Below are 41278 nucleotides of genomic sequence, written 5' to 3'. Positions count from 1 at the left end.
ATTCTGTTCAATAGCTTATCGATGTCCTGCTGGTGTATGGCCTGTTTTTTTTGATGCTGGTCAATATCAGTGCCTGTTGTGGATTCAGGGAAGGATTTGCCAGGTGATACTATTTGTTAGATTAAAACCTTCTCGCAAATAATAATGGCCGCATGAGGATATTCTATTGATATATTTCGGGCGCGCGGCGCTATGCTGCACCTTTTTTAACTGCACTGCTTCGTATGCTGGTATTATGCTTAATGATATCGACGTGCAGACCTATCGGGATTTTGCCGAAAACCTGGGTAACTATAATGCCGGTGCAACGAATGTTCCGGTTTATAAAAAAGAGGGATCACTTTCTGACTATCTTCGTTTTCCTGTTCCCGATTTTGGCGGAGTCTCTTCGTCAGGTTATGCGACGCTCGTCTCGCCTTCCTATGTGCTGAGTGTTAAGCACAATACCGGTTATAAAACGGTGGAGTTTGGCAACGGGGCCGGATACGCCACCGCTTACCGTCTTATCAATCGCAATGATCTCAGCACGCAGGATTTCCATGCGCCACGCCTTGATAAGGTCGTCACTGAAGCCGCCCCCTATTCTTATGTCTCCAAAGCGGACTTTCTGTCTGACTATAAATCACGTTATGCCTGGTATACGCGGGCAGGAACAGGAACACAGGAGCAAATTAATGATGAGCAGACGACGCGGGTACGCCTGACAGGAGCCTATAACTGGAAATCAGGGGGCACCATCAGTGCGGCGAACGTGCGCGACATTTCCAATAATAGCTATCTGCGCTACTACAATCTTGGGCCTGACGATGCAGATACCACACCCCTGTCAATCGGAGCTAATGCCGGAGACAGCGGCAGTCCGGTTTTTGCCTGGGACGACATCGGGCAGCAATGGAAACTGGTTGCGGTGCACGTCGGCTATGACGCTGACAGCGGTCTCTACCGCAAGCGCGCCGTCGCAGGTTACATCCCCGGTGATTTTGTCGCTTCAGTAGAGGCAGCCAATACCTCGCCGGACGTTGTTGATCGCGCCGGAAATGGCACGGTTTTATGGAACGACGATGCAATAAAACAGGATGGCGTTTCATGGTCCTGGTCGGGGCTGACCTCAGCCTATGCGTCCGTCGCCCCTGCTAAAGCCTCCACATCTGAACTGGATGCCACGAAAGATCTTCGTTTTAACGGAGAGGGTGGGCTGATCACATTAAGCACACCGATTAACATGGGCGCGGGAAAACTCCAGTTTTCCAGTGATTACACCCTGACTTCAGCCAGCGGCGTGAACGCAACCTGGGCAGGGGGTGGGGTTGAGATAGACGCCGGCAAAAAAGTTGTCTGGCAGGTTAACGGGTTAGCCAGCGATGCGCTGCATAAAATTGGCGCGGGCACGCTCCACGTGAAGGCTGAAGGCGTGAATGCGGGCTCACTGAATGTGGGCGACGGCAGCGTTATATTGGATCAGCAGGCTGATACTTCAGGTAACCAACAGGCCTTTTCCGCCGTGACGTTAGTCAGTGGCCGGCCAACTGTCGTGTTAAACGATGAGCATCAGGTCGCGACTGACCAGATTTTCTTTGGCTATCGCGGTGGTCGTTTAGATTTAAATGGCAATGCGTTGACCTTCAAAAAAATTAATCATACGGATGGTGGGGCTAAACTGGTCAACCACAGTGATACCACGGCGACGCTCAACATTACGGGCAGTACCGCCGCCGACGTCCCTTTCTACACCTTCAGCAGCAGGACTCCTGAAGGAACGCCAGGTAACATTTATGTTTATAACAATCCCTATACGAAGGAGACCGAATATTTTCAGTTAAATACTGCCTCATACTGGTACTTCCCTACCGATAAATCGTCGACGAAAACCTGGACTTATCTTGGTACCGACGCAAATGAAGCTATCAATCACCGTCTGACGCAACTTAACGTTCAGGCTTTTCGCGGTTTTCTTGGTGAGACACGGGAAAATATCCTGAATGGCGCGATGAACGTTAACATCCAGCCGCGCAACGCGACGGCCATTACTGCCCTGACCGGTGGAATGAATCTGAATGGCGATCTGAATGTGGATAATGGCACGCTGATTCTGTCGGGACAGCCCGTGGCGCATGCTGGAGGAGTGGTGATTGATGACGACTGGCGCACCTCACTTTTCAGCGCCAGGCAGATTAAGGTGGGTGCGGGGGCTTTTTTCCAGGCGGGAGAGTACGCTGGCGTCAAAGCGAATTTTGTTGCTGCTGAGTCAGCCACGCTCTCATTTGGCTACAATGACAGCCCGCTGACAGGGGAGAAGAGCTGGCGTTGTTATGCTCCCATTTACGCCGATGAGACTCGCTGCAGTCAGCCTGTACGCAGTGCAGAGACGCTGGCGCGGCTGCCTGCCAGTGAGGTTGAAGGTGATGTCCGGCTGGCAGACCATGCGTCGCTCTATCTGGGTAAAGTAGATTATCAGGGTGCGGTGACATCATCCGGCAGCAGCCAGATGACCCTGGCGTCAGACGCAAACTGGAGTATGACCAGCCACAGTAACGTCACATCGCTCCGGGCACAGCGTGGCGCTTCGCTTTCGATGGTGCCAGCGGGTAGCTGGCGTCCCAAAACGCTGAGCGTTGATACCCTGGACGCAACCGGGCTGAAGCTGCTGCTGGGCGCTAAACCCTCTACAAGTGAAAACGATCGGCTGATGGTTAAAAACGCTGTCAGCGGAGGCGATAATCTGCTGGACGTGAGCCTGTTACTGGGCAACGAAGGGCAGGCCACCTTATCTCAGGATCTGGTGATGGTGGATGCCCCTGCTGGCACGTCACACAGATACTTCTCCTTTGCTGACAGTTACAGCGGATTCAGTGTTTACACGCCGAATTATGAGGTGAAAGACAATAACAATCGCGTGCTATGGGTGCTTGAAAGCCGTAAAACGGCAGAACCAGAACCAGAACCAGAACCAGAACCCGATGCCACGCCGGAGCCGCCCCCTGTACCGGATATCGCGCCAGAGCCCGCGCCGGTGACAGATGTCACGCCGGCACCAGAGCCGATGCCTCTGCCGGATGTTACCCCGGTTCCGGAACCCGCACCTGTATCAGACGTCATCCCTGTTGCAGACGTAACGCCAGAGCCCACCCCGGTAACGGATGTGACCTCTGACCCCGAGGTTCCAGCAGAGCAGCCAGCCGCTGCTGAAAAAGAGAAAGCAAAGCCTGAAGCGCAAGCAGAGGCGCAGGCTACAGCAGAAGCCGAAAAGGACACCCAAAAAACCGCGTTCAATACGGATGAGTGGTTCACGGTTTATGACAACCAGCCACTGATTCAGCAAACCCGCGCTTTGATGGCCGCGCGGCAATATATTGTCAGTGAGGCTGTCAGCCAGCTGCACAGCCGGACAGAGAGTCTGCGCGCCTCTCCGGATCGCAGCGGAACCTGGGCCACTATTGAGCAATCACAAGGGCATTTCCTGGGCCTGAAGAGTCATCAGCAGACGCTGAATGTCGGCTGGGACAGGCGCGGCGGTGCGCACACGGCAGGCGTCAGTGCCAGCTACACCCTGGGTGAGGTGAAAGGAGGGGGACAGGAGAAACACCGTCTGGCCACATTAGGTGCCTATTATGCCTGGCAGCGTGATGGCGGATGGTTCGCGGATGCCGCCAGCCGCTATATGTTTCTGACTCAGGAAATAAGCCTCGATCCTGCATTACGCATCCCGGGGGTGAAAAAGAAGAGTCACATAGTGGCGGGGAGTCTGCGCACCGGCTATCAGTTTCGTCTGGCCGACGACACGATCTCTGTTGCGCCTTTTGTCGGCGTCAGCGCCGGTATCCTGTCTGGCTATAGCCTTAAGGGGGAAGATGCGACAGTCTCATTAAGTTCAGCCACGCCCTGCTTCACCACCAGTGGGGTGATGGTGCAGAAACGCGGCCTGGGGACTTTACTGCCAAAGGTTAATCTCAGTGCCAGCCTCTCTTATCAAGCTTCACCGGGAAAAAAGGGCTCCACGACCACGCTCTCCGATCGCCAGTCTGACCGGCGCTACAGCGCCTGGTCTGATGACCGTTACCGCAGCAGTATCGGGCTGGAGGGCGAAATTCTCCCTGACCTTTCTGTGAATGCAAAAGTCGATAGCAGTTTTGGGGGCGTCTTTAATACGGATTACAGCGGGCTGATCGGGTTGTCATACCATTTCTGATCGCGCACGGTTTCCTGCTCGCCGGGCATCACGTCATGACCGGATGACGCGATGCCCGGTCTGCAGATTATCTGACCGGATCAGCAGACCAGTCGCCAGACATCTGCAGGTACTTCAGTGAAGGTCTCATTCATTATCAGCTCGGCTTTGCGATGATCGTAGGCACCTTCAAAGGAAGAGAGATCGTCATAAGGCAGTTTTTTACGCATATAGCTTGTCACGATATCCAGGATATCCCTGGAGGGGCAGTTTCTTAACTTTTCCAGATAATAGACTTTATTCATAATGTTTTTGCAATTCTCTTCCATAATCCCATAGCAGATTGAACAGACAGGTATAAACCAGAAAGAACAGCACCAGACCGCATTCAAGCTTCAACGCTGAAAGCAGCGAGATATCCAGCCACCATGCGGCAAAGGGGATTAATACCACTAACAACCCCGCTTCAAATAACAGGGCGTGAAGGCATCTTATCCGCCAGCTTTTTTTCATGCCTTTTCGCAACAGGAACTGGTCAAACAACAGGTTAAATAGATAGTTCCATCCCATCGCCAGTGCTGATGAAGCTACCGTCAACAGTGCCGACTGCGCAGGCGCCGCGGAGGCGCAGATCATCAGAATGATGAACACCAGACAATTGGCGACCACCTCAAAGACGATGGCATGCAGCACTCTTTCTGTTGTCGTGCGCATCGGGGATAAAGCGTGTTCCAAACCAGATTCTCATAATGTCGTCAGTACGCAGATCTGCCCTGGCGTGCCGTAATATCCGTCGGGCCCGCCCCGTTGCGATCTTTCTGCCTGCCTGTTAATTGACTGATGCAGGCTGTCCGGTTCTCTCTGAACACGCAGTTCATAAACGTTAAGCCGCACCAGAAGCAATATTAACGCCACCCCGAAGTCATAAAAGATTAAAGCTGCGAAAACCGCATATATAGTTTTTTATTTTAGTATTCAGGTTGACTATAGTTTTTTAGCCTGACCTGAGCGTTTATCTTGCGAGTCAGGTTAAGGGACAACCCTTATCGGGACGATATTAACGGTGAGGACAGCGGCCGCTTCACTTCCGCCGCAATCGTCAGTGCAATGTTGACGCGATCATCCACCACGCCGACCAGCCGATCCACCCGGAATGCCGTGCGGGAAATCGCGGTCGAGGCATGCAGGGCCAGCGAATCTGAGGCGGGGTCAAAGGCCTGTCCGCTGTCGAGCGTGGCCAGCATCACCACTGGCCGGCTGACATCTTTGACCGTTAACAACCCGAAAATCCGGTAATCAGCGCCCCCCATTGAGGCAACGCGGCTGCTGACGAAGTGAATCTGCGGATAATGCTCTGCATCGAAAAACAGATCGCTTTTCAGTTGCCAGGTTAACAGCCTGTTTGAGGCCACCAGCGTCGCGACCGGAATGGTGACGTCAATATGGTCATCACGCTCTTCATCGCGATTAAGCGTCACCGTGCCGGTCACGCCCTGCAGTGTGGCCTGAGAAAAGTCATGACCAAAGGCACGCCATGAAAGGCCGATCGACGTTTTCTCAGGCGCGATGGTATAGGTGACGGGGGCGGCGTAAAGCGCCGGGCTGAACAAGGCGAGCAGAGCGTATAAGCAGGCGACACGGTTCATCACTATTTTCTCATTCTGAGCGGGCTCAAACGCTGACGCCTGAAACCGCGATTTTATTGACTTTGTAACACTGTTTTACCTTTCTGTCGTGACGTATGTGACAAATATTAACGTGCTGTCATCTGAGATTCACGAAACGTTAACGGTGGCCGTCGTCTCAGCGCAAAAATAACGGGAAATATTAAGAATACATTAAGGCGGGAATATGGAATCTGACGTTTACCGGGATTGTAAGAGGGCGGTGATTAATCATCTGCGTTCTTCAGTAAGCTATTTTTATCTGAGAGGCCCCCTGACCGGACATAATGTAAAGCCGATCATTCAGCGGCAGATTCCGTTGTTTTATAAACAAATCATCAATCAATCAAAAAGAAGTCTGCCCGGAGGCGATATTAATGCATATCAGTGAACTTTTTCAGAAATGACCAAATGAACCCTGCATTAAATTATTGTTATTCATTCCCTTCATTTAATGTTCAGTTAACTTTCGTGCGCTAGTTTGTATTACCCGTCCGGCAACCCCTATTCCAGAAATGGACGCCTGGGGTAAATAACATCCCTGCCGGCGGATGATAAATCGCTATTTAAGTTCTGTTTCCGGCGTTGTGCCTGATTAATTTCGCGCGATCGCTTATGGGTTTGATCTGCAGGAGTTTTAGCATGGATTTTTTGCCTTTTTCCCGTCCCTCATTGGGTGATGAAGAGCTGTCAGCCGTGAAAGCGGTCTTTGACTCGGGCTGGATCACAACCGGCGCTCAGTGCGCCGGACTGGAGCAGGCCTTTGTCCGGCTGACCGGCAACCTGCACGCGATTGCCGTCAGCTCTGCCACCGCCGGAATGCACGTCACGCTGATGGCAATGGGAATTGGGCCGGGTGATGAGGTGATTACGCCCTCCATGACCTGGGTTTCCACGCTGAATCTGATCACGCTGCTGGGCGCCACGCCGGTCATGATCGATGTGGACCCTGATACCCTGATGGTGACGCCGGAACAGATTACGCAGGCGATTACGCCCCGGACCCGCGCCATTATTCCGGTCCATTACGCTGGCGCACCGGTCGATCTTAACCCGATCTACCAGCTGGCTGAGCAGCATAACATTGCCATCATTGAAGATGCGGCACATGCGGCAGGCACGACCTATCACGGAAAGCCGATCGGGCACCGCGGCACGGCAATTTTTTCGTTTCACGCCATTAAAAATATTACCTGTGCGGAAGGTGGCCTGGTGGTAACCGATGACGCCGCGCTGGCCGATCGCATACGCAGCCTGAAGTTTCATGGTCTGGCCGTTGATGCTTTTGATCGCCAGACGCAGGGCCGACTGCCGCAGGCAGAAGTGATGATGCCCGGCTTTAAATACAATCTGCCCGACATCAGCGCAGCCATTGCGCTGGTGCAGTTACAGAAACTGCCCGGTTTTATTGCACGCCGCCGCGAGATTGCCGAACGCTATCTTGCCGCGCTGCGCGCACTGCCGTTCACGCCGCTGTCACTGCCCGCCTGGCCTCATCAGCATGCGTGGCATCTGTTTATTATCCGTATTGATGAACGCCAGTGTGGCCTGTCGCGTGATGCGTTTATGCAGGCGCTGAAGGCACGCAATATCGGCAGTGGCCTGCATTTCCGGGCCGCCCACACCCACAGATATTATCGCGAGCGCTATCCCGATTTACGTCTGCCCGCCAGTGAACGCAACAGCCAGCAGATGTGTTCGATTCCCCTGTTTCCCTCAATGACGGACCAGGATGTCGAGCGCGTCATTCAGGCGCTGCATGACATTGCCGGAGTCTGATATGGGCGAGAATAAACCGATCAACAGACTCTCCGTGGTTATCCCGGTCTACAACGAGCAGGAGAGCCTGCCGGAGCTGCTTCAGCGCACCGCTGCCGCCTGCGACACACTGCAGATGGACTATGAAATCCTGCTGGTCGATGACGGCAGCAGTGACCGTTCCGCCGGGCTGATTGAGGAGGCAGCTTCCGCAGCAGGCAGCCGGGTCATCGGTGTGCTGCTCAACCGCAATTACGGGCAGCACTCCGCCATCATGGCCGGTTTCAGTCAGGTGCGTGGCGATCTGATTATCACGCTCGATGCCGATCTGCAGAACCCGCCGGAGGAGATCCCGCGGCTGGTTGAGGCGGCGCGTCAGGGCTATGACGTGGTCGGCACGGTCCGGCAGCAGCGCCAGGACACCTGGTTCCGGCGTAAAGCCTCGCGCACGCTCAACCGGCTGATCCAGCGAGTGACTGGCAAAGCGATGGGGGATTACGGCTGCATGCTGCGCGCCTATCGTCGCCACATCGTTGAGGCGATGCTCAACTGCCACGAGCGCAGCACCTTTATTCCGATTCTGGCGAACACCTTTGCCCGTCACACCATCGAACTGCCGGTGATCCACGCTGAGCGGGCATTTGGCGACTCGAAATACAGCTTTATGCGCCTGATCAACCTGATGTACGACCTGGTGACCTGCCTGACCACCACCCCCCTGCGACTGCTCAGCGTTATCGGCAGCCTGATTGCACTCGCTGGCTTCGCTTTCTCGCTGGTGCTGATTGTTCTGCGCCTCTTCTTTGGTGCGGCCTGGGCGGGGGATGGCGTCTTTGTTCTGTTTGCCGTGCTGTTCATGTTTACGGGTGCCCAGTTTGTGGGCATGGGACTGCTCGGGGAGTACATCGGGCGCATTTATAACGACGTTCGGGCGCGTCCGCGCTATTTCGTTCAACGCATTGTTCAGGCTCCAGAAGAGCCATCAGTACAGGATACTCAATCATGAAGACCCTCGTTTTCGCCTATCACGATATGGGCTGTGTCGGCATCAATGCGCTGCTGAAGGCAGGCTATGAGATCACCGCCATTTTCACCCACAACGACGTGGCGACCGAAAATCCTTTTTTCGGCTCGGTTGCGCGTCTGGCGGCAGAGCATGGCATCCCGGTCTATGCGCCCGACGAGGCGAATCACCCGATCTGGCTGGATCGTATCCGCAGCATGGCGCCAGAGATGATTTTCTCCTTCTATTATCGCCATCTGCTCAGCGATGAGATCCTGCAATGCGCGCAAAAAGGGGCCTTTAACCTGCATGGTTCGCTGCTGCCAAAATACCGGGGGCGGGCACCCCTAAACTGGGCGCTGGTGAACGGTGAACGCGAAACGGGTGTCACCCTGCATCGCATGGTAAAGCGTGCCGATGCCGGTCATATTCTGGCGCAGCAGGCGGTGGCTATCGACGACCAGGACAATGCGCTGACCCTGCACCGTAAACTCATCAGTGTCGCAGAGCAGCTTCTGGGCGACGTTTTACCCCGCCTGCGTCAGGGTGAGGTCAGTGAGTGGCCCCAGGATGAGAGTCAGGCGACCCGTGTCGGCCGTCGCACCGCCGAAGATGGACGGATTGACTGGAACCAGCCTGCTCAGACGATCCACAATCTGGTCAGAGCGGTCACCGATCCCTGGCCTGGCGCCTTTGCCTTCGCCGGGTCGGTCCGCTTCATCGTCTGGAAGAGCCGGGTTCATCACGAGCCGCATCAGGCCAGACCGGGCACGGTAATCTCTAAGCAGCCGTTCCTGATTGCCTGTGGTGAGGGAGCGCTTGAAATCCAGACCGGGCAGTCCGAGCATGGCGTCTACATGAACGGCAGTCAGCTGGCGCAGAGTCTGGGCATGGTGCCTGGCGCGCTGCTCTATTCGCAGCCGCAGTCGGCGCTCCAGCGCCGCACCCGGGTGCTGATCCTCGGCGTTAACGGCTTTATCGGTAACCATCTTACCGAACGGCTGCTGGAGGATGCGCATTTCGAGGTGTATGGCCTGGATATCAGTTCCGATGCCATCAGCCGCTTCCTCGACCATCCGCGTTTCCACTTCGTCGAAGGGGACATCGCTATCCACTCCGAATGGATTGAGTATCACATCAAGAAATGTGACGTCATCCTGCCGCTGGTGGCGATCGCCACGCCGATTGAGTACACCCGCAATCCGCTGCGCGTGTTTGAGCTCGATTTTGAAGAAAACCTGAAAATCATTCGCGACTGTGTGAAGTATCAGAAGCGCATCATTTTCCCGTCCACCTCTGAGGTGTACGGCATGTGTACCGATGACAGCTTCGATGAAGATTGTTCCAACCTGGTGGTCGGGCCGATCAACAAACAGCGCTGGATCTATTCGGTCTCCAAGCAGCTGCTGGATCGGGTGATCTGGGCCTATGGCGAAAAAGAGGGACTGCGCTTTACCCTGTTCCGGCCGTTCAACTGGATGGGACCGCGTCTGGACAACCTCAATGCCGCGCGTATCGGCAGCTCCCGCGCCATTACCCAGCTGATCCTCAACCTGGTGGAAGGTTCGCCCATCAAGCTGATTGACGGCGGCAAACAGAAGCGCTGCTTTACCGATATCAAGGATGGCGTGGAGGCGCTGTTCCGCATCATCGAGAACAAACAGCAGAATTGTGATGGGCAGATCATCAATATCGGTAACCCGGACAACGAAGCCAGTATCAAAGAGCTGGCCGAGCAGCTGCTGTGCAGCTTTGAGCATCATCCGCTGCGCAGCCAGTTCCCGCCATTTGCCGGTTTCCGCGAAGTGGAGAGCAGCAGCTACTACGGAAAAGGGTATCAGGATGTGGAGCACCGCAAACCTGCTATCCGCAATGCGCGCCGCTTACTCGGCTGGACCCCAACCGTGACGATGGATGTCACCATCGACAACACGCTCGACTTCTTCCTGCGCACCATTGAGCAACAGGCTGATAAGTGATGAAGAAGATCGGTCTGCGGATTGACGTAGATACCTGGCGCGGCACGCAGCAGGGCGTGCCGGCGCTGCTGACGCTGTTCCGGCGTCATGCTGTGCGGGCCAGCTTTTTCTTCAGTGTGGGGCCGGACAACATGGGCCGCCATCTCTGGCGGCTGGTGAAACCGGCCTTTCTCCTGAAAATGGTGCGTTCCCGGGCCGCGTCGCTCTATGGCTGGGATATCCTGCTGGCCGGAACGGCGTGGCCAGGCAAGCAGATGGGGCGCCGTCTGCGGCACATTATTCAGGACGCCACCCGTCAGCATGAGGTGGGACTGCACGCCTGGGACCACTTTGCGTGGCAGACCTGGGCGGGCGTCTGGCCACAGGAAAAGCTGGCAGAGCAGATAGCGCGCGGCACCGACCTGCTGAGTGAGATCCTCGGCCATCCGGTCAGCTGCTCGGCCGTGGCCGGATGGCGCGCGGATGGCCGGGTGGTCGCCGCTAAACAGCCGTTCGGATTCACTTACAACAGCGACTGTCGCGGCAGCGGCCCGTTCCGGCCGGTGCTGCCAGACGGGCAGATTGGGACGGTGCAGATCCCGGTAACGCTGCCGACCTGGGATGAGGTGGTGGGGCGCGAGGTCAGCGCAGAGGGGTACAACGACTTCATTCTGACCCGAATGCTCGCTGCGAAAGAGGGGGCGGTCTACACCGTTCACGCCGAAGTAGAGGGGATCATCGGCTACCCGGACTTCGATCGCCTCCTGACCCTGGCCGCCGATAACGGCATTCAGTTCTGTCCGCTCAGTGAACTGCTGCCCGCCGATCTGACGACGCTGCCATTAGGCCGGGTGGTCAGAGGCGAAATTGCCGGACGGGAAGGGTGGCTGGGCTGCCAGAAACGGATGGAAGAGGCGAACTAGTGCGGATACGTAACCAGACAATATGGCTGCTGTTTTTCAGCTTTTTTATCCTCTATTACCTTGTCCCGCCAGTGTTCCGCGATCTCTGGCAGCCGGATGAAACCCGCTATGCGGAGATCAGCCGGGAGATGCTGGCAACCGGCAACTGGATCACGCCGCACTTTTTCGGCCTGCGCTATTTTGAAAAACCGATTGCGGGTTACTGGATTAACTCGCTGGGTCAGTGGCTGTTTGGCCACAATAATTTTGGCGTGCGGGCCGGCTCGATATTCTCCACTGCCCTGACCGCCGCCCTGATTTTCTGGCTCGGCAGGCGGATGTTTGCTTCCTCGCGAACCGCGATCACCGGCGCGATCATTTTCCTCAGCTCGCTGCTGGTCTATGGGGTCGGCACCTATGCGGTGCTCGATCCGATGCTGATGCTCTGGCTGGCGGCCGCCATGTGCAGCTTCTGGCTGGCGACAGAGGCCAGTGGGCGCGCCGGGCGCGTGGGCGGCTATCTGCTGCTGGGGCTGGCCTGCGGCATGGGATTCATGACCAAAGGCTTTCTGGCACTGGCGCTGCCGGTACTGACAATCCTGCCTTGGGCGATCTGGCGCAGGAGAGTGCCGGAGCTGCTCTGCTTCGGCCCACTGGCGCTGCTCTCTGCTGCGGCAATCAGCGCGCCCTGGGTGCTGGCCATTTATCATCAGGCTCCCGATTTCTGGCACTACTTCTTCTGGGTCGAGCATATCCAGCGCTTCGCAGAAGCGAATGCGCAGCACAAAGCCCCATTCTGGTATTACCTGCCGATTCTGTTGCTGGGCACGCTGCCGTGGCTGGCACTGTTGCCGGGGGCTCTGCTTACGGGCTGGCGTGAGCGTCATCAGCATCCCGGTGCGCTCTATCTGCTGAGCTGGACGGTGATGCCGCTGCTGTTTTTCAGTCTGGCTAAGGGCAAGCTTCCGACCTATATCCTGCCCTGTTTTGTTCCGCTGTCACTGCTGATGGCCCATTATGGCCTGAACGCTGCGCAGCGGGCAGGGCGCGCCCTGACGCTGAATGGCTGGCTGAACCTGATATTCGGTATCCTGACGCTGGCCGCCGTACTGCTGGTGCTGGCCCCCTGGAGTCTGACGCATCATCCGCTGTTCGCCACGCATGAGATGCTGAAGCTGGTGCTGGCGGCAGTGGCATTCCTCTGCTGGGGGCTGGTGGGGGCGTACAGCTGCCGTTCTTCCTCGCGTCGCTGGCTGGCGGCGGCACTTTGCCCGCTGGGCCTTGCGCTGGTTATCGGTGCGGCCATCCCCGATAAGATCCGCGATGCCAAACAGCCGCAGCGTTTTGTGGCGGTTATCAGTAAGCAACTGGCCACCAGCCGCTTTATCCTGGCTGATAACCCTGGCATCGCCTCTGCGGCCGCCTGGCACCTGCAGCGCAGCGATATCGGTTTCTATGACAGCAAGGGGGAACTGGAATATGGGCTCGGCTACCCGGATGCACAGTCCCGTTTTGTTTCTCGGGCAGATTTCGCCGGCTGGCTTGCCCCACATCGTCGCGAGGGGAGCGTGTCGCTGCTGTTGCTGATGGACTCGGTTCACAGCGATATCGATGAGGATGTGCCGGTGCCGGACGCCGTCTATCGTCAGGGCAGGCTGGTCTGCCTCTACTACAGCCAGACGAAGTAATGCTGCTGCTGATTATTCTGGTCAGTCTGCTCAGCTGCAGCGCACAGCTTTGCCAGAAGCAGGCGACGAGGGCGGTATCCCGCCGGACGCGCCTGAGCTGGATTGGCGTGAGCGTGCTACTGCTGGGCGTTGCGATGCTCCTCTGGCTATTGGTGCTGCAGCGGGTGCCGGTCAGCCAGGCCTACCCGATGCTGAGCCTTAACTTTATTTTTGTGGCGCTGGCCGGACGTCTCCTGTGGCGTGAACGGTTAACGCCGCGCCAGATAACCGGCACGCTGTTGGTGGTCACTGGCGTGGCGCTGATGGCGAGTCAGATATGAAAGGATATGGATGGGTTGCCTGCAGCGTGCTGCTGGTCTCGGCGGCGCAGCTGATGATGCGCTGGGCGATGCCGCAGTTGCCCGATGTCAGCAGCCTGACGTCACTGCCTGCTATCGGCATTCTGCCCGCCCTGCTGCTGGTGGCGGGGCTGGGCGCCTATGGCCTCTCCATGCTCTGCTGGATCAGTGCGCTGCGTCATTTCCCCCTGAACCGGGTCTATCCGCTGCTCAGCCTGAGTTACGTGCTGGTCTGGCTGGCTGCAGTTTCTCTGCCGGTATTTCATGAGGCGTTCAGCTGGCATAGTCTGGCGGGCGTGGTGATGATTGTTATCGGGATTTTGTGCATCGTGGTTAAGCCCTGAATAGGGTCTGCATTACTGTTTTCGCATCAACTCACTTTTTTATTCACGTTTTCGGGCAAAGATTAGCCGGGTCGGCGTAGCGAAATTATCGTTTTCGTGATAAAAATCCTTTCTGTTAGCGTTTTTGCGTGAAAAATAAAGGATTCAGTATGCTGGTCGGCTTTAGCGCATTGCGCGAACGTTATGCAATCAGACTGGCGCAGCCACTGCGTGTGAAATCAGCGATTGGAACGGTACGTTCTCACCATGACAGTCAGGGGCAGGTGGAAAATTACTATCCTCCTGGTTATCAGCCGGAGGATAACTTTGCCGGGCATTTTGCCTTTGGTCTCAAATATGAAGAGATCCACCTGGAGTTTTTTGCCCGCCTGTTTACGGTAATCGGGCCGGAACCTCTGGAGGCGTGGTGTCGTCAGGAGCCGTTCGGACAATATGCGCGTCGGGCAGGGTTTTTCTATGAGTGGCTGACCGGTAACCTGCTGCAGGTGCCCGATGTCACTAATGGCGGCTATATTGATGCGATTTCATCGAAAGCGTATCTGACCCGAACCACCGTGAAACGCAGCAGACGCTGGCGCATTAACGATAACCTGCCGGGATCGATCGATTTCTGCCCCCTGGTGCGCAGAACAGCTGCCGTTGAACAGGCGCTGGCGTTCGATCTCAATGCGGCCTTTTCAGATCTGGATAAGGCCTTTGGCGCAGATATTCTGATGCGCACCGCCAGCTGGCTGACATTTAAAGAGTCCCGTGCCAGTTTTCTGATCGAGAAAGAGTCGGACCAGGGCGATCGCATTCAGCGGTTTGCCCACGTTATCGCGCAGTATTGCGGTCAGCTGGACGATCCGCTCAGCGATGTCAGCCTGCACACAATACAGCAGGGCATTCTGGGGCAGGATGCACTGGGACTGGGTCTGCGACGCTCGCCGGTATTTGTCGGGCAGTCGACAATGCGTGAAGATATCGTCCACTATATTGCCCCTCACTATGATGATGTTCCTCGTTTCATGCAGGGGCTGAAAGCCTTCGAACAGGCGACGCACGGAGCCGCGCCGCTGGCCCGTGCCGCTGTTATTGCGTTTGGATTTGTCTATATCCATCCCATGCGCGATGGCAATGGTCGTATCCATCGCTTTTTAATTAATGACACGCTGATTCGTGACGGAGCGATACCGGATGGGGTCATCCTGCCCGTCTCGGCCACCATCACCAGCTCGATGGACTTTCGCGTCGGTTACGATCGCACGCTGGACGTGTTTTCTAAACGGCTTATGCGGCGTTATGCAGGCTGCTATCGGTTTGGTGAACTCAAAACCTATGAAGATGGCACGCAAAGTAACTTCATTTTCAGCGACTATGAGGATGCCCGCTTCGCCTGGCGTTATCCCGACCTAACCGAGCATGTGCTCTATACGTGCAGAGTGATAGAGCACACCGTTCGAACAGAAATGGCAGATGAAGCGCGCGTGTTAGTCATATTTCAGCGTGCGCAGCAGCGTCTGAAAGAGGTTGTGGAAATGCCCGATCAGGATGCAAGCCGGATTATTCGTTCGCTGAAGGAAAATGGCTGGCAGATCTCAGGCAAGCTTAAAAAAACGTTCCCGATGCTGGACGACGCGACGCTGTCCGGACGCATCGTGGAAGCGGTCAGATCGGCATTTGAGACACAGGCAGGCTGAATGCCCGGATTTGATCTGCCGGTCATCGCGTTAAGCAGAGCCGTTTAAGCTGTGCGGCCAGCGCACCTGTATCGCTGACGATCAAATCCGGTGCAGGCGCCAGTGGATAAGGTGACTGGCCTTTGCGGGTGATAAATGCGGTCTTCATCCCTGCCCGTTTTGCGCCACCGACATCCCAGCCATGCGCCGCCACCATCATGCACTCTGCGGCAGGCTTGCCCATCTCTTTCATTGCCCACTGATAAACTCTCAGATCGGGCTTATAAACCTTAACCTGCTCCACGCTGAGAATGCGGGCGAATAGCGGTGCCAGCCCGGCTGAACTGAGTTGTTGTTCAGCCAGCGCGGCAGAGGAGTTGGTCAGCGCAACCAGCGTAAAACCCTGCTGCTGCAGGGCAGTCAGCCCTGCGGCGACATCAGGATGCGGCGGCATTGCGGCGATAATGTCAGCCAGTGGCGTTGCTTCTTCAGGCAGGGTTACACCGTAACGCGAAGCGGTCATCTTCAGCACCGCTTCGGCGATATCACCAAAGCTATGCCAGCTGCCGGTCACGGATTCGACCAGAGAGTGGTGCAGCACCGAGGTAAACCAGGCTTCGGCACGTTCCGGCCGGTCACCGAGTCGCTGTGCGACCACCTGATTCAGTTCGGTGGTGTCCAGCAGGGTCTCATTGACATCGAAAAAGAGGGTGTCACTGCAGGAATGGGGGTTGAGATTGTTAGTCATCTTGACTCCGGTTGGCTTGATGAGAGGCGTTAAGGGCGCTGATTGAAGGTAGGACACCGGGAAGGATTGCTCAAGAACGGGGGCTGCGTGTCGTTGTAATTCAGGCTGTGAAACTGGATGTTGTTTAAAATGCGCACAATACTAATTATGTTAAATAAAGTGTTCTGCTCTTAGAGCTGATACCTCCTCTTCATGTACTCATGAACCCTGATCGGATAACTTCCGGACAAAAGATTAAATGGATTGATCATTGATAACATTTCAAGCGTAAGCCGATATAAAAAATTTGAGATATATAGGATCAGTACAAAATTCCTTTCAGGAAAAAACTGTCTTCACATAATCAGCATCGTCCGTCTTTCTGACATTCATTTATTGGTACCCATTCACCAGTAGGTTCTGATCTGTCTGTAGAGATAAGTTGTAAGACTCCTGCGTTATATAATCCAGGAACGCCCGAAAAAGAGATTTTTTTTCCCTCTTGGAAAAGACCGTCATAGATAATCTGTTTTTCCCCTCCAGTCAATGAGATGAGTGCTACAGTCACTCTACCGCTTGAGCAATAAGCCTCTGTAATAACGTTGTTTTTCCATTCATCGTCAATGAGGCTAGAGGGTGCACTGGATGTCGTTCCTCCTGGCTTTGTGCACTCTTCACCTGGAATCGACACGCCTGTCATCTCTCTATTTCTCGTATTGCTTTCTGAACGAGGAATATAAAACGTGACAGAAAAGTGATAATCATTATGTTCTTGAAGGGGGTGTAAGAAGCCATCGATTTTCAACCCTAAAAAGTTCATAACGGGACTAATATTTTGGGAAATAAAATTACGATAACCTTCTAAAATTGCATCGCCTGTACTGGAGATTAAGGAAGTCATAATCAAAGCAGCGATTATATAGAGTCGTTTTCGGAAGCTGTTTACATTTTTGATTTTCATAGGCCTTAAAGTTATCCCATTATTTTTATCCTTAACGTTATCATAACCAGCCTCAATTCGCGTCTGTTCTTGGTGCAAATCATATATTCAGCAAGTCGAATTTCATCATCCCCAGCCACAGACAGGCAGTTTGCGTTCTCCCTCTTCCCACCGCCTGAATGTGTCTTATCTCTTCTGAACGACCTGTCAGGGTTTCAGAATGACTTTTGTCCAGCCATTATCACGATCATCAAAATGCTTATAGCCTCCGGCTGCGTCTGCCAGCGCGAGTCGGTGCGAAATGATCTGCGCCGGATTGGCTCTGCCCTGATGGATAAGCCTGGCGAGCTGGCGGTTATACGCTTTGACATTACACTGGCCGGTCTTGATCGACTGGCCCTTGAACCAGAAATTACCAAAATCGAAAGGCACTTTACCCTCTTTGGCCAGATCGGTCGCGCCGCCGGGGTCCTGCGGAACAAAAACCCCTACCGCACCGATACCGCCCGTGGCCTTGGTTGAGGCGACCAGGCTGTTCAGCGTGGCAGAGTTATCCTCGTGGCCATGTTTATTGCAGCACTGATACCCCACGCACTCGCAACCGCAATCCGTGCCGCGCCCATCAGTTAACTCGAGAATTTTATTGACGGCCTCATCACCCACCCCGTTGATGGCCACTGCGCCCATCTGTTCAGCCAGCGCCAGTCTGTCCGGATGGGTATCCACCACAAACACCTGCGAGGCGCCCTTAATCAGGGCCGAGTGCGCAGCCATCAGGCCGACCGGTCCGGCACCGTAAATGGCAACACTCTCTCCGGGGCGCAAGCCTGCCAGTTCAGTGGCGTGCCAGCCGGTGGGGAAGATGTCGGACAGTAGAACGTAGTCTTCCTCTTTTTCTACCGCATCAGGCGGCAGCACCAGGCAGTTAAAGTCAGCATAGGGAACGCGCAGTAGCTCCGCCTGTCCGCCATCCCATTCGCCCATTTCAGCAAAGCCATAGGCGGCACCGGCCGTACCCGGGTTTGCCGTGAGACAGTAACCGGTTAACCCTTTCTCGCAATTTTCACAGAATCCGCAGCCAACGTTAAAGGGCAGGCAGACATAATCGCCGACTTTGACCCGCTCAACCGCGCCGCCGATTTCGATGACCTGGCCCAGGTTTTCATGGCCAAAGATGCGACCCTGTTCGAAGCTGGTGCGCCCTTCATACATATGCAGGTCGGAACCGCAGATATTGGTGGTGGTAATACGGACAATGACATCGGTAGGACGAACGATTCTGGGATCCGGCACCTCTTTGACTGAAACGTCAAAAGGTCCGTTATAGACAACTGCTTTCATGGTGTTCTCCTCACGTGCATGATCAGTTATGAAGGCTGCGGCTGCGTGAATGTTTGCGGTCGCCACCCTCTTCGTGATGCTGCTTTTTCAATCAAATGGCGTGATTGAATGTGTAAGTGTAGAACAGCGCATGGCGCAGTCTGAGGATATTAATATTATGTAACCCTATGAAATTTAAGCACCGCTTCGCTAAAGCCCTCCTGTTTCTCACCTTATCAACGCCTTTGCGTCCTGCTGCCGCTTGCCTTACGGCAGGTTAATTTTTGCTCTGAAGCCGGTGGCGGAGATTGCCCCAAACCTCCGCCGGCTCTCCCCTACTTTTTATCCTGCGACCAGGTGGCGCTGCGGATATCGACCTTCACCGGCAGCAGACCAATCCGGGTAAAGGTATCCGCCAGCGCCTGCTGCTGGGTGAAGACCTCTGGCGTCATCCGCTCTGCGCCAAACGGCATTCTCGCCAGCGCGCGCTGCCAGACAGGCTGGGGCAGCCCGGTTGAGGTGGACATGATTCTGGCTGCCTCTTCCTGATGCTGATTGGCCCAGCTGCTGAGCGTGCCGAGTTCATCCACGACCTTGCTGGCGATCTGCGGGTACCCTTCCGCAAACTTACGGCTGGCGAGGTAGAAGGTGTAATGGGGCACCAGTCCTTCTGCATTTTTGATCAGCCGCGCATGAGCATTGGTTTCCACTTCTGCATAGTAAGGATCCCAGATGACCCAGGCGTCCACTGCGCCGCGCTGGAAAGCGGCACGCGCATCGGCAGGAGGCAGATAAACCGGCGTAATGTCTTTGTAGCTCAGCCCGGCCTGCTCCAGCGCGGTGACCAGCAGATAGTTCACGTCAGAGCCTTTGTTCAGCGCGACGCGCTTCCCCTTCAGATCCGCAACGCTTTTGATCGGCGAGTCGGCCGGAACCACAATCGCCTCGGTTTTCGGGTTGGCGGGCGAGTGTGCCAGATAGACCAGATCGGCCTGAGCGGCCTGCGCGAAGGTGGGCGGCGCGTCGCCGGTCGCCGCGAGGTCGATGCTGCCGATGTTCAGTCCCTCGAGCATCTGCGGCCCGGCCGGAAACTCAATCCAGTGAACCGCGATCCCCTGCTTTTTAAATTCCTGATCCAGCGTGCCGCGATATTTCAGCAGCGCGAAGATATTGGCCTTCTGGAAACCGATATTGATCGTTTCGGGCTTCTCTGCTGCCTGGGTGCTGAATGCTAAGCCCGCCTGAGCGGCAATAATGAGTGCGCTGAGTAATACTTTTTTCATTTCTCATTCCTGAGTCTGTTGTAGTCAGCGCAACATATCAAACGCGGGGTGCCGCGCTTAGCGAGGAAAAGTTCGATGCTTAGCTGAAAAAACGCTATGGATGCCAGATGGACTCGCGAACCCGGATAGCGCGATTAAACAGCCCCAGCGCATAGAAGCGGTCTGCGATGGTCTGCTGTTCGCGGATGATGGCTAAATTCATGCGCTGGGTCTGATGACTGCGCCGGGCCAGGGCATGCATCAGAGATGAAGTGGAGATGCCGAGTTCGGTGGAGAGCAGCCCGGCGGCTTCCGCGCGGTGCGCATCAATGTAACGTCCCGTCTGCTCCAGCGCGCCAAGCAGAACCTGCAGCAGATCGCCCGAATGGGCGGCAAATCCGCGTTCGGCGAGATAGAACTGATGGTTGTTGACCCGCCCGGTGCCGTCAGCAATCACCCTGAACTGCCCGCTGTTCTCGGCATCGCTGAGCAGGGGATCCCACATCATCCAGGCATCCACCGCATTGAGATCGCTGGGCGTTAAGGGATATCGGGGCGGCGCGTAGACGATACGCACATCATCCAGGGCTAACCCCGCCTCATCCAGAATCTGCAGCAGCAGATAGTGAACGTTGGAGCCGCGGTTGACGGCGATACGCTTCCCTCTGAGATCGCCTATCTGCTGAATCGGGCTGCTGTCCGGCACCAGCAGCGCGACACTCTGCGGCGCCGCTGGCTCCCAGGCGACATAAATCATCGGGCTGTTGCTGGCCTGGGCAAACAGCGGCGGCACTTCGCCGGTGGTGCCGAAATCGATCTCCTTATTGCTCAGCGCATGCAGAAGCTGCGGACCCGCCGGAAACTCGCTCCACAATACGCTGACGCCACGATCCGCCAGCTGCTGTTCCAGCGACTGACGCGCTTTCAGAATGCCGAGGTTGCCGAACTTCTGATAACCGATGCGCAGTTCCCGCTCATGCTCCGGAGCCTGGCAGGAAGCGGTCTGGCGCTGACGCAGGGCGGTGCGGCGCGGTTTAATCACGCCGAGGTGTCCCAGCTGGGTGCGCAGCGTATGACGGCTGATGCCGAGCAGAGCGGCAGCCTGAAGCTGATTGCCCTGGGTCAGTTCCAGCGCATTTTTCACCAGCGCGGCAATCACGCGGGGATAGAGTGGCGTTTCGCTCTGCTGCATCTGCTGGCGCAGGAACTGATCCAGCGCCTCTTCGCCAGGCGGCAGATCGCCTTCTGCCAGCGGACTCAGCCGCAGCTGCTGCGGCGTCACCACGGAGCTTTTGCTGAGCAGCACGGCGTTATGCAGCGTATTCTCCAGTTCGCGGATGTTGCCCGGCCAGCTGTAGGCCATCAGCGTCGCCAGCGCCTCCTCGCTGAGGCGGAGCTGAGGACGGCCCAGGCGACGTGCATAGAGCTGCAGAAAGTGCGTGGCCAGCACCGGAATATCCTCGCTGCGCTGGCGCAGCGGGGGCAGCGTCACACTGGCTACATTCAGCCGGTAGTAAAGGTCTTCCCGGAATCGCCGTTCACGAATCGCTGCGGCCAGATCACGGTTCGTCGCCGCAATCACCCGCACGTTGACCTTTACTGCCCGTGACGATCCGACACGGGTGATCTCACGCTCCTGCAGCACGCGTAGCAGCTTTATCTGTAGCGACAGACTCAGTTCGCCGACTTCATCGAGCAGCAGCGTGCCGCCTTCTGCCGCTTCAAACCAGCCGCGATGCCGCTCCTGTGCGCCGGTAAACGCCCCTTTCTCATGTCCAAACAGTTCTGACTCCGCCAGACTTTCGGTCAGCGCACCGCAGTTAACCGCCAGGAACGGCTGCCGGTTGCGCGCGCTGTGATGATGCAGATAGCGCGCCATCACCTCTTTACCGGTGCCGGTTTCGCCAATAATCAGTACGGTCGCATCGGTGGGGGCGAGCTGATCCAGCACGCTTTTAAACGCGCGCGATGCGGGGTCAATCAACTCAGGGCTGGAAATCTGCATCTCGTTTTACCGGGTTACCAGAAGAGTGATGACCATACCGCGCGTCCGCCGCATAAACGAGAGGCCGGAGGTGCCGGATTGTTGCCGACGCGACAGCCTGCCACCCTGGCTGTTGCAAATGCAGCAGCGCCAGTCGAAATCGTAGATGCCTATCTCACTGAATTAACGGGATAAAAATAGCTGCTCGATCTGGCACGCTATCTGCTAATGGCTATATAACCAAAGGAATTATCCCTATGTATTAAATTCAAATATCGTTATAAAGGAATCTGCTAATGAGCCACGCGACACAGGAAAACCTGAATCTCTTCTGGTTTCTGCCCACCCACGGTGACGGGCGCTATCTGGGGACAACCGAAGGAGGCCGGGCGGTCGATTTACCCTATTTACAGCAGGTGGCGCTGGCGGCAGACAATCTGGGCTACTACGGTGTGTTGATCCCGACCGGCAAGAGCTGCGAAGATTCATGGCTGGTCGCCTCGGCGCTGGCCCCGATCACCAAAAAACTGCGCTATCTGGTGGCCGTACGCCCCGGCCTGCAACCGCCGAGCCTGGCGGCACGGATGGCAGCGACGCTGGATCGCCTCTCGGGCGGGCGTCTGCTGATTAACGTGGTCACCGGCGGCGACCCGGTGGAGAACAAGGGTGATGGCATCTTCCTCAGTCACGCCGAGCGCTATCAGGTGACCAGGGAGTTTCTCGACGTCTACTCCCGCCTGCTGAAAGGCGATAAGGTCGACTTCGAAGGAGAGCATATTCGCGTAGAAGGCGCGGAGATCCTCTTTCCTCCGGTGCAGGAGAACGGCCCGCCGCTCTATTTTGGCGGTTCCTCAGAGGCGGCTATCGACGTTGCCGCCAGCCAGATCGATACCTATCTGACCTGGGGAGAACCGGTCGAACAGGTGGCAGAGAAGCTGGCGGTGGTGCGTCAGCGGGCGCAGGAACAGGGCCGCACGCTCTCCTATGGCATCCGGTTACATGTCATTGTTCGGGAAACGGAAGAGGAGGCCTGGGCCGCCGCCGATCGGCTGATCTCGCATCTGGATGACGAGACGATCGCCGCAGCGCAGAAGATTTTCGCCCGGATGGATTCAGCCGGTCAGGCGCGGATGAGTGCGCTGCATCAGGGGTCACGGGAGAGTCTGCGCATCGGGCCTAATCTCTGGGCGGGCGTGGGACTGGTGCGCGGCGGCGCAGGCACCGCGCTGGTGGGCAATCCGCAGCAGGTTGCCGATCGTATTCGTGAATATCAGACGCTGGGGATTGAGAACTTTATCTTCTCCGGCTATCCGCACCTTGAAGAGGCGCACCGCTTTGCCGATCTGGTGATGCCGCTGTTACCGCTGGCGGCAAATGCTGAAAAGAAACAGCGCAGCGTGAATACCGGGCCCTTTGGCGAAACCATTGGCGGCGACCGTCGCCCGGAAAAGCACTCCAGCGCCAGTTAACAGAAGAAAAGGCTCGTTTATGTCACAACAGCAGATTGTCATCATTGGCGGTGGATTCACCGGCACCGCACTGGCGATCCATCTCGCCCGGCTGGGCGAGGCGGGGTTGAGCGTGACGGTGATCGAACCGCGGGCGCAGCTGGCGCAGGGCGTGGCGTATGGCACGCCCGATCCGGCGCATCGTATCAATGTGCCGGCTGCAAGAATGCAGCTGGCCGGGGATGAAGCGGGCGCGTTTGACCGTGACTACCGCGCCTCGCCGCACTTCCGCGACGATCCGGACGCGCTGTGGCATGACGGCAATGTTTACCCGCAGCGCGGCGAGTTTGGCCGCTGGGTCAACGCGCAGTTTATTTATCAGCAGCAGCACTCGCCCGTGACGCTTCGCCATTTACGGGACAGCGCGGTTTCCCTGCAGGAAGGCATCGTCACTACGGCTTCAGGTCAGCGCATCCGGGCCGATCAGGTGGTGCTGGCGATCAGTCATCCGCCGCCTGAACTGCCTGCGCTGCTTAAACCGCTGCAGGCGCACCCCGCCGTCATCGCTAATCCCTGGCAGGGTGATGCGCTGGCCCGGATTGCGCCAGACGAGCGGGTGGTGATCATCGGCTCAGGGCTGACCATGTCTGATGTCGTCGCCTCGCTGCACCGCCAGCGGCATCGCGGCGGGATAACCGTTTTCTCGCGTCGCGGGCTGGTGCCGCGCGCCAACCTGAGCGGCAGCGAAGAAGAGTACACGCTGGATTACCGCCTGCCGCAGCCCGCCAGCGCGCGAGGCTGGTTACATCGGGTGCGTCAGGAGGTTAAACAGGCCGCGGCGCTGAATCTCCCCTGGCAGCTCGTGCTGGATGATATTCGCCGCAACGGGCAGCGTATCTGGCAGAGCCTGCCGCTGCATGAACAGCAACGCTTTCTGCAGCATCTTCGTCCCTGGTGGGACGTTCACCGCTACCGCATCGCCCCGCAGGTCAGCCAGGTGCTGACTCAGCTGCAGGCCAGCGGTCAGCTTTCGCTGCGGGCGGCGCGTCTGATCGCCGCCGAACCGGCGGGAGACGCGCTCCGGCTGACGCTGCGGCTGCGGGGCGCGCATCAGGAGAGCCGGGTAGTGGATCGGGTGATTGTGACGACCGGCCCGGCGCATAACGCGCTGCTCAACAGCAATGCCCTGCTGCGCCAGCTACACCGCGACGGCATGATTCAGCCCGACGCACTGTCGCTGGGCATCAGCGTCAATGCACTGTCGCAGACGCTGGATGCCAGGGGCGAACCCAATCCGCATCTCTCTGTGGCCGGGCCTGCCGCGCGCGGACGTTTTGGCGAGCTGATGGGACTGCCACAGGTGGCAGAGCATGCGGAATCGGTGGCGCACAGGCTGCTGAGCATTACGCCCTCCTCCCTCAGTGAGCGATGTCCCGGCTCCCTGACGCACTGATTCAGCCCTGAAAAAACCTCAATCTATACGCGGGCGGCAAGCGATTGCCGCATCCGCTCAGGAGTCGCTATGTCATCGCAACGTGAAATTCGCCTTAATGCTTTCGATATGAACTGTGTCGGTCATCAATCTCCCGGCCTGTGGGCGCATCCCCGCGACCGCTCCTGGCAGTATAAAGATCTGGAGTACTGGACCGACCTGGCGCGCCTGCTGGAGCGCGGTAAGTTTGACGGGCTGTTTATTGCGGACGTGCTGGGCGTCTATGATGTGCTCAACGGCAATAACCAGGCGGCCATTCGCCAGGCCACCCAGGTGCCGGTCAACGATCCGCTGGCATTAATCACGCCGATGGCGCTGGTGACGGAGCATCTGGGGTTTGGCCTCACCGCCTCGCTCTCGTTTGAACACCCCTACCCGTTTGCACGGCGCATTTCCACGCTCGATCACCTGACCAAAGGCCGCATCGGCTGGAACATTGTGACCTCCTATCTGGAGAGCGGCGCGCGCAATATCGGCCAGCAGACGCAGACCGATCATGACGCGCGCTATGACTATGCCGATGAATATCTTCAGGTGATCTATAAACTGCTTGAGGGTAGCTGGGAAGATGACGCGGTCGTGCGCGATCGCGAACGCCATATTTTCAGCGACCCGGATAAAATTCATCCGATTAACCATCAGGGCACCTTCTTTCAGGTGCCGGGCATTCATCTCTGCGAACCGTCACCGCAGCGCACGCCGGTACTTTACCAGGCGGGAGCCTCCAGCCGCGGCAAGGCGTTTGCGGCGGAACATGCCGAGTGCGTGTTCGTGGCGGCTCCCTCGAAAGTGCTGCTGAAAAAAACCGTGGCGGATATTCGCCAGCGAGCCGCCGCGGCGGGACGCGATCCACGCGACATACTGATCTTCAATCTGCAGACGGTGATTGTGGGTGAAACTGACCTGGCAGCGCAGGCCAGATGGCAGGAGTACAAACGCTATGTCAGTTACGAAGGCGCGCTGGCGCTGATCTCCGGCTGGACCGGTATCGATTTCGGCCAGTATCAGCCGGATCAGGTGCTGAAGCATCTGCACACCAATGCGATTCAGTCGGCGGTAGAGACCTTCTCCACCGCCGATCCGAACCGCCAGTGGACGGTCCAGGGCCTGGCAGACTGGGTCGGGATCGGGGGATTCGGGCCACTGCTGGTGGGCAGTGCTGAAACCGTGGCGGATGAGCTGCAGAGCTGGGTGGAGGAAACCGATGTGGATGGTTTTAACCTCGCCTACGCCGTAACGCATGAAACCTTTACCGACGTGGTGGAGCTGCTGGTGCCGGAGCTGCAAAAACGGGGGGTCTATAAGCAGGATTATCAGCCGGGAACGCTGCGTGAAAAGCTGTTCGGACAGGGGCCACGGCTGGCATTGCCGCATCCGGGGGCTGGCTATCGCCGGCGTTCTGATTCAGCGCAGCGGACGCTCAACCTGGCGGTTTAGTATCAGGCTGTACGCACAGCCGCCTGACACCGGATTTACCTGAACGCTGCCGGATGAAATAACCCCTTCATCCGGCCTTTCGCATGCCAGTAAAATCGCATTAACTTATTGAATTTATTATAATCGTTATCCATATTTGTTGGTTGTTTACTGCCCCGGGAATACCTATAAAAGCCTCGTTACCTGCTGAATACAATAACGAGGATACGATGAGTACACTGAATATTGACGACACCCTGACCATCCCGCCGCCCCACTCCACGCCGGTGCGTTCGGTGAGCGACGTGGCCCGGCTTATCAACAGTAAAAGTGAGAAAAACAGCTACGCCCGCTGGATCGTGTTTCTGGCGCTGGGCGGTGTGTTTCTTGATGCCTACGACCTGACGACGCTCTCTTACGGCATTGATGATGTCGTCAGAGAGTTCAGCCTGACGCCGGTGCTCACCGGGCTGGTGACCTCCTCCATCATGATCGGCACTATCGTGGGCAATCTGATCGGCGGCTGGCTGACTGATAAATATGGCCGCTACTCCGTATTTATGGCGGATATGCTCTTCTTTGTCGTCTCGGCCATCGCTGCGGGTCTGGCACCCAACGTCTGGGTGCTGATTGGTGCGCGCTTTCTGATGGGGATCGGCGTGGGGATCGATCTGCCGGTAGCCATGGCTTATCTGGCCGAGTTTTCTAAATTCTCCGGCAAAGGCAATAAAGCGTCGCGCCTCGCGGCCTGGTGCCCGATGTGGTATGCCGCCTCATCCGCCTGTTTCTTCATTATTTTTGCGCTCTATTTTCTGCTGCCTGCTGAACACATCGACTGGTTGTGGCGCGCCTCGCTGCTGTTTGGTGCCGTACCGGCCCTGCTGATTATTGCGGTGCGCAGCAGATTCATGAACGAGTCTCCTCTCTGGGCGGCTAATCAGGGCGATCTGCGCGGTGCGGTGCGTATCCTGCGCGACTCTTACGGCATCGAGGCGCATGAAGTGCAGCCCGAAAGAGACGTTACCGTGAAGGCGGCGCCGAAAGTGAGTTTCCGGGTGCTGTTTCAGAAGCCTTATCTCGAGCGCACGCTGGTCAGTGGGGTGATGAACGTCTGTATCGCCTTTGAATACACCGCCATCGCCTTCTTCCTGCCGTCGATCCTTGCGCAGTTTCTGGGAGCGGGCGTCTTCGAAACCATCTCTGCCTCGCTGGGACTGAATGCGCTGTTTGCCTTTACCGGCGGCCTGCTGGGCATGCGGCTGGCGTGGAAATTTCCCTCCCGTCATGTGGCGATTGCCGGCTTTGCGCTGCAGTTTATCGCGCTGATCTCGCTGGCACTGATTGGTCATCCGCAGGCGACGACGGGTGTGGTGGTGGCGGTGCTGATGCTCGGTCTCTGGCTGTTTGCTGAAGGTTTCGGGCCGGGTGCGCAGTTGATGATCTATCCGGCACTCTCCTACCCGACGCATATCCGGGCCACCGGCGTCGGCTTCAGCCGCTCGCTTTCCGGCATTGGTAGTGCGCTGGCGCTGTTTATTCTGCCCATTCTGCAGGCGCGCTACGGCACCAATATGTTCTGGATTGTCTCTCTCGCCGCCCTTATTCCGATTATTTTCCTGTTGATCGTCCGGTTTGAACCGACCCGACAGGACATTGATGAACAACCCGCCACAGGAGACGATCATGTCTGAACTCAACCCGACTGAATTTGCCGCGCTGCGTGACCATTTCAGACCGCTTTTTGACCGTATTGCCAGCGAGGCGGCGGCACGGGAAACCGGACGCACGCTGCTGCATGAGCCGATCCGCTGGCTGAAAGAGGCCCGGTTCGGCACACTGCGAATCCCGAAAGAGGACGGCGGCTTTGGTGTTTCGCTGCCCCAGCTCTTTTCGTTACTGACTGACCTGGCCGAGGCAGATTCGAACCTGCCACAGGCGCTGCGCGCGCACTTTGCCTTTATCGAGGATCGCCTGAACCAGCCTGACAGCGACGCACGCCGTCGCTGGTTCCGGCGTTTCGTCGACGGTGAGCTGGTGGGCAGCGGCTGGAGCGAGGTCGGCGCGGTGAAGCTGGGTGAGGTGATCACGCAGGTTTCCCCCGCGCCGGCGGGATGGGTGATCAGCGGTGAAAAGTTTTACAGCACCGGAACCCTCTATGCCGACTGGATCGATGTCTATGCAAAGCGGACGGACAACGGCCGTGATGTGATTGCGCTGGTGAACACGCACCAGAACGGGGTGGAGCGCGATGACGACTGGGATGGTTTCGGGCAGCGGCTGACCGGCAGTGGCACCACCCGCTTTCATCAGGCCGGGGTTGAGCAGCCCCACGTTTATGATTTCAGCGAGCGCTTCCGCTATCAGACCGCTTTTTACCAGCATGTCCTGCTCGCGACGCTGGCGGGAATTGGCCGGGCGGTGGTGCGCGATGCGGCACAGGGGGTGGCGCAGCGTAAGCGGATTTACAGTCACGGCAACGCCCCTCAGGTGAGGCAGGATGTGCAGGTGCTGCAGGTGGTCGGACAGATCAGCAGCTGGGCCTGGGCCGCCGAAGCCGCCGTTGAGCGCGCGACCCACTCACTGCAGCGGGCGTTTGAGTTACAGCTCAGCGGCGCGGATGACGCTGCCCTTCACGCGGCTAACGTGCTGGCAGAAGTGGAATCTGCTAAAGCGCAGACCGTAGCCACGGAGCTGGTGACGCGGGCCGCCACGGAGCTGTTTAATGCGCTTGGTGCGTCGGACACCCGCGTCAGCAAGGCACTGGACCGCCACTGGCGCAACGCCCGCACGGTCTCATCACACAACCCGGTGATCTACAAAATCCGCAATGTGGGTGACTGGGAAGTGAACGGCAGCGATCCGACTTTCATCTGGCAGATAGGCAATGGCGAAGGCGCGTGAGATCGCTAAGGCCGGGGGTTCCCGGCCTTACCCGCTCAGCGATGATTCAGACGACGCGAAAGCCGGTCTCCGCATAACTGAAGCAGCGTGACCAGTGCGACCAGCACCACAATGACCGTCACCATGACCTGCATGTCAAAGCGCTGGTAGCCATAGCGATAGGCCAGATCCCCTAATCCCCCGGCACCGATGGCACCCGCCATGGCTGAGGCGTTGATCATGGTGACCAGCGTAATGGTGAAACCACTGACGATGCCAGGGCGCGCCTCCGGCAGCAGCACATGCCAGATAATGTGCCAGCGATGAAAACCCATCGCCTGCGCCGCTTCGGTCAGCCCTTTATCCACCTCCCGCAGGCTGACCTCCGCAATGCGGGCAAAGAACGGGGTTGCCGCCAGGGTCAGCGGCACGACGGCCGCCCAGACGCCGTAGGTCGTCCCGACGATCCAGCGGGTAAAGGGGATTAACGCCACCATCAGAATCAGAAAGGGTATGGAGCGGAAGAGATTCACTATCCAGCCCAGCACCCGATTGAGTGCCGGACTGGGAAAGAGATCGCCCCGTCCGCTGACCACCAGAATCACCGCCATCGGCAACCCCAGCGCCAGAGCCAGCGCAGAGGAGACGCCAACCATCAGCAGGGTGTCCAGTAACGCGGTCCACAAACGATCAATAGCCTGTGACATAACCCACTACCTCCAGTCGATCGGCAATGTGCGCCAGTTGAGCGGTGACGGATTGCGCCTCATGCTGTGCATCCAGCAGCACCAGCAGCTGCCCCACCGGTTTCTGTTCCACCCACTCAATCGCGCTGTGGATCAGCGTGATTTCCCCCGGCACCCGCGCGCCCAGCGCGCCGATGTCGGGCCGGGCACCCTGTCCGGTGTAGCGCAAACGCAGTAACAGCCGCGCATCCTGATGCAGCCGGTGATCACTCAGGCGGGCGGCAACGGATTCGGGCAGCGTCTGATGACCGGGATTGAGCAGCTGACGCGTGGTTTCCTGCTGCGGGTCGCTGTAGACCTGCCAGACCGGGCCGCGTTCGATGATTTCCCCCTGATCGATGACCGCCACGTTGTGGCAAAGGTCATGCACCACATCCATCTCGTGTGTGATCAGCACAATGGTGATATGACGCTGCTGATTAATCTTTTTCAGCAGCGCCAGAATCGCACGCGTGGTTTCGGGATCGAGTGCTGAGGTGGCCTCATCGCACAGCAGCAGTTCCGGGTCGTGCACCAGCGCACGGGCAATACCGACGCGCTGCTTCTGCCCCCCGGAGAGCTGTGCAGGCCAGGCGTGTTGCCGCGCTTCCAGCCCGACCAGCGCCAGCAGTTCATCCACCTTTCGCGCCCGCGCCGCCGCCGGCACGCCGGCAACCCTGAGCGGCAGCTCAATGTTCTGTCTGACGGTTTTGGCGGAGAGCAGATTGAAGTGCTGAAAGATCATGCCCGTGCTGCGCCGCCATTCGACCAGCTGCCGCGCGCCCAGCGCGCTGATGTCGGTGCCGTCGATGACGATGCGTCCACCGGTGGGATCTTCCAGGCGATTCAGGCAGCGGATAAGCGTGGATTTACCTGCGCCGCTGCGGCCGATGATGCCGAAAATCTCACCGCGCTGGATCTCCAGATTGATGTGATGCAGCGCATCGGCCGTCTGACCGGGATAGCGTTTACTGACCGCTTCCAGCCTGACGTGAGCAGCAGCGTGGGTGCGGATTGCGGCGGCGGCATGGGGCAACGCCGTCGCGTCAGGAATGACCATGCTGACCATCGTTACTGACTCCAGCCCGGCTGATAGAGTTTGCCGTAGAAGCTGTCGAGGCTGGCGCGTACCACCGGCGAATGCTGATAGATATCGACAAATTTTGCCAGGCGCGGATCGTCCTGGTGCCCCTCCCGAATCACAAACTGAATCACATACTCCGGATGTTCCAGCCCGTCGAACAGCAGCGCGTGATTCGGATCGATGGTTTTCGCCAGACGCAGATAGTGCGGATACCCCTGCGCCAGGTCAACCTCTTCCAGCGACCGTGAGAGCTGTACCGCTTCGACCTCAATGATTTTCAGCTTCTTAGGATTGCTGACGATATCATCGACCGTGGATTTCAGTCCGGCGCCCGGTTTGAGGGTAATCAGCCCCGCCTTCTGCAGCAGGAGTAAGCCACGCGCGCCGTTGATTGGATCGTTGGCGATGGCGACGGTGCCCCCTTCCGGCACCTGGTCAATGGCGCTGTGCTTTTTAGAGTAAAGCCCGATATTGTTGATGATAGCAGGCGCATAAGCGACCAGATGGAACCCTCCTGACTGATTAGCGTTCTCCAGAAAAGGCTTATGCTGGAACAGGTTAACGTCGATATCGCCATTCTCCACGCTGACGTTGGGCGCAGTCCAGTCGGTAAATTCAACCAGTTCAACCGCCAGCCCCTGCTTTTTCGCTTCCGCCACCGCCGTCTCCAGCGGCGGGGCAAAGGCCGCGGTCGTGCCCACTTTGAGCGGACCGGAATAGTCCGCAGCGGCGACGGCAGAGAGTGTCAGCAGCAAGCCGCCCAGCGTAGCGCGTAATCTGTTTGTACGTGTCATGATGATTCCTTGAGGTTAAGCGGATCAGCGACGGCCGGTGGCATGACGCCACTGCGCCGCCGGGTGGCGATCGGGCAGGCGATCCTGCTGAAAGAGTTTGTTGCGCAGTGAGCCGGGCTGATAAGCCGTTTTGTAGCGACCGCGCTGTTGTAATTCCGGCACGACTAACTCGATAAAATCACGGTAACTTTGCGGGTTAAGAATGCGGGTCAGGTTGAAGCCGTCGATATCTCCCTCATCCATCCACTGCAGCAGTGCCTCCGCAACCTGCGCGGGATTGCCGATAATCAGGGGATAACGACTGCCCATGGCGTGCTGCTCCAGCAGGCGACGGCGGGTCCAGCCGCTGTACGCCTGACTGACCGACTCTATTGCGCGAGTTTCACCGCTGATGATGGGCTCATCGGGACCGAAAGCTGCCAGATCGAGGCCAATCGAGCTGGAAAAATGGGCGATACCCGCTTCCGGGCTGGCATATTCGAGATAGCTGCGGTGCTTCTCCTGCGCTTCCCGCTCGGTCGGAGCCACAATCACACCGACTCCCATGAAAATACGCAGGTCCTCTGCACGGCGGCCCGCTGCGGTCGCCGCTTCACGCAGCCGCTGCGTCTGCTGACGCATTGCCGCGGGTGTCGCGGCATTGACGAACGTGCACTCGGCATGACGCGCCGCAAACTGAATGCCACGGGCAGAGGTGCCGGCCTGGAACAGCAGCGGCGTGCGCTGAGGTGACGGACTGCTGAGGTGATACCCCTCAACCTGATAAAATTCCCCCTGATGTCTGATGGGATGAATTTTGCTGGCATCGGCATAAAGACGCCGCTGGCGATCGACGACGAGAGCATCATCCTGCCAGCTGCCTTCCCAGAGCTGATAGCTGACGTCGAGAAACTCATCCGCCTGAGCGTAACGCTGGTCATGCGCCAGCAGCTGTTTGTTACCCATCGCCCGTGCAGCACTGTCCAGGTAGCCGGTGACGATGTTCCAGCCAATCCGCCCCTGCGTAAGATGGTCGAGCGTTGAGAGACGACGGGCAAAGGGAAACGGTGCTTCATAGCTGAGGTTGGCGGTCACCGCAAAACCGAGATGCTGTGTGACGCCCGCCATGGCTGAAACCAGCATCAGCGGATCGTTGACCGGCAGCTGAATCGACTCGCTCGCCGTCAGCCCGATACCCTGCTGATAAACGTCATAGACGCCCAGGATGTCCGCAATAAACAGTCCGTCGAACAGCCCGCGCTCCAGCAGGCGTGCCAGATCGGTCCAGTAACTCAGGCTATTGAATTCGGTGGAGTGATCCTGAGGGTGTGTCCACATGCCGTGATGAATGTGCCCGACACAATTCATGTTGAAGGCGTTGAGCAGAACCTGTTTCTGACTCATAGCGTACCCCGGCGCGGTGGCAGTACGCCATTGAGCAGGAAGTTGCCTATCGCGGGATATTTCCAGCGCACTGGATCGTGCAGGGTGTGAGTGCGCGCATTGCGCCAGTGGCGGTCGAGATGATATTCACGCAGGCTGGCCCGTGTGCCGCCGAGTTCAAATAGCAGGTTAGCGGCCTCCAGTGCGACCTCGGTGGTCCAGGCGCGCGCCTTCGCCACCGCAATCGAAGCCTGCGCCACCGTATCAGCGTCAGGCTGTTGTTGCGCAACGTCAATGGCTGCACCCGCCTCCGCGATGAGCGCCTCGCCGGCCCGCAACCGTGCCGCCAGACGCCCGGTGCGATCGAGCGTTAAGGGGTCCTCACAGGCGCGGGTCACGCCGCTGTCTGGCCACGGCCGGGCACGCTGACGCAGAAAGTCGAGCATGTCATAAAACGCCGCCTGGGCAATGCCCTGATCGATCGCGGCATGCAGGATCTGTGCAAAAGGGCCCAGCGAGGTCGGCCGCTCAAATGCGGTCTGAAACGGCACCACATCGTCTGCCTCCACCCTGACGTTCTCAAACAGGACGCTGCCGCTGCCGGTGGTACGCTGGCCGAAGCCACTCCAGTCATCAATAACCGTCACGCCTGCCTGATGTCGGGGCACAAATACCAGCAGCTCTTTCTCGTCTTCGTCGCGCGCTGCCGTGGGAATGCGATCGGCAAACAGCGCACCGGTGGCGTAAAATTTCGTGCCGTTAAGGACATTATCGCGGATCTGTGTGGTGCGCTGATGTGCCGCGCGGGAGGCAAATTCCGCCAGTGCATTTCCCAGATGGACGCCAGCCAGTACCTCGCCATAAAAGCGTTGCTTTTGTGATTCGCTGCCGTTGAGGCGCAGGACTTCCAGCGCGTAGAAGTGATTCTGCGGAACCTGCCCTATCGCCGCATCGGCCTCACTGAGCAGGGTGATAACGGAGGCGAGCGTGGCGGTTGAAACTGCAATGCCGCCATACGCCTTTGGAACGGTGATCGCCCCCAGGCCTGACTGAAACAGTCTCTGCAAGGGGGCATAGGGCAGCTCACGTTCGCGATCCCGCTCGGCGGCACCCGCACGGAACGCCTGCGCCAGTTGCGCGGCCACGTCCAGCGCCTGTTGCTCACTGCGGAGGCGGTCGGCGGGCTGTTTCGGCTGAACCTGACTCATTCTTTCTCCTTAAATCCACGCATGGCGCGCAGGGTAGATCGCATTGAGGTAGTAATTGCCAATGGCGTGGGTTTTCCAGCGCACCGGGTCATGCAGCGTGTGGGTGCGGGCATTGCGCCAGTGGCGGTCGAGTCCATGCTGCAGCAGCGTCGCGCGGCTTCCACCCCATTCCAGCAGCTTTTCGCTGGCACGCAGCGCGATATCGGTGGTCAGCACCTTGGCTTCCGCCACGGCAATTGAGGCGGCGGCGCTGTTTTCCGCCGTCAGAGGCTGCGAGGCCAGCGAATCAAGGACCCGGGCCGCCCGTCGCAGCAGGGCATTCGCGGCACTCAGTTCGGTACTGATGCGCCCGATGTCAGCCAGGATATAGGGATCATCAGCGTTGCGAGCGACGCCTGCATCCACCCAGGGACGTGAGTGATGACGGACAAACTCCAGCGCATCGTCCAGCGCGCCCTGCGCGATACCGGCATCAATCGCTGCCTGAATCAGCTGTGACACCGCACCTCGCAGGGTCGGTTTGTCTGACGATGGCAGGGGAATGATTGCGTCAGGCCCGACGATGACCCGATCAAGCCTTACCGTTCCGCTGGCGGTGGTACGCTGACCCATCCCTGACCAGTCATCCACGATCTCCACCCCTTCGGCAGGCAGCGGGATAAAAGCCATGGCCGGCTTGTCGTCCTCCTGCAGTGCGGTCGTAACCAGGATATCCGCGAACAATGCGCCGGTTGAGTAGAACTTCTCCCCGCTCAGACGCGATGTCTGACCCTCACGCACCAGTCGGGCCTGGATGTCGCGCGTATGGCGGGTGTTCTTTTCAGGGCCACCATTGCCCAGTCGCTTGCCACTGACCACCGCCTGCAGCCATTTTTCCTGCTGTGACGGTTCGCCTTCGCCAAGAATGAACTGGATCAGGCCAAAGTGATTCTGCGGGATCTGGCCCAGGGAGGGATCGCTGGCCGAGATGATGCGGAAGACCTCCGCCACGGTCTGGAAATCCAGCCCGCCACCGCCAAAGCGGCGTGGCACGCTGATGCTGCCCAGTCCGAGCCGGGTAAACTGGCTGATCAGTTCACGGGGATAGAGCCGCTGCTGATCCCGGGCAACAGCACCCGGTTTCGCCTGTTCAGCCAGCGCATGCGCGGCCTGAATGGCCTGTTTTCGACAGGTTATGATAGCCACCTGAAAGGTTTCGGGTGGATCGGAAATAAGATTCATGGCGCTTCCGGTAAAAGAGCGAGACTTCAAATCAGGCAGGCTGATATTGAGTGCATCACATTAATAAACGTTGAAAGCGATAATAGGCAGCTGGTCAGAACGAAGTAAATAGCGCGGTTATTACAATATACGCAAAGCTAATTCATATTACAGCTTTGCATTTTAAATGCATATATGGCTGGTACTGCAGAAGGGAAACTGTCGGTTTTATATAAAATTAAAACCAGCTTCAGAGGCTGGTTTTAATTTTAGAGTGATGATGCGCTGTAATTATTTGCTTGCCGACTCCGGCATTGCCGAGGAGTGATGGGTCGAAATTTTCCAGCCTTTTCCATCCCAGACGTAAGTAAACGTATAGCGCGCGGTTACCTGCGTGTTATCTTTAAACGTAAAGGTATAAACGCCGGCATCAATTGCTTTATTACAGCCGGTTCTGATGGTGCGGGAGTTGATTTTACCGCGCGGCCCTTTTTTCAGAAAGTCTTTGAAATAATCAATCCGTTCCTGATCGGTGAGTCTGACCTGATTGGAGATAGTGGGCAGTAATACCGCATCACTGACATAGAGTTGCGAAACCTTCGTCGCATCGCCGGTTGCCAGCGTGTCATTCCACTTGTCGAACAGGCTGGCGACATCCTGTTCAGAGGCTTTAATGCAGGTTTCCGGCTGCTGTGCCAGCGTAATGGCGGGCGCGCAAAGCAGACCTGTCAGGGATAATGATAATAATGTTTTTTTCATGAAATAGTCTCCATTAACTCATCCTGGCTTAGGGGGGCGCTCTCTCTGATCTCTGAGAAAACACCGGTAAATACGGGTTAAAATAAGGAATCGTGAATCTGAAATGTAAAGGATGTAATTATTTTCTGATGCCGTAATGAATAAAAAGCAGCCGGGTTTAGTTATTCTTTTGTTAATGCTGGCTATACGTGCTCTGCTATTGTGGCGTAACGTTACCTTACGCCCTACTCTGCATGAAACTTAAATCTCTGATATGCGATTATTTAGATTTATATGCTGATTTCATGTTCTCCTCATTGGATTGTTAACGGCGTTAAGGCGCATTTTTCAGGAGTAAAGCAGGGGGCGCAGATAACGTGTCCGCAGCGTTTCGGGTGATATCCAAAGCGGAGGGAAATATAGCATCGCAGTTTTTTAATCAACGCCAGATGGCTAATTACTTCACGACCGGACTTGAAGATTCTGAGTTAAAAATAAACCATCAGCTTCGCTGCCTTCTCGCTTAAATTCGGATAAACCTCTGGCGCGATTTCTGAATTTCATTCCTGAGCCTCTTTCCTGTCACTTTCTATCCGGTGTCGATATCCTCGCGAATGTCAGTAGATTCCTTGCGGCCGTCGTTGCCTCCTGATGAAAAAGTGGCTCTTCTTGCTGGCTTCGTATAATTATTCTTATACGAAGTCATGACAGTATGGATGCGCCGGGTTATGATGACAGACAGTCAAAACCATTTTGTAAAATGGCAGCGCTACGTAAATTCTGGCGGGCTCATCCCCTGCTTTTTTCTCAGAATTCACGTAGCGCGATCAACGCCGTTTTCGGTCAATCAGTGAGCAAAAATGACAGAGTTAGTGCCGTTAACTGAACTGCAGATGAACCGGAGCGGGGATATCGCTGAACGCCTCAGACAATTTGTGCAGGACAAAGAGGCCTTCTCGCCTAACACGTGGCGACAGCTTCTGAGCGTGATGCGGATCTGCAATCAGTGGTCGGAAGAAAATCAGCGCAGCTTTCTGCCGATGAGCGCCGATGATTTGCGCGACTATCTTACTTTCCTGGCTGACAGCGGGCGGGCTTCCTCCACCGTCACGTCACATGCGGCTCTGATTTCGATGTTACACCGTAACGCAGGTCTGCCCGTGCCCAACACCTCGCCGCAGGTTTTTCGTGCGATGAAGAAGATAAACCGGGTGGCGGTGATGAGTGGCGAGCGGGCGGGACAGGCTGTGCCCTTCAGGCTGAGCGATCTGCTGGCGCTGGACAGGCAGTGGTCAGGTGCTGACAGCCTTCAGGCGCGCCGCGATCTGGCCTTTCTGCACGTCGCATACGCAACGCTGCTGCGTATCAGTGAACTGTCGCGGTTACGGGTGCGTGATGTGATGCGTGCCGGTGATGGACGTATCATTCTGGATGTGGCCTGGACCAAAACCGTCGTACAGACCGGTGGATTAATTAAAGCCCTCAGTACGCGTTCCACCCAGCGAATGGAGGAGTGGCTGGACGCGTCCGGGCTTTCCGGCCAGCCCGATGCCTATCTGTTTACCGCTGTCCACCGCTCGGGACGCTCCCTCCCAGCCGAAAAACCTATGAGCACCCGGGCTCTGGAGCAGATTTTCGAACGCGCCTGGCGCTGTGCGGGAAAAACCGGAGGCGTGAAAGCCAATAAAAATCGCTATACCGGCTGGAGTGGCCACAGCGCAAGGGTTGGCGCAGCACAGGATATGGCAGACAAAGGCTACCCCATAGCCAGAATCATGCAGGAAGGCACCTGGAAAAAGCCGGAGACGCTGATGCGCTATATTCGTCATGTCGAAGCCCATAAAGGGGCCATGGTGGAGTTTATGGAACAGCATGCTGACGGCGCATTGCCTGATTAACGCTGACATAAAAGCGCGCTCAGCGTCTTCGGCGGATGAAGTTATCCACAGAAAAAGTGGACAGCCTGTGAGTAAACCGGTACGGGACAGCACTTTTCGGGCTTTATTCCTGAACCATCTCACTGATTAACAGGCGGTTTCGCCGTTTCCTGACGCGTCGCCGCCATTGTATTCAGATCTCCGGCCTTGCCCCTGGTCATTAACTGACGCTATCACCGGGTGATCGGGTCAGGCATATCCGCCCTGCTTATCACAATTGCCGTGGCAGCCCTGACAACGCCCTCTCTCCTCCCTGAACATGATGGGGATGTTCTGCACACGATTCCCTGCTTTGCGCAGTGCCAGCAGAATGATGACATTCAGCACCACGACACATAAGATGCAGATTGCGCTGAATGCGGGATGACGGGCAAACGTGACCGCCTGATAAAAGAGCGTCGCCGTGGTGTAGGCGATGTTCAGTCCCCAGAAAAAGGAGAACATCATCCATTTCTTGCCTGCTTCGCGTGCAATCGCTCCCATGACAGAGACACAGGGAATGTAGAGCAGGACGAAAATCAGGTAGCTATAGGCGGCAAACCCACTGCCAAATTTATCCGACATCACACTCATCGGGCCGGACGCCATGTCGCCATCACCTTTACTGGCTTCAATGGGATGCGCCAGTGCATCGATCCTGAACGCAGCCTTTAAGCCAGTCCAGGTTTCAGTCAGCGCCTCTTTTAACTCACCTCCCAGGTCAAAAGCCTGCGGATCGAACGGGCTGCTCTGAATCGCCTCGGTGGTGTAAAGACTGTTAAGTGTGCCCACCACCACCTCTTTCGCCATAATGCCACTCACCAGTCCCACGGTTGCCTGCCAGTTATCCTGTGTGACACCTATCGGTAGCAGCGCCGGCGTAATCGCTTTACTGGTCGCAGCCAGTGCGGAGTGGTTAATGTCATTCACCAGCTGGCCATTGAATGCAAAACTGCTCAGTACACCAATCAGCATGCTCACCAGGATGATGACCTGCCCGGCCCGCACCACAAACATTTTCAGCCGTTGCCACGTCTGCAGCAGCAGACTTTTGAGATGGGGCCGGTGATAGACCGGCAGCTCCATGATGAACGGTGAGGCTTCACCTCCCAGCAGGGTATGCTTGAGTACCAGCCCGGTTACGACCGCGACGATAATCCCCAGCAGATAGAGGGAGAAAACCAGGCTGGAGCTGTGTGCATGGAAAAATGCCGCAGCGAAAACCGCAAAGATCGCCAGCCGCGCACCGCATGACATAAATGGCGCAATCAGCACCGTCAGCAGACGCTCACGCGGCGTGTCCAGCGTGCGTGTCCCCATCACTGACGGCACGTTACAGCCAAAGCCGACAATCAATGGCACAAATGATTTGCCCGGCAGGCCCAGTGACTGCATCAACCGATCCATCACAAAGGCGGCGCGAGCCATATAGCCCGAGTCTTCCAGAAAAGCGAGGAACAGGAACATCAGGCCAATCTGCGGAATAATCGGCAGCACGGTGTTGATGCCAGCCCCGATCCCCTGCGCCAGAAACACCGTCAGCCAGGCCGGGAAGTGACAGACCGCACCCAGCCATTGTGCACCATGAATGAATATCGCCACCGAACTGCTGTCGAATAGCGGCTGCAAGGCGGCGCCGATATTGATAGAGAGCACGAACATCACATACATCACCGCCAGAAAAATCGGAATGCCCAGCCAGCGGTTCAGCACAACCTGATCAATACGGCTGGTGAGATTCGCGGGCGCGGCCTGATCGCTATGACTGACGGCCGCACAGATTGCATTAATGGCGCGATAACGATAGTCGGCAATCTGTACGCCCGCCTCTTCACCCACCTGCTGCGTGATTTCTGGTAAGTGGGCTTCCAGTTCCGGACAAAGCTTCAGGCTGTTGATATCACCCTCCAGCAACTGTAAGGCCAGCCAGCGGCGTTTCTGTGGCGCTGTTGTGGCGGACATCTGCTGACATAGCTGCCCGATGGCCGATTCAATCGCTGCCGGGTAGCATACCTGCTCCGGTGCGCGATAAACCTGCGGTTCATCGATTAACGCTTTAAGCTGTGCAATGCCGTCACCCCGGGTTGAGGTCAGTGAAACGACCGGACAGCCCATCCGGGCTGACAGGGCTTCCGTATCGATAGTGATGTTCTGGCTGGCGGCGATATCCTGCATGTTGAGGGCAATAATACAGGGCAGCCCCAGCTCCAGTAGCTGAAGCGTCAGGAACAGGTTGCTTTCGAGACGGGAGGCATCGACGACGTTAATCACGATGTCGGCATGCTCCTGATAAAGGTACTGGCAGGCGATGCTTTCATCGATGGAGCTTTCGGCAGATAGGGTTGTCAGCGAGCGGGTTCCCGGTAAATCGATGAGCCGGACATCTGACCGGGCCGTAAAGAACTGTCCCTCCTTACGCTCAACTGTGACGCCCGCCCAGTTCCCCACCCGCTGGCGGGCGCCAGTGAGCTGATTAAACAGCGTTGTTTTACCGGTGTTAGGATTACCAATCAGCTCGATGGTTATCTTTTTCATCAGACGATTTCCTCCAGAATAATTGCGTCCAGGTCACCCTGTCGCACCGCCAGAGTGACACGACGGGTTGAGATCTGTACCGGGTCACCCAGGGGGGCGACACGAATAACTTCAATCACTGCGCCCGGCAGCATACCCATCGTCAGTAATTTCTGACGCCAGGTGGAATTGACCGAGGGTTGATAGCCCACTATCCGGTAGGAGCAGCCTGTGTTAATTGCCATACCCTGTTCTGCCTCTGAGTAAGAAGCACTTATTCTACAAATGATAAGCGTTTCGATTTTTGATCTGACATCGGACAGGCAGGGGAAAATGGCCGTCAGGGTCAACGGCAGTTCAACAGGCTGTAAAAGGGATAATTCAGCGGGATTAAAGGGACGATGAGGCGAACTCAGTGGCGGATTTGTGACAGTTCCTCATCGGTCAGGCCGGTCATCTTCATGATGGTATCGCGGTCGAGGCCATTCTGCAGCATCGTCCGCGCAATTTTCAGGGTTGCGTCGCGTTCACCTTCAGAATGGCCCTTCTCTCTGCCAATCTGAATCCCTTCCTCAATGCCTTTTTGCTCAAGTTGTTGTGCGATGGTCATGAGTGCGTCTCCGTGTTGCGGCACACGCTGTGCCAGTTCGCGAACAAAGGATTGGGCGTCGGATGTTTCGCCTCCAGATGACGCTGCATGGCCGCCACCGCATAGCGCATCAGACGGAAGGCCATATGTTTGTCGGGCGTAGACTGATGCTCAATCAGAACATGAATGTAACCGTCGCCA

The 41278-nt window shown here is 57.1% G+C and carries 33 protein-coding genes and 1 pseudogene (1 of these 34 running past the window's edge); 16 read left to right on the top strand and 18 right to left on the bottom strand.

Annotated elements, in window-relative coordinates; genetic code table 11:
* Nucleotides 1–235 precede the first annotated feature (235 nt).
* The gene (locus FJW00_RS09690; RefSeq protein WP_140923876.1) at nucleotides 236–4186 is read left to right on the top strand and encodes a S6 family peptidase; all 3951 of its coding nucleotides are present in this window, start codon (nucleotides 236–238) and stop codon (nucleotides 4184–4186) included.
* A gap of 80 nt (nucleotides 4187–4266) precedes the next feature.
* On the opposite strand, the gene FJW00_RS09685 is transcribed toward FJW00_RS09690, so the two are convergent.
* From FJW00_RS09685 to FJW00_RS09675, 3 genes are all read right to left on the bottom strand, one after another.
* A complete protein-coding gene (locus FJW00_RS09685; protein WP_009093180.1) occupies nucleotides 4267–4470 on the bottom strand; it encodes an Hha/YmoA family nucleoid-associated regulatory protein in 204 nt (67 codons plus the stop codon).
* Complete coding sequence (locus FJW00_RS09680) at nucleotides 4463–4900, bottom strand: PACE efflux transporter (protein ID WP_058957522.1); 438 nt, start codon at nucleotides 4898–4900, stop codon at nucleotides 4463–4465. The genes FJW00_RS09685 and FJW00_RS09680 overlap by 8 nt, the downstream gene beginning before the upstream one ends.
* Before the next feature lie 308 nt (nucleotides 4901–5208).
* Entirely contained in the window at nucleotides 5209–5811 is a 603-nt protein-coding gene (locus FJW00_RS09675; protein ID WP_058957521.1) for a YceI family protein, read from the bottom strand.
* A 205-nt stretch (nucleotides 5812–6016) separates the two neighbouring features.
* Here FJW00_RS09675 and FJW00_RS09670 point away from each other — a divergent pair, with 205 nt between their 5' ends.
* From FJW00_RS09670 to FJW00_RS09630, 9 genes are all read left to right on the top strand, one after another.
* Nucleotides 6017–6220: a hypothetical protein gene (locus FJW00_RS09670; RefSeq protein WP_140923874.1), complete on the top strand. Its 204-nt coding sequence runs from the start codon at nucleotides 6017–6019 to the stop codon at nucleotides 6218–6220.
* Nucleotides 6221–6471: 251 nt separating this feature from the next.
* Complete coding sequence (gene arnB, locus FJW00_RS09665) at nucleotides 6472–7608, top strand: UDP-4-amino-4-deoxy-L-arabinose aminotransferase (protein ID WP_140923872.1); 1137 nt, start codon at nucleotides 6472–6474, stop codon at nucleotides 7606–7608.
* 1 nt (nucleotide 7609) lies between these two features.
* Nucleotides 7610–8593, top strand: a complete 984-nt coding sequence (gene arnC, locus FJW00_RS09660) for an undecaprenyl-phosphate 4-deoxy-4-formamido-L-arabinose transferase (RefSeq protein WP_140923870.1) — start codon at nucleotides 7610–7612, stop codon at nucleotides 8591–8593.
* Complete coding sequence (gene arnA, locus FJW00_RS09655; protein ID WP_140923868.1) at nucleotides 8590–10569, top strand: bifunctional UDP-4-amino-4-deoxy-L-arabinose formyltransferase/UDP-glucuronic acid oxidase ArnA; 1980 nt, start codon at nucleotides 8590–8592, stop codon at nucleotides 10567–10569. The genes arnC and arnA overlap by 4 nt, the downstream gene beginning before the upstream one ends.
* Nucleotides 10569–11471, top strand: coding sequence for a 4-deoxy-4-formamido-L-arabinose-phosphoundecaprenol deformylase (gene arnD, locus FJW00_RS09650; RefSeq protein ID WP_140923866.1), 903 nt, complete (start codon nucleotides 10569–10571; stop codon nucleotides 11469–11471). Before arnA ends, arnD begins: the two co-directional genes overlap by 1 nt.
* Nucleotides 11471–13138, top strand: coding sequence for a lipid IV(A) 4-amino-4-deoxy-L-arabinosyltransferase (gene arnT, locus FJW00_RS09645; RefSeq protein WP_140923864.1), 1668 nt, complete (start codon nucleotides 11471–11473; stop codon nucleotides 13136–13138). The genes arnD and arnT overlap by 1 nt, the downstream gene beginning before the upstream one ends.
* Entirely contained in the window at nucleotides 13138–13458 is a 321-nt protein-coding gene (arnE, locus tag FJW00_RS09640) for a 4-amino-4-deoxy-L-arabinose-phosphoundecaprenol flippase subunit ArnE (RefSeq protein ID WP_009093166.1), read from the top strand. Before arnT ends, arnE begins: the two co-directional genes overlap by 1 nt.
* Complete coding sequence (gene arnF / locus FJW00_RS09635) at nucleotides 13455–13820, top strand: 4-amino-4-deoxy-L-arabinose-phosphoundecaprenol flippase subunit ArnF (protein ID WP_140923862.1); 366 nt, start codon at nucleotides 13455–13457, stop codon at nucleotides 13818–13820. Before arnE ends, arnF begins: the two co-directional genes overlap by 4 nt.
* A gap of 149 nt (nucleotides 13821–13969) precedes the next feature.
* A complete protein-coding gene (locus tag FJW00_RS09630) occupies nucleotides 13970–15499 on the top strand; it encodes a Fic family protein (protein WP_140923859.1) in 1530 nt (509 codons plus the stop codon).
* Between the two features lie 22 nt (nucleotides 15500–15521).
* Here FJW00_RS09630 and FJW00_RS09625 read toward each other — a convergent pair whose 3' ends face one another.
* From FJW00_RS09625 to FJW00_RS09605, 5 genes are all read right to left on the bottom strand, one after another.
* Nucleotides 15522–16226, bottom strand: coding sequence for a haloacid dehalogenase type II (locus FJW00_RS09625; RefSeq protein WP_140923857.1), 705 nt, complete (start codon nucleotides 16224–16226; stop codon nucleotides 15522–15524).
* Between the two features lie 343 nt (nucleotides 16227–16569).
* Nucleotides 16570–17244, bottom strand: a complete 675-nt coding sequence (locus FJW00_RS09620) for a hypothetical protein (protein ID WP_140923854.1) — start codon at nucleotides 17242–17244, stop codon at nucleotides 16570–16572.
* Between the two features lie 108 nt (nucleotides 17245–17352).
* Nucleotides 17353–18486: a glutathione-independent formaldehyde dehydrogenase gene (locus FJW00_RS09615; protein ID WP_140923852.1), complete on the bottom strand. Its 1134-nt coding sequence runs from the start codon at nucleotides 18484–18486 to the stop codon at nucleotides 17353–17355.
* Between the two features lie 314 nt (nucleotides 18487–18800).
* Nucleotides 18801–19748: a sulfonate ABC transporter substrate-binding protein gene (locus FJW00_RS09610; protein ID WP_140923850.1), complete on the bottom strand. Its 948-nt coding sequence runs from the start codon at nucleotides 19746–19748 to the stop codon at nucleotides 18801–18803.
* Nucleotides 19749–19842: 94 nt separating this feature from the next.
* On the bottom strand, nucleotides 19843–21732 hold the full coding sequence (locus FJW00_RS09605; RefSeq protein ID WP_140923848.1) for a sigma-54-dependent Fis family transcriptional regulator: 1890 nt from the start codon (nucleotides 21730–21732) through the stop codon (nucleotides 19843–19845).
* Between the two features lie 275 nt (nucleotides 21733–22007).
* On the opposite strand from FJW00_RS09605, the gene ssuD reads away from it, so the two are divergent.
* The 5 genes from ssuD to FJW00_RS09580 all read left to right on the top strand — a co-directional run bounded on the left by ssuD (nucleotide 22008) and on the right by FJW00_RS09580 (nucleotide 28968).
* Nucleotides 22008–23180, top strand: a complete 1173-nt coding sequence (gene ssuD / locus FJW00_RS09600; protein WP_140923845.1) for an FMNH2-dependent alkanesulfonate monooxygenase — start codon at nucleotides 22008–22010, stop codon at nucleotides 23178–23180.
* Nucleotides 23181–23199: 19 nt separating this feature from the next.
* Nucleotides 23200–24612, top strand: coding sequence for an FAD/NAD(P)-binding protein (locus FJW00_RS09595; protein ID WP_140923843.1), 1413 nt, complete (start codon nucleotides 23200–23202; stop codon nucleotides 24610–24612).
* Nucleotides 24613–24681: 69 nt separating this feature from the next.
* Complete coding sequence (locus FJW00_RS09590) at nucleotides 24682–26088, top strand: LLM class flavin-dependent oxidoreductase (RefSeq protein ID WP_058958143.1); 1407 nt, start codon at nucleotides 24682–24684, stop codon at nucleotides 26086–26088.
* A gap of 209 nt (nucleotides 26089–26297) precedes the next feature.
* Entirely contained in the window at nucleotides 26298–27758 is a 1461-nt protein-coding gene (locus FJW00_RS09585) for an MFS transporter (protein ID WP_140923841.1), read from the top strand.
* Nucleotides 27751–28968, top strand: coding sequence for an acyl-CoA dehydrogenase family protein (locus FJW00_RS09580; RefSeq protein WP_140923839.1), 1218 nt, complete (start codon nucleotides 27751–27753; stop codon nucleotides 28966–28968). Before FJW00_RS09585 ends, FJW00_RS09580 begins: the two co-directional genes overlap by 8 nt.
* Nucleotides 28969–29003: 35 nt before the next feature.
* On the opposite strand, the gene FJW00_RS09575 is transcribed toward FJW00_RS09580, so the two are convergent.
* From FJW00_RS09575 to FJW00_RS09545, 7 genes are all read right to left on the bottom strand, one after another.
* Entirely contained in the window at nucleotides 29004–29654 is a 651-nt protein-coding gene (locus tag FJW00_RS09575) for a methionine ABC transporter permease (protein WP_009093148.1), read from the bottom strand.
* Nucleotides 29638–30741 (bottom strand): methionine ABC transporter ATP-binding protein, encoded by a 1104-nt coding sequence (locus FJW00_RS09570; protein ID WP_140923836.1) that lies wholly within the window; start codon nucleotides 30739–30741, stop codon nucleotides 29638–29640. Before FJW00_RS09570 ends, FJW00_RS09575 begins: the two co-directional genes overlap by 17 nt.
* Before the next feature lie 2 nt (nucleotides 30742–30743).
* Entirely contained in the window at nucleotides 30744–31550 is an 807-nt protein-coding gene (locus FJW00_RS09565) for a MetQ/NlpA family ABC transporter substrate-binding protein (RefSeq protein ID WP_046103094.1), read from the bottom strand.
* Between the two features lie 24 nt (nucleotides 31551–31574).
* Nucleotides 31575–32933: an LLM class flavin-dependent oxidoreductase gene (locus FJW00_RS09560; RefSeq protein ID WP_140029897.1), complete on the bottom strand. Its 1359-nt coding sequence runs from the start codon at nucleotides 32931–32933 to the stop codon at nucleotides 31575–31577.
* Nucleotides 32930–34120, bottom strand: a complete 1191-nt coding sequence (locus FJW00_RS09555; protein ID WP_140923834.1) for an SfnB family sulfur acquisition oxidoreductase — start codon at nucleotides 34118–34120, stop codon at nucleotides 32930–32932. Before FJW00_RS09555 ends, FJW00_RS09560 begins: the two co-directional genes overlap by 4 nt.
* 9 nt (nucleotides 34121–34129) lie before the next feature.
* Nucleotides 34130–35341 carry an SfnB family sulfur acquisition oxidoreductase gene (locus FJW00_RS09550; protein ID WP_140923831.1) on the bottom strand — a complete coding sequence of 404 codons (1212 nt, stop codon included), beginning with the start codon at nucleotides 35339–35341 and terminating at the stop codon, nucleotides 34130–34132.
* Between the two features lie 270 nt (nucleotides 35342–35611).
* A complete protein-coding gene (locus FJW00_RS09545; protein WP_009093142.1) occupies nucleotides 35612–36079 on the bottom strand; it encodes an SgcJ/EcaC family oxidoreductase in 468 nt (155 codons plus the stop codon).
* An 839-nt stretch (nucleotides 36080–36918) separates the two neighbouring features.
* Between FJW00_RS09545 and FJW00_RS09540 the strand changes: the two genes are divergently transcribed.
* Nucleotides 36919–37956, top strand: a complete 1038-nt coding sequence (locus FJW00_RS09540; RefSeq protein ID WP_140923829.1) for a tyrosine-type recombinase/integrase — start codon at nucleotides 36919–36921, stop codon at nucleotides 37954–37956.
* 228 nt (nucleotides 37957–38184) lie between these two features.
* Here FJW00_RS09540 and feoB read toward each other — a convergent pair whose 3' ends face one another.
* From feoB to FJW00_RS09525, 3 genes and pseudogenes are all read right to left on the bottom strand, one after another.
* On the bottom strand, nucleotides 38185–40509 hold the full coding sequence (feoB, locus tag FJW00_RS09535; protein ID WP_140923827.1) for a Fe(2+) transporter permease subunit FeoB: 2325 nt from the start codon (nucleotides 40507–40509) through the stop codon (nucleotides 38185–38187).
* On the bottom strand, nucleotides 40509–40733 hold the full coding sequence (locus FJW00_RS09530) for a FeoA domain-containing protein (RefSeq protein WP_140923825.1): 225 nt from the start codon (nucleotides 40731–40733) through the stop codon (nucleotides 40509–40511). The genes feoB and FJW00_RS09530 overlap by 1 nt, the downstream gene beginning before the upstream one ends.
* A gap of 167 nt (nucleotides 40734–40900) precedes the next feature.
* Nucleotides 40901–41278 (bottom strand): annotated as a pseudogene (locus FJW00_RS09525) (Rpn family recombination-promoting nuclease/putative transposase); it runs 215 nt beyond the window's last position.

The organism is Pantoea anthophila, assembly GCF_006494375.1.
Taxonomy (GTDB): Bacteria; Pseudomonadota; Gammaproteobacteria; order Enterobacterales; family Enterobacteriaceae; genus Pantoea; species Pantoea anthophila.
The sequence above is the reverse complement of the archived record's forward strand: the minus strand, read 5'-3'. Positions and strand labels throughout refer to the sequence as shown.

Bases quoted from the DNA above. Each gene is read 5' to 3' on its own strand.
- FJW00_RS09690 (WP_140923876.1), top strand. From the start codon at position 236: ATGCTTAATGATATCGACGTGCAGACCTATCGGGATTTTGCCGAAAAC.
- FJW00_RS09685 (WP_009093180.1), bottom strand. From the start codon at position 4,470: ATGAATAAAGTCTATTATCTGGAAAAGTTAAGAAACTGCCCCTCCAGG.
- FJW00_RS09675 (WP_058957521.1), bottom strand. From the start codon at position 5,811: ATGAACCGTGTCGCCTGCTTATACGCTCTGCTCGCCTTGTTCAGCCCG.
- FJW00_RS09670 (WP_140923874.1), top strand. From the start codon at position 6,017: ATGGAATCTGACGTTTACCGGGATTGTAAGAGGGCGGTGATTAATCAT.
- arnB (WP_140923872.1), top strand. From the start codon at position 6,472: ATGGATTTTTTGCCTTTTTCCCGTCCCTCATTGGGTGATGAAGAGCTG.
- arnC (WP_140923870.1), top strand. From the start codon at position 7,610: ATGGGCGAGAATAAACCGATCAACAGACTCTCCGTGGTTATCCCGGTC.
- arnA (WP_140923868.1), top strand. From the start codon at position 8,590: ATGAAGACCCTCGTTTTCGCCTATCACGATATGGGCTGTGTCGGCATC.
- arnD (WP_140923866.1), top strand. From the start codon at position 10,569: ATGAAGAAGATCGGTCTGCGGATTGACGTAGATACCTGGCGCGGCACG.
- arnE (WP_009093166.1), top strand. From the start codon at position 13,138: ATGCTGCTGCTGATTATTCTGGTCAGTCTGCTCAGCTGCAGCGCACAG.
- arnF (WP_140923862.1), top strand. From the start codon at position 13,455: ATGAAAGGATATGGATGGGTTGCCTGCAGCGTGCTGCTGGTCTCGGCG.
- FJW00_RS09630 (WP_140923859.1), top strand. From the start codon at position 13,970: ATGCTGGTCGGCTTTAGCGCATTGCGCGAACGTTATGCAATCAGACTG.
- FJW00_RS09625 (WP_140923857.1), bottom strand. From the start codon at position 16,226: ATGACTAACAATCTCAACCCCCATTCCTGCAGTGACACCCTCTTTTTC.
- FJW00_RS09615 (WP_140923852.1), bottom strand. From the start codon at position 18,486: ATGAAAGCAGTTGTCTATAACGGACCTTTTGACGTTTCAGTCAAAGAG.
- FJW00_RS09610 (WP_140923850.1), bottom strand. From the start codon at position 19,748: ATGAAAAAAGTATTACTCAGCGCACTCATTATTGCCGCTCAGGCGGGC.
- FJW00_RS09605 (WP_140923848.1), bottom strand. From the start codon at position 21,732: ATGCAGATTTCCAGCCCTGAGTTGATTGACCCCGCATCGCGCGCGTTT.
- ssuD (WP_140923845.1), top strand. From the start codon at position 22,008: ATGAGCCACGCGACACAGGAAAACCTGAATCTCTTCTGGTTTCTGCCC.
- FJW00_RS09595 (WP_140923843.1), top strand. From the start codon at position 23,200: ATGTCACAACAGCAGATTGTCATCATTGGCGGTGGATTCACCGGCACC.
- FJW00_RS09590 (WP_058958143.1), top strand. From the start codon at position 24,682: ATGTCATCGCAACGTGAAATTCGCCTTAATGCTTTCGATATGAACTGT.
- FJW00_RS09585 (WP_140923841.1), top strand. From the start codon at position 26,298: ATGAGTACACTGAATATTGACGACACCCTGACCATCCCGCCGCCCCAC.
- FJW00_RS09580 (WP_140923839.1), top strand. From the start codon at position 27,751: ATGTCTGAACTCAACCCGACTGAATTTGCCGCGCTGCGTGACCATTTC.
- FJW00_RS09575 (WP_009093148.1), bottom strand. From the start codon at position 29,654: ATGTCACAGGCTATTGATCGTTTGTGGACCGCGTTACTGGACACCCTG.
- FJW00_RS09570 (WP_140923836.1), bottom strand. From the start codon at position 30,741: ATGGTCAGCATGGTCATTCCTGACGCGACGGCGTTGCCCCATGCCGCC.
- FJW00_RS09565 (WP_046103094.1), bottom strand. From the start codon at position 31,550: ATGACACGTACAAACAGATTACGCGCTACGCTGGGCGGCTTGCTGCTG.
- FJW00_RS09560 (WP_140029897.1), bottom strand. From the start codon at position 32,933: ATGAGTCAGAAACAGGTTCTGCTCAACGCCTTCAACATGAATTGTGTC.
- FJW00_RS09555 (WP_140923834.1), bottom strand. From the start codon at position 34,120: ATGAGTCAGGTTCAGCCGAAACAGCCCGCCGACCGCCTCCGCAGTGAG.
- FJW00_RS09550 (WP_140923831.1), bottom strand. From the start codon at position 35,341: ATGAATCTTATTTCCGATCCACCCGAAACCTTTCAGGTGGCTATCATA.
- FJW00_RS09545 (WP_009093142.1), bottom strand. From the start codon at position 36,079: ATGAAAAAAACATTATTATCATTATCCCTGACAGGTCTGCTTTGCGCG.
- FJW00_RS09540 (WP_140923829.1), top strand. From the start codon at position 36,919: ATGACAGAGTTAGTGCCGTTAACTGAACTGCAGATGAACCGGAGCGGG.
- feoB (WP_140923827.1), bottom strand. From the start codon at position 40,509: ATGAAAAAGATAACCATCGAGCTGATTGGTAATCCTAACACCGGTAAA.
- FJW00_RS09530 (WP_140923825.1), bottom strand. From the start codon at position 40,733: ATGGCAATTAACACAGGCTGCTCCTACCGGATAGTGGGCTATCAACCC.